The sequence below is a fragment of the Oenococcus sp. genome (genome assembly GCF_047725585.1).
Lineage (GTDB): Bacteria > Bacillota > Bacilli > Lactobacillales > Lactobacillaceae > Oenococcus > Oenococcus kitaharae_A.
In genome coordinates, this window is sequence record NZ_JBDNNF010000005.1 from 1 (window position 1) to 57,265 (window position 57,265).

60 protein-coding genes, 1 tRNA gene and 1 pseudogene (1 of these 62 cut by a window edge) are annotated in these 57,265 nt (G+C 42.8%); 51 read left to right on the forward strand and 11 right to left on the reverse strand.

Annotated elements, in window-relative coordinates; translation table 11 throughout:
- The first annotated feature begins 173 nt into the window (after positions 1 to 173).
- Genes ABF487_RS06825 through ABF487_RS06845 form a run of 5 tightly spaced genes read left to right on the forward strand, consistent with a single transcriptional unit; the run spans position 174 to position 5,342 of the window.
- Positions 174 to 437, forward strand: a complete 264-nt coding sequence (locus ABF487_RS06825) for a hypothetical protein (RefSeq protein ID WP_263779949.1) — start codon at positions 174 to 176, stop codon at positions 435 to 437.
- The gene (locus tag ABF487_RS06830; RefSeq protein WP_415634895.1) at positions 434 to 1,420 is read left to right on the forward strand and encodes an aldo/keto reductase; all 987 of its coding nucleotides are present in this window, start codon (positions 434 to 436) and stop codon (positions 1,418 to 1,420) included. Before ABF487_RS06825 ends, ABF487_RS06830 begins: the two co-directional genes overlap by 4 nt.
- A gap of 11 nt (positions 1,421 to 1,431) precedes the next feature.
- Complete coding sequence (locus tag ABF487_RS06835; RefSeq protein WP_007745730.1) at positions 1,432 to 2,301, forward strand: alpha/beta hydrolase; 870 nt, start codon at positions 1,432 to 1,434, stop codon at positions 2,299 to 2,301.
- A gap of 29 nt (positions 2,302 to 2,330) precedes the next feature.
- A complete protein-coding gene (locus ABF487_RS06840) occupies positions 2,331 to 4,862 on the forward strand; it encodes an ATP-binding cassette domain-containing protein (RefSeq protein WP_415634896.1) in 2,532 nt (843 codons plus the stop codon).
- Positions 4,863 to 4,886: 24 nt separating this feature from the next.
- The gene (locus tag ABF487_RS06845; protein ID WP_263779953.1) at positions 4,887 to 5,342 is read left to right on the forward strand and encodes a flavodoxin; all 456 of its coding nucleotides are present in this window, start codon (positions 4,887 to 4,889) and stop codon (positions 5,340 to 5,342) included.
- Positions 5,343 to 5,392: 50 nt separating this feature from the next.
- Here ABF487_RS06845 and ABF487_RS06850 read toward each other — a convergent pair whose 3' ends face one another.
- From ABF487_RS06850 to ABF487_RS06860, 3 genes are read right to left on the reverse strand one after another with little or no spacing between them, the layout of a single operon-like run.
- The gene (locus tag ABF487_RS06850) at positions 5,393 to 6,697 is read right to left on the reverse strand and encodes an iron reductase (protein ID WP_415634897.1); all 1,305 of its coding nucleotides are present in this window, start codon (positions 6,695 to 6,697) and stop codon (positions 5,393 to 5,395) included.
- A gap of 16 nt (positions 6,698 to 6,713) precedes the next feature.
- The gene (locus ABF487_RS06855; RefSeq protein WP_415634898.1) at positions 6,714 to 7,400 is read right to left on the reverse strand and encodes a flavodoxin; all 687 of its coding nucleotides are present in this window, start codon (positions 7,398 to 7,400) and stop codon (positions 6,714 to 6,716) included.
- Between the two features lie 54 nt (positions 7,401 to 7,454).
- Positions 7,455 to 8,093: an NAD(P)H-binding protein gene (locus tag ABF487_RS06860; protein ID WP_415632709.1), complete on the reverse strand. Its 639-nt coding sequence runs from the start codon at positions 8,091 to 8,093 to the stop codon at positions 7,455 to 7,457.
- Positions 8,094 to 8,627: 534 nt separating this feature from the next.
- On the opposite strand from ABF487_RS06860, the gene ABF487_RS06865 reads away from it, so the two are divergent.
- Positions 8,628 to 9,041, forward strand: coding sequence for a MerR family transcriptional regulator (locus ABF487_RS06865; RefSeq protein ID WP_415634899.1), 414 nt, complete (start codon positions 8,628 to 8,630; stop codon positions 9,039 to 9,041).
- Between the two features lie 60 nt (positions 9,042 to 9,101).
- On the opposite strand, the gene pdxT is transcribed toward ABF487_RS06865, so the two are convergent.
- The 3 genes and pseudogenes from pdxT to ABF487_RS06880 all read right to left on the reverse strand — a co-directional run bounded on the left by pdxT (position 9,102) and on the right by ABF487_RS06880 (position 11,471).
- Positions 9,102 to 9,680: a pyridoxal 5'-phosphate synthase glutaminase subunit PdxT gene (pdxT, locus tag ABF487_RS06870; RefSeq protein ID WP_415634900.1), complete on the reverse strand. Its 579-nt coding sequence runs from the start codon at positions 9,678 to 9,680 to the stop codon at positions 9,102 to 9,104.
- A 10-nt stretch (positions 9,681 to 9,690) separates the two neighbouring features.
- Positions 9,691 to 10,575, reverse strand: a complete 885-nt coding sequence (gene pdxS, locus ABF487_RS06875) for a pyridoxal 5'-phosphate synthase subunit PdxS (protein WP_415634901.1) — start codon at positions 10,573 to 10,575, stop codon at positions 9,691 to 9,693.
- Positions 10,576 to 10,674: 99 nt separating this feature from the next.
- Positions 10,675 to 11,471 (reverse strand): annotated as a pseudogene (locus tag ABF487_RS06880) (AAA family ATPase).
- A 294-nt stretch (positions 11,472 to 11,765) separates the two neighbouring features.
- On the opposite strand from ABF487_RS06880, the gene ABF487_RS06885 reads away from it, so the two are divergent.
- The 10 genes from ABF487_RS06885 to adhP all read left to right on the forward strand — a co-directional run bounded on the left by ABF487_RS06885 (position 11,766) and on the right by adhP (position 22,127).
- The gene (locus tag ABF487_RS06885) at positions 11,766 to 12,551 is read left to right on the forward strand and encodes a hypothetical protein (RefSeq protein WP_415634902.1); all 786 of its coding nucleotides are present in this window, start codon (positions 11,766 to 11,768) and stop codon (positions 12,549 to 12,551) included.
- A 14-nt stretch (positions 12,552 to 12,565) separates the two neighbouring features.
- On the forward strand, positions 12,566 to 13,939 hold the full coding sequence (locus tag ABF487_RS06890; RefSeq protein WP_415634903.1) for an MATE family efflux transporter: 1,374 nt from the start codon (positions 12,566 to 12,568) through the stop codon (positions 13,937 to 13,939).
- A gap of 87 nt (positions 13,940 to 14,026) precedes the next feature.
- A complete protein-coding gene (locus tag ABF487_RS06895; RefSeq protein WP_007745749.1) occupies positions 14,027 to 14,509 on the forward strand; it encodes a CtsR family transcriptional regulator in 483 nt (160 codons plus the stop codon).
- Positions 14,502 to 16,967, forward strand: coding sequence for an ATP-dependent Clp protease ATP-binding subunit (locus ABF487_RS06900; protein WP_415624860.1), 2,466 nt, complete (start codon positions 14,502 to 14,504; stop codon positions 16,965 to 16,967). Before ABF487_RS06895 ends, ABF487_RS06900 begins: the two co-directional genes overlap by 8 nt.
- Before the next feature lie 51 nt (positions 16,968 to 17,018).
- Positions 17,019 to 17,465, forward strand: a complete 447-nt coding sequence (locus ABF487_RS06905) for an NUDIX hydrolase (protein ID WP_263779965.1) — start codon at positions 17,019 to 17,021, stop codon at positions 17,463 to 17,465.
- 114 nt (positions 17,466 to 17,579) lie between these two features.
- Entirely contained in the window at positions 17,580 to 18,926 is a 1,347-nt protein-coding gene (locus ABF487_RS06910; RefSeq protein WP_415634904.1) for an ABC-F family ATP-binding cassette domain-containing protein, read from the forward strand.
- Positions 18,923 to 19,774 (forward strand): aldo/keto reductase, encoded by an 852-nt coding sequence (locus ABF487_RS06915; RefSeq protein WP_415626221.1) that lies wholly within the window; start codon positions 18,923 to 18,925, stop codon positions 19,772 to 19,774. Before ABF487_RS06910 ends, ABF487_RS06915 begins: the two co-directional genes overlap by 4 nt.
- A gap of 264 nt (positions 19,775 to 20,038) precedes the next feature.
- Positions 20,039 to 20,428, forward strand: a complete 390-nt coding sequence (locus ABF487_RS06920; protein WP_263779968.1) for a DUF488 domain-containing protein — start codon at positions 20,039 to 20,041, stop codon at positions 20,426 to 20,428.
- Positions 20,385 to 20,942: a DNA-deoxyinosine glycosylase gene (locus ABF487_RS06925; RefSeq protein WP_263779969.1), complete on the forward strand. Its 558-nt coding sequence runs from the start codon at positions 20,385 to 20,387 to the stop codon at positions 20,940 to 20,942. The genes ABF487_RS06920 and ABF487_RS06925 overlap by 44 nt, the downstream gene beginning before the upstream one ends.
- Before the next feature lie 132 nt (positions 20,943 to 21,074).
- Positions 21,075 to 22,127: an alcohol dehydrogenase AdhP gene (gene adhP / locus ABF487_RS06930; protein ID WP_007745756.1), complete on the forward strand. Its 1,053-nt coding sequence runs from the start codon at positions 21,075 to 21,077 to the stop codon at positions 22,125 to 22,127.
- Between the two features lie 50 nt (positions 22,128 to 22,177).
- Here the strand turns inward: adhP and ABF487_RS06935 are convergent, their stop codons facing one another.
- On the reverse strand, positions 22,178 to 23,353 hold the full coding sequence (locus ABF487_RS06935; RefSeq protein WP_263779970.1) for an AbrB/MazE/SpoVT family DNA-binding domain-containing protein: 1,176 nt from the start codon (positions 23,351 to 23,353) through the stop codon (positions 22,178 to 22,180).
- A gap of 135 nt (positions 23,354 to 23,488) precedes the next feature.
- Here ABF487_RS06935 and ABF487_RS06940 point away from each other — a divergent pair.
- Positions 23,489 to 23,576, forward strand: a tRNA-Ser gene (locus ABF487_RS06940).
- Between the two features lie 355 nt (positions 23,577 to 23,931).
- On the opposite strand, the gene ABF487_RS06945 is transcribed toward ABF487_RS06940, so the two are convergent.
- Together ABF487_RS06945 and ABF487_RS06950 are read right to left on the reverse strand one after the other, a co-directional pair.
- On the reverse strand, positions 23,932 to 24,552 hold the full coding sequence (locus tag ABF487_RS06945) for an NAD(P)-dependent oxidoreductase (protein ID WP_007745794.1): 621 nt from the start codon (positions 24,550 to 24,552) through the stop codon (positions 23,932 to 23,934).
- Between the two features lie 35 nt (positions 24,553 to 24,587).
- Entirely contained in the window at positions 24,588 to 25,019 is a 432-nt protein-coding gene (locus ABF487_RS06950) for a nuclear transport factor 2 family protein (protein ID WP_263779974.1), read from the reverse strand.
- Positions 25,020 to 25,127: 108 nt separating this feature from the next.
- Between ABF487_RS06950 and ABF487_RS06955 the strand changes: the two genes are divergently transcribed.
- The 21 genes from ABF487_RS06955 (at position 25,128) to ABF487_RS07055 (ending at position 43,061) form a co-directional block, all read left to right on the forward strand.
- Entirely contained in the window at positions 25,128 to 25,511 is a 384-nt protein-coding gene (locus tag ABF487_RS06955; protein WP_007745797.1) for a MerR family transcriptional regulator, read from the forward strand.
- Between the two features lie 159 nt (positions 25,512 to 25,670).
- Positions 25,671 to 25,892, forward strand: coding sequence for a hypothetical protein (locus ABF487_RS06960; protein WP_263779975.1), 222 nt, complete (start codon positions 25,671 to 25,673; stop codon positions 25,890 to 25,892).
- Between the two features lie 124 nt (positions 25,893 to 26,016).
- Positions 26,017 to 27,136, forward strand: a protein-coding gene (gene prfB / locus ABF487_RS06965) for a peptide chain release factor 2 (protein ID WP_415634905.1) whose coding sequence is annotated in 2 segments (ribosomal slippage) — positions 26,017 to 26,088 and positions 26,090 to 27,136 — 1,119 coding nt in all. Because the reading frame shifts where the segments join, the coding sequence is not laid out codon by codon here.
- A gap of 113 nt (positions 27,137 to 27,249) precedes the next feature.
- Positions 27,250 to 28,140: a phosphate ABC transporter substrate-binding protein gene (locus ABF487_RS06970; RefSeq protein ID WP_415626216.1), complete on the forward strand. Its 891-nt coding sequence runs from the start codon at positions 27,250 to 27,252 to the stop codon at positions 28,138 to 28,140.
- 35 nt (positions 28,141 to 28,175) lie between these two features.
- Positions 28,176 to 29,078, forward strand: coding sequence for a phosphate ABC transporter substrate-binding protein (locus ABF487_RS06975; protein WP_007745805.1), 903 nt, complete (start codon positions 28,176 to 28,178; stop codon positions 29,076 to 29,078).
- A gap of 3 nt (positions 29,079 to 29,081) precedes the next feature.
- Entirely contained in the window at positions 29,082 to 30,041 is a 960-nt protein-coding gene (pstC, locus tag ABF487_RS06980) for a phosphate ABC transporter permease subunit PstC (protein WP_415634906.1), read from the forward strand.
- The gene (pstA, locus tag ABF487_RS06985) at positions 30,041 to 30,937 is read left to right on the forward strand and encodes a phosphate ABC transporter permease PstA (protein ID WP_007745807.1); all 897 of its coding nucleotides are present in this window, start codon (positions 30,041 to 30,043) and stop codon (positions 30,935 to 30,937) included. Before pstC ends, pstA begins: the two co-directional genes overlap by 1 nt.
- Positions 30,938 to 30,939: 2 nt before the next feature.
- Positions 30,940 to 31,794 (forward strand): phosphate ABC transporter ATP-binding protein PstB, encoded by an 855-nt coding sequence (gene pstB / locus ABF487_RS06990; protein WP_007745808.1) that lies wholly within the window; start codon positions 30,940 to 30,942, stop codon positions 31,792 to 31,794.
- Positions 31,794 to 32,558, forward strand: a complete 765-nt coding sequence (gene pstB / locus ABF487_RS06995) for a phosphate ABC transporter ATP-binding protein PstB (protein WP_415634907.1) — start codon at positions 31,794 to 31,796, stop codon at positions 32,556 to 32,558. The genes pstB (ABF487_RS06990) and pstB (ABF487_RS06995) overlap by 1 nt, the downstream gene beginning before the upstream one ends.
- A 27-nt stretch (positions 32,559 to 32,585) precedes the next feature.
- A complete protein-coding gene (gene phoU, locus ABF487_RS07000) occupies positions 32,586 to 33,272 on the forward strand; it encodes a phosphate signaling complex protein PhoU (RefSeq protein WP_007745810.1) in 687 nt (228 codons plus the stop codon).
- 14 nt (positions 33,273 to 33,286) lie between these two features.
- Positions 33,287 to 33,631 carry a phage holin family protein gene (locus ABF487_RS07005; RefSeq protein WP_415634908.1) on the forward strand — a complete coding sequence of 115 codons (345 nt, stop codon included), beginning with the start codon at positions 33,287 to 33,289 and terminating at the stop codon, positions 33,629 to 33,631.
- A 3-nt stretch (positions 33,632 to 33,634) separates the two neighbouring features.
- A complete protein-coding gene (hprK, locus tag ABF487_RS07010) occupies positions 33,635 to 34,594 on the forward strand; it encodes an HPr(Ser) kinase/phosphatase (protein ID WP_007745813.1) in 960 nt (319 codons plus the stop codon).
- Positions 34,575 to 35,597, forward strand: coding sequence for an NAD(P)H-dependent glycerol-3-phosphate dehydrogenase (locus tag ABF487_RS07015; RefSeq protein ID WP_263779980.1), 1,023 nt, complete (start codon positions 34,575 to 34,577; stop codon positions 35,595 to 35,597). Before hprK ends, ABF487_RS07015 begins: the two co-directional genes overlap by 20 nt.
- Positions 35,598 to 35,602: 5 nt before the next feature.
- Positions 35,603 to 36,478, forward strand: coding sequence for a UTP--glucose-1-phosphate uridylyltransferase GalU (galU, locus tag ABF487_RS07020; protein ID WP_263779981.1), 876 nt, complete (start codon positions 35,603 to 35,605; stop codon positions 36,476 to 36,478).
- A gap of 103 nt (positions 36,479 to 36,581) precedes the next feature.
- Positions 36,582 to 37,523, forward strand: coding sequence for a thioredoxin-disulfide reductase (gene trxB, locus ABF487_RS07025; RefSeq protein ID WP_415634909.1), 942 nt, complete (start codon positions 36,582 to 36,584; stop codon positions 37,521 to 37,523).
- A gap of 25 nt (positions 37,524 to 37,548) precedes the next feature.
- The gene (locus ABF487_RS07030; RefSeq protein WP_415634910.1) at positions 37,549 to 37,980 is read left to right on the forward strand and encodes a hypothetical protein; all 432 of its coding nucleotides are present in this window, start codon (positions 37,549 to 37,551) and stop codon (positions 37,978 to 37,980) included.
- On the forward strand, positions 37,977 to 38,957 hold the full coding sequence (locus ABF487_RS07035) for a gluconeogenesis factor YvcK family protein (RefSeq protein ID WP_415634911.1): 981 nt from the start codon (positions 37,977 to 37,979) through the stop codon (positions 38,955 to 38,957). Before ABF487_RS07030 ends, ABF487_RS07035 begins: the two co-directional genes overlap by 4 nt.
- Complete coding sequence (gene whiA / locus ABF487_RS07040; protein ID WP_415632725.1) at positions 38,957 to 39,904, forward strand: DNA-binding protein WhiA; 948 nt, start codon at positions 38,957 to 38,959, stop codon at positions 39,902 to 39,904. Before ABF487_RS07035 ends, whiA begins: the two co-directional genes overlap by 1 nt.
- A gap of 53 nt (positions 39,905 to 39,957) precedes the next feature.
- Complete coding sequence (locus ABF487_RS07045) at positions 39,958 to 40,560, forward strand: ATP-dependent Clp protease proteolytic subunit (protein ID WP_007745822.1); 603 nt, start codon at positions 39,958 to 39,960, stop codon at positions 40,558 to 40,560.
- Between the two features lie 125 nt (positions 40,561 to 40,685).
- Positions 40,686 to 40,910 carry a transcriptional regulator gene (locus ABF487_RS07050; protein WP_263779984.1) on the forward strand — a complete coding sequence of 75 codons (225 nt, stop codon included), beginning with the start codon at positions 40,686 to 40,688 and terminating at the stop codon, positions 40,908 to 40,910.
- Between the two features lie 15 nt (positions 40,911 to 40,925).
- Positions 40,926 to 43,061 carry an AAA family ATPase gene (locus ABF487_RS07055; protein ID WP_415634912.1) on the forward strand — a complete coding sequence of 712 codons (2,136 nt, stop codon included), beginning with the start codon at positions 40,926 to 40,928 and terminating at the stop codon, positions 43,059 to 43,061.
- Between the two features lie 53 nt (positions 43,062 to 43,114).
- Here ABF487_RS07055 and ABF487_RS07060 read toward each other — a convergent pair whose 3' ends face one another.
- Positions 43,115 to 44,080 (reverse strand): LacI family DNA-binding transcriptional regulator, encoded by a 966-nt coding sequence (locus ABF487_RS07060; RefSeq protein ID WP_415634913.1) that lies wholly within the window; start codon positions 44,078 to 44,080, stop codon positions 43,115 to 43,117.
- Between the two features lie 109 nt (positions 44,081 to 44,189).
- The gene (locus ABF487_RS07065; RefSeq protein WP_415634914.1) at positions 44,190 to 45,299 is read right to left on the reverse strand and encodes an aminopeptidase P family protein; all 1,110 of its coding nucleotides are present in this window, start codon (positions 45,297 to 45,299) and stop codon (positions 44,190 to 44,192) included.
- A gap of 40 nt (positions 45,300 to 45,339) precedes the next feature.
- On the opposite strand from ABF487_RS07065, the gene ABF487_RS07070 reads away from it, so the two are divergent.
- The 13 genes in view from ABF487_RS07070 to ABF487_RS07130 are tightly spaced (at most 57 nt apart) and all read left to right on the forward strand, a layout consistent with a single transcriptional unit that may run on beyond the window.
- Complete coding sequence (locus ABF487_RS07070; protein WP_415624835.1) at positions 45,340 to 46,305, forward strand: phosphoglycerate dehydrogenase; 966 nt, start codon at positions 45,340 to 45,342, stop codon at positions 46,303 to 46,305.
- Entirely contained in the window at positions 46,305 to 47,216 is a 912-nt protein-coding gene (locus tag ABF487_RS07075; protein WP_415624834.1) for a proline iminopeptidase-family hydrolase, read from the forward strand. The genes ABF487_RS07070 and ABF487_RS07075 overlap by 1 nt, the downstream gene beginning before the upstream one ends.
- A gap of 50 nt (positions 47,217 to 47,266) precedes the next feature.
- Positions 47,267 to 47,851, forward strand: a complete 585-nt coding sequence (gene ruvA, locus ABF487_RS07080; protein ID WP_007745833.1) for a Holliday junction branch migration protein RuvA — start codon at positions 47,267 to 47,269, stop codon at positions 47,849 to 47,851.
- Positions 47,848 to 48,867, forward strand: coding sequence for a Holliday junction branch migration DNA helicase RuvB (gene ruvB, locus ABF487_RS07085; RefSeq protein WP_263779989.1), 1,020 nt, complete (start codon positions 47,848 to 47,850; stop codon positions 48,865 to 48,867). Before ruvA ends, ruvB begins: the two co-directional genes overlap by 4 nt.
- Positions 48,868 to 48,884: 17 nt before the next feature.
- Positions 48,885 to 49,502, forward strand: a complete 618-nt coding sequence (locus ABF487_RS07090; RefSeq protein WP_415634915.1) for a pyroglutamyl-peptidase I — start codon at positions 48,885 to 48,887, stop codon at positions 49,500 to 49,502.
- Entirely contained in the window at positions 49,495 to 50,574 is a 1,080-nt protein-coding gene (gene queA, locus ABF487_RS07095) for a tRNA preQ1(34) S-adenosylmethionine ribosyltransferase-isomerase QueA (protein ID WP_415634916.1), read from the forward strand. Before ABF487_RS07090 ends, queA begins: the two co-directional genes overlap by 8 nt.
- 57 nt (positions 50,575 to 50,631) lie before the next feature.
- The gene (locus tag ABF487_RS07100) at positions 50,632 to 51,615 is read left to right on the forward strand and encodes a choloylglycine hydrolase family protein (protein WP_415634917.1); all 984 of its coding nucleotides are present in this window, start codon (positions 50,632 to 50,634) and stop codon (positions 51,613 to 51,615) included.
- Between the two features lie 54 nt (positions 51,616 to 51,669).
- Entirely contained in the window at positions 51,670 to 53,520 is a 1,851-nt protein-coding gene (gene lepA / locus ABF487_RS07105) for a translation elongation factor 4 (protein WP_415634918.1), read from the forward strand.
- Positions 53,517 to 54,215: a hypothetical protein gene (locus tag ABF487_RS07110; RefSeq protein WP_415624829.1), complete on the forward strand. Its 699-nt coding sequence runs from the start codon at positions 53,517 to 53,519 to the stop codon at positions 54,213 to 54,215. The genes lepA and ABF487_RS07110 overlap by 4 nt, the downstream gene beginning before the upstream one ends.
- Positions 54,208 to 55,269 (forward strand): zinc-binding alcohol dehydrogenase family protein, encoded by a 1,062-nt coding sequence (locus ABF487_RS07115; protein ID WP_415624828.1) that lies wholly within the window; start codon positions 54,208 to 54,210, stop codon positions 55,267 to 55,269. The genes ABF487_RS07110 and ABF487_RS07115 overlap by 8 nt, the downstream gene beginning before the upstream one ends.
- 21 nt (positions 55,270 to 55,290) lie before the next feature.
- Complete coding sequence (locus ABF487_RS07120) at positions 55,291 to 56,052, forward strand: RsmE family RNA methyltransferase (RefSeq protein ID WP_007745850.1); 762 nt, start codon at positions 55,291 to 55,293, stop codon at positions 56,050 to 56,052.
- Positions 56,053 to 56,055: 3 nt separating this feature from the next.
- Positions 56,056 to 56,457 carry a hypothetical protein gene (locus ABF487_RS07125; RefSeq protein WP_007745851.1) on the forward strand — a complete coding sequence of 134 codons (402 nt, stop codon included), beginning with the start codon at positions 56,056 to 56,058 and terminating at the stop codon, positions 56,455 to 56,457.
- On the forward strand, positions 56,457 to 57,265 hold the start of the coding sequence (locus ABF487_RS07130) for a RelA/SpoT family protein (RefSeq protein WP_263780053.1). Its footprint extends 1,438 nt past the window's final position; only the first 809 of its 2,247 coding nucleotides appear in the window; it begins with the start codon at positions 56,457 to 56,459; its stop codon lies beyond the right edge, outside the window. The genes ABF487_RS07125 and ABF487_RS07130 overlap by 1 nt, the downstream gene beginning before the upstream one ends.

The following is a 57,265-nucleotide window of genomic DNA, read 5'->3' on the forward strand; positions in this document are numbered from 1 at the left end:
TTACTAACTTTTCATTAGCGAGCGGTCAACAGAAATGATCATATTCCTTGGAGCTGACTCTAAGTCAAGAAAAAATACAATAAAAATGAATTACTTTTTTCACAAGGAAAAAGGCTTGACTTGAAGCGGACTCCAAATGATAGTCTGAATTGAGGCGTGTAAAAGGAGAAAAGATGAAATCCAGATCATTACTGATCGTACTTGCTTCTTTTGTAGTTATTACAATGGTCGCTTTAATTGTTAAGCGGGGAACACGCGGCAATCTTGCTAATATGGATTCTGCTAGTGCACAAAGCGATATAGCTTCTTCTGGTACTGTAAACGGGCGTGATTCATCTTCGGTTATCAGTGGCCAGCTTCCGATCAACGCTAGCCGATCTTCATCGCAAGCTCCAATAGAACAGCTGCAATTCATAGAAAAGAGGAATAACAAATGAAAGAAAAACGCGAATTAGGCCGTAACGGCTTACTAGTTGATGCCATGGGCCTTGGCTGCATGGGGATGAGTTTTGCTTATGGCGACCCTAAAGATCCCAAAGAGATGACTTATCTGCTTCAGCAAGCGGTCGAATTAGGCGAGACCTTCTTTGACACAGCTGAAGTTTACGGCCCCTTTACTAATGAAGCACTGTTGGGTAAGGCTTTAGCACCTTACAAGGATCAAGTCACGATCGCCAGCAAATGCGGTATTCGCATTGAAAACGGCAAACAAATTGTCGATGCCAATTTAGACGGTATTAGAAAGTCATTAGAGGGTTCGCTTAAGCGCCTAGATCGCGACTCGATCGACCTTTACTTTCTTCACCGGGTAGATCCTAAAGTACCGATTGAAGATGTGGCTGAATTAATGGGCCAATTCAAAAAAGAAGGTAAAATCAAGCATTGGGGTCTCTCTGAAGCTGGCTTGGAAACGATTAAACGCGCTAACGCTGTGACGCCTTTGGCTGCTGTCGAAAGCGAATACTCGCTTTGGACCAGGGAACCGGAAAAGGAACTTTTCCCATTATTGGAGCGTCTTGGCATTGGATTTATCCCATTTAGTCCCTTGGGTAAAGGTTATCTAACTGGTGCGATCAATGCTAACACTCAGTTTGCTGAGAATGACGGCCGCAGTAATCTGCCTCGTTTTACCAAAGAAGCAATTGCCGCCAACGAAAAACTGCTTGATCTGATTGATCGTTTTGCCAAGTCTAAGCAGGCAACGCCAGCACAGATTGCTTTGGCTTGGATTCTGGCGCAAAAGCCATGGATTGTGCCGATTCCTGGTACGACCAAGTTATCTCGTTTGAAAGAAAATCTTGGTGCTTTGGATGTTAAATTCACAGAGGACGAATTAAATAATTTGAATGAATCCTCCAAAGAGATTAAAATTACCGGCAATCGCTATTCTGCCGAACTTGCCAAAAGGGCTGGGAAGTAATCTATCAAAGGATGGTTCAAGCTAAAGGACACAATAAAAAAATTCTTCTGATTATAACAGCAGCAGTTCTGCTGCTGTTTCTTTTTGTTCTTGCTTATTTCCTGATTTATGGCCGACCGGCTAAAGCTGGTAATCGTGCTAAAAGTGTACCGACTTTGTACTTGCATGGTTTCGGCGGCACGGCCAATTCTAGCAATGACATGATTGCTTATGCTGTCAAGCATCAAGGCGCGACGAAGGTCCTGACTGCCCGCGTTTCGCCTTTTGGCAAAGTTCACTTACAGGGCAGCTGGCCTAAAAATGCCAAGCAGCCTTTGATCCAAGTTCTGTTCCAGAATAACCGCAATGGCAACTACAATGAAGACGGCCGTTGGCTGCGCAATATTCTTCAGGATTTGAGAAAGAATTATCAGATCAAGCGCGTCAATGTTGTGGCTCATTCAATGGGTAATTTGGCGCTGATGTATTATCAATTAGCTGATGGCAATAATCCGCGTTTGCCGCAAATTAATAAACAAGTTGACATTGCCGGGCACTTTGACGGCATTGTTGGAATCGACGATCAGCCAAACCGTAATCGTTTATTGGCTAAGGGTCGGCCGCGTTACTTGAATAGTTATTATCGAGTGATGCTCGCCCGCCGTAATCGCTTTCCTGAAAATCGTGTTGATATTTTAAATATTTTTGGTAATTTGGAAAACGGCAGCAATTCTGATGGGGATGTCACTAATGTCTCGGCACGTTCTTTAAAATATTTGTTGAATGGCCGCTATAAAAGTTATCGCGAAGTCGAGATTAAGGGCCGTCAAGCACAGCACAGCCGGTTGCATCGCAATAATCAGGTTAATCGTTTGATCGGGCGTTTTCTTTGGAACAAATAAATTGGAATTGATCAAAAGGGGCAATACAGGTGAGTGAGATCGATCATATTGAAGTGCGGGGCGGTAACGTCAATAATTTGAAAAATATTGACGTTGATATTCCGCTGAATAAATTTGTGGCCATTTCCGGGCCTTCGGGTTCAGGAAAAAGTTCATTAGCCATGGGCATTCTCTATTCGGAAGGTTCTAAGCGTTATCTTGACGCTTTGTCGACATATACCAAGAATCGTATTGGACAGGCCAAAAGTGCTCAGGTACGGTCTGTCAAACATATTCCCTCAGCTTTGGCCTTACGCCAACGGCCAAGCATTCCTTCGGATCGTTCAACAGTTGGTTCAATGAGCGAAATTTTCAATGTTGTTCGTTTGATTTTTTCTCGTCTAGGTTCGGTTGCCTGCCCCAACGGACATCGTTTGGAACCAAGTATGGCGATCGCTCAAGCAATGGCTATGTCGGGCGAGAAAATGGGACAGATAACATGCCCGGTCTGCGGTGCTGCTTTTATGGCAAAAAGTGCTGAGGATTTTTCGTTTAATTCGACCGGTGCTTGTCCCGAATGCCATGGCTTGGGGCGTATCCGCGAACTTGATCCGGAGAAAATTATTGACGATGAGAATAAGACGCTAGCTGAAGGCGCTGTAGCTTCTTGGCGTTTGCCAGGACGGAATTTTATGCCGACTGTGGTTGCTAATATCGGCGTTCGTACGGATGTCCCTTATAAAGATTTGACGGATAAAGAAAAAGATATCGTCCTGCATGGTGAGAAAAAACAATACAAAGTCGATTTCAGAAGCAGTACAGGCCGCGTGTTCCATACGGACAAAGCTCTCTATGAAAATGCCTATGATGCAGTCTATGATTCTGTTAAAAGTTCTAAAAGCGATCGGTCAGTAGCTCGATTAAACGCCTTCTTTCATTTTTCAACTTGTCCAGTTTGCCATGGCACACGCTTGAATCCGGACTTATTAACGCAATTAGTAGCTGGCCTGACGATTGTACAAGTTGGCAATCTGACTTTAAGCCAATTACCCGAATGGGAGCGCCAAACTAAAGCCCAACTGCCAGCGGATATGCAAAAGATGGCCGGGGCCTTGTTTGCCGATCTTGATAATAATCTGCAGCCTTTATTAGAGTTGAGCCTTAGCTATTTGACTTTATCTCGAAACGGCAACAGCCTGTCAACGGGTGAATTACAGCGGATTGAACTTGCCAGAACGCTCAGAACGGAAACAACTGGTGTTTTGTATGTCTTGGATGAGCCTTCAATTGGCCTGCATCCGGACAATATTCGCGGTCTGATTCATGTCATGCGTGCCTTGATTGCACAAGGCAATTCACTTGTCGTCGTGGACCACGAGAGCTCGATTATTGCGGCAGCAGATTGGGTGATTGAGATTGGCCCGGGATCTGGGGATGCTGGCGGACGCGTGATTGCTGAAGGGACGCCTGAATCTTTGACACATAATCCAAAATCTTTGATTGGCCCCTTTATTTCAGGCAAGGCTCAGATTTTGCGGCCCAAACAAGCAGCATTGACAGATTTGTCGAAAAAATTGCACGAAACGCATTTAACCGTATCGAATTATTTTAATCTGCATAATGTTGCTATCGAATTTCCTGATAATCGTCTGACAGCCGTCACGGGTTTTTCCGGTGCTGGCAAGACTAGTTTGATTTTAGATAGCTTGGTCAATGCGATCCAAGATAAAAAACGCGGTCTCAAATTGCCAAAACAGGTGACTGAATTAAATACTGATCTGCATGAAGTGATCAGTGTGGATTCATCGCCAGTTGGTAAAAATGGCCGTTCGACCTTGGCCACATATACAAGTATCATGGACAATTTGCGGCATATTTTCGCGTCATTACCAGCCGCAAAGGCCAAACATTTCGGTATTTCTTACTTTTCATACAACAGCAAAGAAGGCGCTTGCCCACACTGCGGCGGAACTGGCACAATGACTCTAGACGTTCAATATTTACCAGATATTGAAGAGGTCTGTCCCTATTGTCATGGCACACGTTTCATTGATGATGTTCAAAAAATACTCTGGCACGGTTATTCAATTGTTGATTTATTGAATCTGTCTGTCGAAGCTGCTTTACCGGTTTTTAAATCGGAGACGGCTATTGAGCGGCAGCTTCAGCTTTTAGCAGAGGTTGGTCTGGGTTACCTGCATCTTGGTGAAAGTACCCCGAGCTTGTCAGGTGGTGAGGCCCAGCGGCTAAAACTAGCCAAACATTTAACGCGCGGCCAAAAAGGGGCACTGTTTGTCTTTGACGAGCCATCCATCGGCCTTCATCCCAGGGACGTTCAGATCCTGTTAGGTGTCTTAGACAAGCTGAAAGAAAATGGTGCAACGATTATCGTGATCACACACGATATGACTATTATGATTAATTCTGATTATTTAATTGATCTGGGGCCAAAGGGCGGCAGTGACGGTGGTAAAGTGATGGCATTTGGACAGCCCTTGCAATTAATTCAGCATCCTACCAGCATCACTTTGACCTATTTACAGAAGTACTGGGATCATTTTCAGGCACAGACAAGCGTATAAAAGAAAAGAAGAGGAATTTTAAAAATGATTATTGTTTATTTTTCACAGTCCGGCACGACGGCTCAAGCAGCTAACGAGCTGCACAAGCTGACTCAGGCAGCGATTTATCGTTTAGAGCCTGTGAAGGCTTATCCAAGTGATTTTTCGACACTTGCTGATCGGGCTAAATCTGAAGTTGAACAAGATATTCATCCGCAGCTTCAAGATCAGAAACTTGATTTATCCGGAGAAACGAAAATCATGCTTGGCTTTCCGACTTGGTGGCATCAAGCACCAATGATTATCGCTAGTTTCTTTGATAATTACGACTTAAAGGACAAGGAAATTCTGCCCTTTACGACAAGTGGACAAAGCTCGATCAAAGAAAGTCTGCCTTCAGTCAAAAAGTGGGCGATTGCATCAGGAGCACATGTCGGTGCTGCTTTAACAGCTAATGCAACAGCAGCTATTACGAAATTCGTCAATGAGAATGATCTTTAAATTAAAAAAGCCAAGAGCTTTTATTGCTCTTGGCTTTTTTTAACACTTTTTTACATCGTGAGGCGTTCATCAATTAAACGATTACCTGCCACACCAATTTTTCTTAAATTGCTTTCGACATTTAGGACGATAGCAGCAGAACCAACAATAATAAATCGTGCAGCACTGATTTCCGTTTTGTCTAAAATTGACGTCAGATTTTCTTGTGTGAAACGAGCTTTTTTTACGTCGTATTTGAAATGGGCATCATTATTTTTTAACGAAAGAAAGTCGTCATCATAGTAAATTGCTGAGTTGCGATGTGTACTCCAGATTACATGTATTGCTGCCTTGTTAGCGTATTTAACTGCCAAACTTCGTACAGGTGCAATACCAGTGCCCAAACCATATAAAACCACTGGCTGTTTTTTCTTGGCACTATCAGCTACAATTGCGTCCAACATACCGAATGGCCCTTCTAATTGCACATCGCTGCCGATAGCAACGCGATTAATTGCTTTGGTGAAGTCCCCCAAACGCTGAATTGTAAAAGTCACAACCTTGTGTGATTCGTCTGAAGAAGAAGTGACAGAAAAGGGGTGTGCCTCGCTAGATATAACGGGGTTCTTTTTGAATTTCAAAAAGAAAATATCGCCAGCTCGGTAATCAGCGGCCTTCTGTCCCAATTTAATAACCAATTGCTGCGTGGTTGCATCTAGTGGGAAGTTGCCAATTACCTGTCCGCTATATTTCTTTTGATCATATGAAATGAATTGATGCCAAGCATAAGCAGACAGAGCGAAGATCGTATAAATATCAAAAATGATGATGAAGTTTGTAATACCGCTGATTCGTCCGATCAAGTGAACGTGCAGCCAAATGAGTCCGATGATGACGAAATTCAATCGGTGAATCCACAAAGATAGTTGGTGTTTGAATATAAAATGAAGCTGGTTTTTGATTCTTTTAAGAAACCTCATTCGATCCACTAGCCAGCCTGACATGAAGAAAATAGCATAAGCAATGCTGAAAATTGACAAATACCAGGCATAGTTACCAAGATTTTTAATTGTTTCATCAATCGAAAAAGCCTGTAATTTGTGCAGTGTTGCAAAGGATAAAGCCAAGACGCCCAATAATGCGTGAGCAAAATACATGCTTGGGAGCCCGATCAAACGATCTAACCATCTTGGCCTCGTCGATAAGAAGACAATTGTCAGCCACCAGACATAAGCAACCACGCCGAAACTATAGATTAAAATATTTTGTCTGGTATCAACCAAATTTTGATTTAGGAAATAAACAAGCGGCGCTGGAATGGCTACTAGGATGATCAGCCAAGTTGCGTACAGGGCCGCTTCATGTCTCTTTAACATAATTCACCTCATAATTTTAGTATCCAAGTGACGTAAGCCAACGATCAACTCTGCCTTGGACGTCGCCGCGGGAATATGCAACATCGCTTCCTCGAATGGCCAAACCTTTCAAAATACGGGCTTTGGGATATTGCCTGCGTAGTACTTCGGGGTAGTTAGCTAAGCCGGACCCCTCGTGTGTCGAGAAGGGAACGACATTTTTGCCATTCAAATCCACTGCGTCCAAGAATGTATGAACGACCATTGGATAATCTCCCCACCATACTGGTGCACCGATAAAGATTGTGTCATACTGACTGACATCAGGGATAGGATTTTTAATTTTCGGTCGTGCGTTGTCATTTTGTTCCTGCTGGGCAACCTCCGATGTTCTGTCAAAGCTCTTTGGATAGTCTTTGACAGGGACTATTTCATATTCGACGCCATTGGTTTTGCTTTTGATCATATCGGCGATCTGCTTCGTATTTCCGATTTTTAAAACTCTGTTCTTGTAAATACTGGATGCAGCTTCACGCCTAGAAAAATAAACGATCAGTGTTTTCTGTTTTCCTTTAACTTTGTCGCCTTGATTATTAGATGATACATTTTGATTGACGGTTGTGGTTGGTGAATTTTTGTTCTGGCCGCGCAGAAGATCGAATCCGATAACGGCGGTCGCGATAATGGCGATAGCGGCGATAAATAGGGTAACACGGGTTTTCATGAGTAACCTCTTTCTAAAATAGGATGGGGGTCCGCTCTTTTTTAAGAACGCGATTTAGTAAAAACTTGGTTTGGGATAGTCCTCGGTTCCGGGCTCTGCAATTCCAACCGAAGCTCGAAGATCCCGTGTTGGATCGGCGATTAAATCTAAGACATATTGCGTGATCGCCTGTCGTGTGACCTGTGCACCGCGAAATGGTTCTTCCTTTTGAATTGTAAAGTATCTTGTGTTGCCAATTTGGTTATATAACCAAGTCATGCGCATATAGGTATAGTCCAAATCGCTATTTTCAATCTTATTGATCATTTCGCGACGTTCAGGCGAGATTTCACCCATTATGCGTTTATTCCAACGCCCAAATTCACCAACAACTTCGTTATAAATACTCAAAGCACCAGCGATGATTAGGCGCTTCACATGGTTAGTATCCATTGCCGAAATCATTGTGCTGACTACTGGCAAACGATCAAAGTCCAAGTAAACCAAATCTTGTTTTGCGATTGCATTAGTGACGGCTTGCTGATCGGTCAGATCACCGGAAATAAGTGTGACACGATTGCTAGCTGCGTAATCTTGCAAACGCGTATCAGCGTTTCGTGCAAATAAAGTCAAATCGTGCGTTGTTTCTTTTAGCAATCGTTCTGTCAATTGCCGCGAGATTTGACCCGCAGCCCCGAGAATAATAATTTTCATGTATTGCTCCTTTTTGATCTAATTACCAAATGATAAACCTTGGAGTACACTCCAGGTCAAGGTCTTGAAGGAAATCAGTTGTTTCATTGTAAGCACCTGGTTAGGACTATGTTCATTGTCTTAAAAAATATTAAAAATTAAAATGTTGCTGACAAAACTCGTCAAATTCATTTTTTTCTAAACACTTAAAATAGTCGGATTGACTGGTATCAGTTAAAAAATAGAAAGCAGCGGATTGGTTAGGTGGCAGATAAGACAGTCTGAATTTAGTGGACTATAATATTTCTCGACTGGGCCAGATAAGTTATGAGGATCAGTACAGCACATTTGAGAGCTTTATCAAAGAATATCAGTTAGTGATGATTGTTCAGGAAACGCTTCGGACGATACTTTCAGGCTAATTGACCGTATTTTTGCAAATTTCTCATCCCATTTTGCAATGAATTATTCTGGCATAATCGCAATTAATATTGCTGGCTCGATAGTATGTCATTTGATCGGCCTAAAAGTTAATACGGAAGGGACAATTATTTTATGAATATAAAAGAGGCAAGTGAAATAACTAAAGTTAGTTCTGATACAATCCGCTACTACGAAAAAGTTGGTTTGATTCCGCCAATTAATCGGACGAGTTCCGGTATTCGCGATATAGATGAGCGAATTATTGGTAGAATCACCTTTGTTCGTCAGATGCGGTCGGCTGGTATGAGTATTGAAAATCTATTGCTCTATATCCATTTAGTAGATTCCAGTGAGGACCATATCGCTGAACAAAAGGATTTATTGAAACAGCAGTTATCGGTCATGGAAGAAAAGCGAGATGACCTGCAAGCTGCCATCGATCATTTGACTTGGAAACTGGATCATTACGAAGACCACATGGTCAAAGCCGAAGCGGAATTGGCCCGTTTGAAAAAAAAGCACGTCCAAGATCAGACTATTGATTGATTGAATCTGTCTACAAAAAAAACACGCCAATTCGACGTGTTTTTAATATAGAAAAAGCAGTTATTGCTTTTCGTTTTCGACAATTTTCACAAAATAATCATGGAAACGACTATCACCAGCTAGTTCCGGATGAAAGGCACAGGCTAAGAAGCGGCCCTGCCGGCAGGCCACTATATGGTCTTCGTAGGTTGATAGAACTTGTACATTGTCCGCCACGCTTTTTATATATGGCGCACGGATAAAAATACCATCAAAGTTTTCTGCAACATCCTTGATATCCAGTGTTGTTTGGAAACTATCTACTTGACTGCCGAATGCGTTGCGCTTGACATCAATATCTAGTAAGCCGAGATGGGGACCTTTACGTCCTTCAATTTGTTTAGCCATTAGAATCAGCCCAGCACAAGTGCCAAAAACAGCCTTTGTTTCGGCAAATTTTTTAACTGCTTCAAAAAGACCACTGCGGTCCATTAAGCGCCGCATCGTTGTACTTTCGCCACCGGGCAGTACTAAGCCGTCCAAACCAGAGAGTTCTGCCGGATGTTTGACTGTTACTGCTTGTGCGCCGGATTTTTCTAATGCTTTTACGTGTTCGCTAACAGCGCCTTGAAGCGCCAAGACACCGATTTTTACCGTCATGGACAACTCCTTAAATCCCGCGTTCCTGCATGTGTTCAGCCGGTGTCAGGACACTCATATCGATGCCCTTCATCGGGTTGCCTAATCCCTTGGAAAGCTGGGCGATGCGAGCGTAATCTTTATAATAGGTTGTTGCTTCAACGATTGCTTTAGCAAATTTAGCCGGATTTTCGGATTTGAAAATGCCTGATCCGACGAATACGCCATCGGCACCCAATTCCATCATTAAAGCAGCATCAGATGGTGTTGCCACGCCGCCAGCAGCAAAGTTAACGACGGGCAGGCGGCCAGCTTTTTTAATTTCCATTAAAACATCGTAAGGCGCACCCAATTCTTTGGCATAAACCATCACTTCATCTGAGGACATGCCAACCAATTTGCGAACTTGACTGTTAACCAAACGCATGTGGCGAACAGCTTCTACAATATTACCAGTGCCGGGTTCGCCTTTAGTACGAAGCATTGCAGCACCTTCACCAATTCTTCTTGCAGCTTCGCCTAAATCACGGCAGCCGCAGACAAAGGGAATTGTAAAAGCCTTCTTATCAATATGATAAACATCATCGGCGGGCGTCAAAACCTCACTTTCGTCGATATAGTCGACTTTCATAGCCTCGAGAACCCTTGCTTCGACGATATGCCCGATTCGCGCTTTAGCCATGACTGGTATCGAGACAGCATTTTGTACCTGTTCAACAATAGCCGGGTCAGCCATTCTTGCAACGCCGCCGGCTTTTCGAATATCTGATGGGACGCGTTCCAAAGCCATAACGGCTGTTGCACCGGCTTCTTCGGCGATCTTAGCCTGTTCTGCATTGATGACATCCATGATGACGCCGCCCTTTTGCATTTCGGCCATGCCTCTTTTAACGATTTGTGTTCCTTTTTCTGCCAATTTTTACCTCCGAATAATTGTCTTTAATAATAGCTTAAACACCATCTAGTTTAAATATGTACAAGCAAAAAGTATGCATTTGCTAATGATGTTTTGAAATCACAAATCGTCTGAGTCAGAAAAAAGTTTTGAGAAATACCTTTCCGGCGAATCCAAGAAATTGCGTAAAAAAGATACTTGCGGAATCTGGTCGTAACTGATTTTTCGCAGCCCGTCGTCCGATAACTGAATAATGTCTGCTTTCGGGTAAGCCATGATAATCGGCGAATGCGTTGCAATAATAAATTGAGCTCCTTGCAGGACGGCTTCATGAATCAGATAAATAAGGGATAATTGGTTTTCCGATGTCAGCGGAGCCTCGGGCTCGTCTAATAGGTAGAGGCCATTGGGCCTGAAACGTGTTTTAAAAATTTCCAGAAAAGCCTCGCCATGCGACACCTTATCCAAATCAATCGGGTACAAGTGTGCCAAATCATACAAGGTATGCAGATAGGGGATACGGGCCAAACTATGCGGGTCGTCAATCTGATCTAGTTCCTGCTGTGCATCATATTTTCTTTGCTGCGTCTCTCTGATAAAAGAAATAAAGTCATCGGCTCGAAAAAAAAACCACGTTTATTCTGCTGCTGCCAGTGCAGACTCAGATAAGGTTCGATTTTTTCGATTGCAGCATATTCGGGATTATGCAATAAAGGCTGTCCAGTCATGGCTATCGCTTGATTCGATAAGGCAATAGCTTCCATAAGAGAAGATTTGCCTGATCCGTTGTCACCCACGAGAATTGTCACGGGAGTCGAGAAGCTTATTTTTTTCGTTTGCAAAAACCAGGGCAGATTTAAAGGATAGGTATCTGCCTTCTTGGTGCTCGTCTTGAAAATGATTTCTTTTAGCAGCATAAACTAAGTTTAAAACTCGGGCGGCGGCCTATGACAACAAAAATTCCAACAATCGTCCCTAAAGTGAGTCATTAAATTTCAGCAATAGCGAATCGCCGAGATTGCTTTGCGATTTCAGTGATATCGAAAACTATTATGATAAAGATTGCTTTTAAAAACACAGTCATTTCTCTTTCAAAGTGAGAAAAAAACTCTATAATATATACTTATTGCACTTAGGATAATGTTTCATTTGCAAACTCGTTAGACCAGAAAATATTTTGGTACGAGATTGCGAGTAGTCAACAAAAAGTTATGAAATCCGCAATAACTAAAATTTATGACAATTCTGACCAGGCGATTAAAGAGTATTCGCTAGAAAATGCTCACGGTGTTCGAATTTCAGTCAATGGTCTTACGGCATCTTTGGACGGGTATGCTTTTTCTCAGTCGATTGACCGATCAATCTCTTTGGACCAGAGCATATTTCACACGCGACAGTATGCTCATGACCAGCATGCAGAAGTTACTGTTCATGAAAATTCATTGACATTCACGTTGCCACCACTAAAGCAAAAAAGCGGTGATCCAGAAAAACAAATTTCATACAGTTTGTTTGAAGATGACTCTCTATCGGCTAAATTCAGTAATGGCCAATCCACTGAACAGAATTTGAATTTAGAACATGGCCTTTGGCCTCAATTACAGCTATGGGCTGATAATTACCAGCCAATCACTCTATCCGAACTGTCTCTGGGAAAAATCCGAACGGATTTTTCTAACAGCGGAATGCGGCCCTGGCCTGATCGAACACAATTTTTTGATTGGCAGAGTTTTTTGGACCAAACGGATAACATGCCAGCATTGCTTTTTGCTCTAGCGGCGCGAGATGAACGGGAACAAGCAGCGCTAGTGTTTCAAAACCAAACTGAAACACAACGTCTGGAGATCTATAGCAACGCCCAGCAGCTGATGTTTCAAAAAAAATCATTTGCGTCACATTCATTTTTAACCCTTAATTTTTTCTTAGCATTCAGCCAGAAGCAATCAGCACTACCTTCAAACCGGGATCTTTGGATTAATTACAGAATTTACACATAACAAAGGACAACTTTATGCATAGCCTGACTGAAGGAAAGCCTCTTAAATTAATAATTTTCTTTACGATTCCGCTGCTCTTAGGGAATCTCTTTCAGCAATTGTATACGCTGACGGATACAGTTATTGTCGGACGCACGCTAGGTGTTAATGCTCTAGCTGCAGTCTCTTTGGCTACAACCCTCAATTGGCTGCTGGTGGGTTTTGCACAAGGATTTACTGCAGGCACTGCAATTATTACGGCTAAACGTTTTGGTGCCGGAGATTTAAGAGGCGTTCGCCAGTCTATGGTGACGACAATTTTCTGTACAGCCGCGCTGACAGCTATTATGACGTTTATTGCTGTTGTCTTTAATAAGGAAATTCTGCAATTAATGCAAACGCCGCAAGCCGTTATGGAGCAGGCAAATATTTTCCTCACAATCTTGTTAGGATTTATGTTTACAACGATGAGTTATAATCTCGCGGCCAATGCCATGCGCGCTGTTGGCAATTCGCGTGCGCCGTTGATTTTTCTTATTGTGGCTGTTTTTTTCAATATTGTTCTTGAATTACTCTTCATTGTTGTTTTTTCTTGGGGAGTTGCCGGTGCAGCCTTTGCAACCGTGATTGCGCAATTTATTTCCGGTGCAATTAGTTTTGTCTATATCTATCGGGTTCTGCCTGTTTTGCAAGTTCATCGCCATGATTGGCATACAAGCTGGTTAGACATTAAAGAGCATCTTCATTCTGGTTTGCCGATGGCTTTTCAGAATTCAATTATCGCGATTGGTGCCGTTATTCTGCAAACAGCTTTGAATACCTTAGGCACCGATTCTGTTGCGTCTTCAGGTGCAGCTTCACGAATTGACCAACTGGCAACTTTGCCAATGATGAGTGTGGGGATCACAATGGCCACTTTTACAGCCCAGAATCTTGGCGCAAAAAAATACTCACGCATTTTAGAGGGAGTGAAACAGGCTTTGTTTGTCAGCGGCAGCTGGGCTGTCTTAATGTCGATTTTGGAAATTAATTTCGGCCATTATCTGATTCAGTTCATTTTGGGCTCCGGAAGTCAGCAAAACAATGTACTGGCACTTTCCCGCACCTATTTTCTGGTTAACGGCGGGCCCTATATCTTGCTGGCCACTCTATTCCTGATACGGTATACCTTACAAGGCCTGGGCAATGCATCGGTACCCACGGTAGCCGGTATCTTTGAATTATCTATGAGAGCTTTCGCCGGCCTCGTTCTTGTCGGCTTATTTGGATATACTGGGGCGGTTCTTGGGTCGCCTTTAGCTTGGGCGGGATCTTTGCTAGCTTTGACGCCAGCTTGGTTTTCGGCACGACGAAAATTGACTAAATTAAAAGATGGTCAGGAAGTTGATATACACCTAGAAGGCCGTTAAACAAGGGCCGCTAAACAAGAGCCAACTTTTTAGGGTTGGCCTTTCGGGCCGTTTCCGTTTATAATAATAGTCAGGAATGGTCAAATAATGGCAGAAGCGAATATATCAGATTTAATTGAACAATACTTAAAAGAAATCCTCAGTCAGGATGATTTTGCTGAAATTAAACGCAGCGAAATCGCCAGTCGTTTTGCTGTTGTGCCAAGCCAGATTAATTACGTGATTAATACACGATTTACACTGCAAAACGGTTATGTTGTCGAATCCAAGCGAGGCGGCGGCGGATATATTCGTATTGAACATGTTGACTTGGTTGACGATACCAAAATTTTCGATGAACTGATCGATTATATCGGTGATTCGATTGGTGAGAATAATGCTGGACAAATTATTACGGCACTATTGAATGATAAAGTGGTCAGCGAACGTGAGGCAAATCTGATGGCGGCAGCCATTGACAAGAATTCTTTGCGGATTTCTGATAAAGTATCTGAAAACACAGTTAGGGCTCGTGTCCTTGTTGGCATGGTCAATCGACTGAGATTTGAGAGTACAAACACACATGGATAATCAATACACAACTTCAGCAAAAAATGTTTTACTTCTAGCCCAAGAACAGGCGAAGTATTTTAAACATGAAATTGTCGGTTCCGAACATTTGTTATTGGCTTTGGCACTCGAAAAAGATGGTTTGGCCAGCAAAGTTCTTCAAGACTATAACGTTACCGATGATGACATTAGAAATGAAATCGAACAATTTACAGGCTACGGTTCGCATGAGAATGTGACAGCCGGCTTTTTGGCTTATTCGCCAAAGGCACAGGAAATTTTAAAAAATGCTGCCTTACAGGCACAAAGCTTGGGTGCAAAAAAAATTGCGACAGAACATCTGTTGTTGGCTCTGCTAAATGACGAGTCCATTCTTAGTTCGAGGATTTTAGCCAGTCTTGATGTTCGTCTGCAGGATTTGACGAAAGCTGTTTTCAAGCGAATTGGTGTTGATCCAACGCAGCAGCGGGCAGCTCAGGTACAAAATCAGTCTAATCAAGCCGGAACGCCGACACTTGATTCAATGTCTCGGGATTTAACTGCGATGGCTCAGGCAGGCCAAATTGATCCAGTCGTCGGACGAGACCAAGAAGTCCATCGGGTGATTCAGATCTTGAGTCGCCGAACGAAAAATAATCCTGTCTTGATTGGTGAACCTGGTGTCGGAAAGACGGCGATTGCCGAAGGATTAGCCGAGAAAATCGTCAGTGGCCAAGTACCTTTTGATTTAGCTCATAAGCGTTTAATGGCATTGGATATGGGTGCTTTGATTGCTGGTACCAAATATCGTGGTGAGTTTGAAGATCGTTTAAAGAAAATTATTAACGAAATTCACAACGATGGGCAGGTCATCCTGTTTATTGATGAATTGCATACATTAATAGGTGCAGGCGGTGCTGAAGGTGCATTGGACGCTTCAAATTTACTAAAGCCAGCTTTAGCTCGAGGTGAACTGCAGACAATCGGTGCGACGACCTTTGATGAATATCAGAAGTATATTGAATCTGATCAGGCTTTGGAACGGCGTTTTGCCAGTGTAACGATTGATGAACCGAATGAAGATGATTCGGTACAGATTTTAAAGGGTTTACGCCCTCGATATGAAGAACATCATCATGTTAATATTTCTGATCAGTCAATTGAAGCAGCGGTTAAATTAAGTTCGCGTTATATCACGGATCGGTTCCTGCCGGATAAAGCGATCGATTTGATGGATGAAGCGGCAGCTAAAGTCAGAATTGATACGGTTCAGCCCGAAGATAAAAAAGCCGAATTGGAAAAACACCTGGCACAGTTGCGGGATCAGTTGGATGATGCTGTTTCCTCTGGGGATTTTGATAAAGCCACTAAAATCCGCCAGGATGAAATCAAGATTAGAAAACAATTAGCCTTGATTGAGACGGATACGTTAATTAATGGCAGCAAAGGTCATGGTTATGGTTTAACCGTGACTGAAAAAGATATTGCTGAAGTCGTTGGTCAGCAAACTGGCGTACCAGTGACACAGCTGCAAAAGTCGGAATCTGATCGTTTACTGCATTTGGAGGCGATTCTGCATCGCCGAGTTGTTGGCCAAAACGAAGCCATCTCTGCTGTGGCACGGGCTATTCGTCGCGCACGGTCTGGTATCAAAGATCCTAGTCGGCCGATTGGTACCTTTATGTTCCTTGGGCCGACTGGTGTTGGAAAGACTGAATTGGCTAAAGCACTGGCCGAGGCAATGTTTGATTCTGAAGATAATATGATTCGTGTTGATATGTCTGAATACCAAGAGTCATACTCTGCTTCGCGTTTAATCGGTTCAGCACCTGGTTATGTCGGCTATGACGAAGGCGGACAATTGACTGAGCGGGTTCGCAATCATCCTTACTCAGTTGTTTTGCTAGACGAGGCTGAAAAGGCGCATCCTGATATCTTTAATTTGCTGCTTCAAGTATTTGATGATGGCTATATGACGGATTCTAAAGGACGCAAGGTCGATTTTAGAAACACGATCATTATTATGACATCGAACTTAGGTGCAACGCGTGTGCGTGATAACAAGCATGTTGGTTTTGGTGCTATTGAACCGCAGGACAATTATCAGGCGATGTCCAGTGAAATTCGCGCAGCCTTAAAAGAAAGGTTCCGTCCGGAATTTATCAATCGAATTGATGAGACAATTATCTTCCATTCTCTGAACAAGACTGAACTGCATAAAATCGTTGAATTAATGAGCCATGGTATTTTGGAGCGTGTCGCTGAACAAGGTGTTGCGATTAAAATGAGTAAAACGGCCATTGACTTAGTTGCTCAAGCTGGATTTGATCCCGAATATGGTGCTCGTCCAATTCGCCGCGCCTTCCAAAATAATGTCGAAGATGTAGTGTCTGACGCATTACTGTCCGGCAGAATCAAAGCTGGTGATTCGGTGACGGTAGGTGCTAAAAGAGGAAAAATCGATCTATTAATCCACAAACAAGCGGAAAAAAGTAAATGAATGATCAGGGCCTGCCACTAATTGGTAGGCTTTTTTCAATATAATGGTATTATGGCTGATTATGTAAAAGATATTCGTGCAAAGGTTGGACACATGCCGCTCATCATGGTTGGCGTTGGTGGGGCATATATTAAAGATGATAAAATTCTGCTGCAAGAACGTGCCGACACCGGCGGCTGGGGGCTGCCAGGCGGCTATATGGAATATGGCGAACGTGTTGAAGAGACGCTCAAACGGGAATTTAAAGAAGATGCCGGCTTGGAAATTTTGTCCTATCGTTTCCTAACTAATTTTGATCAGGAATTTTTCACTTATCCCAACGGTGATCAGACACAAGTATTGACACCTTTTTATCTCGTAACAGCTGTTAAAAATCAGCCGGCTGCATTTGATAAACATGAAACAAAAGCCATCGCTTTTTTTGATTTTGATCATTTGCCTGAGATCCATTTCGCATCACACAAAAAAATTCTGGCCTATTTACAGACTTTGTTATAATAATTTTAAAGAGGTAAGTCCAGTGAAGAATACATTGATTTTAAATAGATAAAATTCGAGATTGGTGTATTTTTAATATTGTTTGAAACCACCGATTTCTAAAAGGTGGTTTTTATGTCTCTAAATATTACAAAATTAGAAAAAAGAGTTGATGGCCAACAGCTGTTTACGGTTGACAAAGCGTTTATCGAAAATCGGGCGCGTGTTGGGGTTATCGGAGATAACGGTCAGGGCAAGACGACGCTCTTAAATATAATTGCTGGCCGAGATAAGGACTTTAGCGGGCAGCTGCACGTTAGCGGTTCTTTGGCCTTTGTTGCTCAAATAAATGATTTTGATCAGCTATCTGGCGGACAGCGTGTTCGACGTTTGATCGAAGAAGCTCTATTAAAGCGTCCGGATTTATTGATCTTGGATGAACCCACGACACATCTGGATCAGGAAAACGTCAATTGGCTGCTGGGCAGATTGAAAAAGTTTTCCGGCAGCGTGCTGGCTGTTTCTCATGACCGCTATTTTCTTGACCAGTTTGCTCAAGAAATCTGGGCTTTTCAGGATCACCAGTTAACGGTGTTTCCGTCAACTTTACAAAATTTTTTGGACACACGGGCAGCACAAGCTGAAAGTCAAGCCGCCGCATTCAAGGAGAGCCGCAACAAGAAAAAGAAGCTCCAGCAGGCGGAAAACAGGGTTCGTGGCGAAGCACAAAGGATTAGCAATCATAGTGTACGGGATCCTTTTCATGCTAAAGTCGCCAAACAGATGTTTCAAGTGGCGAAAAATCTGCACCGCCATATGGATAATTTGAATGACGTTTCAAAACCTTTTGTCCAAAAAAAGCTGAAACTGCAGCATCCGCTTCATATGGCTGCCGGCAAAAATCTGATAAAAATTTTGAATTTGGACGTTGTCCGAGATGGGCAGACACTGGTTTCCGATCTGACTTTTTCCATCGCTGCTGGTGATAAAGTAGCTTTAATCGGAGAAAATGGTTCTGGCAAGACGACTTCCATCGAAAAAATTTTACAAGCTCAGCCGCCGCAAGTTACAAGAGCCGATAATCTGAAAATCGGCTACTTTCATCAAGACCTCAGCCAAATACGCAATGATCGCAATCTCTTAGAAAATGTGCTTGATGGTTCTTTGGAAAATGAACAGACAGCGCGAGACTTTTTAGGCGCTTTTGGTATACGCCGAGATAAAGTTTTTCAAAAAAGCGGCAGTTTATCAGGTGGTGAGAAAATCAAATTAGCTTTGATTAAAGTCCTATTATCGGATGCTAATCTGCTGATTTTAGACGAACCGACAAATTTTCTCGACTTATCGGCGATTGAGGCTTTACAAGATTTCTTGACGGCTTATACGGGCGGTTTACTGATCATTTCTCATGATTTGACTTTGATTCAGGCAGTTTCAAATAAGATTTTAAAAATCGAGGCACAACGTATAATTGAGGTATGAGTATTTTAGATGAAACTTTTCAATTGAATAATCAAAACAAAATTCCAAAAATTGCTTTTGGCACTTGGCGATTAGCCGATGGGGACCAAGCCTATCATGCTGTCGCGGAAGCTTTGAAAATTGGCTACCGCCACATTGATACGGCTTTTCATTATTTTAATGAGCCTTCTGTCGGCCGTGCAATCAAAGATTCTGGCATTGATAGAAAAGATATTTTTCTGACGACAAAATTGCCGGCTGAAATTAAAAATCATGATGATATTTTGAAGAATTTCCAGGAATCTTTGGACCGCCTACAGACAGATTATGTTGATCTCTATTTGATTCATGCACCATGGCCATGGTCTGATATTAATCTAGATTATCGCTATGATGGTGCTAATCAGGAAGCTTGGCAGACAATGGAAGAGATTTATCGTTCCGGCCGTGCCAAGGCAATCGGTGTTTCGAATTTCGATGTCCACGATTTGAAAAATCTGCAAACCATGTGGACCGTGAAGCCGGCTGTCAATCAGATTGAATATTATATTGGCTGGACACAACCAAAAATTACGGCCTTTACGAAATCACTCGGTATTCAAGTCGAAGCCTATTCACCGCTGGCGACCGGCGGCTTGGCAACGCAAGATGAGATCCAGAAAATTGCGGAAAAATATCAGGTTTCTGTTCCGCAAATCGCGCTGAAATATGTGCTGCAAAAAGATATTCTGCCTTTGCCAAGAGCAACAAAATCCGAACATGCCAAATCCAATGCGACGCTTGATTTCCAACTTTCAGACGCTGACATGGCTATCTTGGACCGAATTCCCGATACAGGCCAGGCTCGCCATAATGTGACAATGGGCTAAGCCGGCGGATGAATGCAACTATGTCAGAGGGTACCTTGGACATCAAAAAGCTGAGAATGATGTAAAGGAAGCTCGAAAACCAGCGATTAGCCGAGACAATCTTTTTCAAGTAGTGTTTACAATTTTAAGTAATTCTTTCTTTATTTCATGTGTTACGAGAAATACATGTTAGTCTTTATTAGACTTTCTTTTAATGTTTTGGCAATCTTAAATGTCTCATAAATGATTAGCCAAAAAAAATTTGCAAGCTAGAATAAGGGGTATATGATCAAATTTGAGAGAATTTACGGATCCGAATCAAAAGGGTATCGGGTTTTAATTGATAGGCTTTGGCCGCGTGGTGTCAGTAAAGAGAAAGCTGCGATTGATCTTTGGGCAAAAGAGATTGCGCCATCCGAAGATTTGCGGCAGAAGTACCACGATGAAGATTTAGATGAGATGGCTTTTCGCGCAATTTATTTGACAGAATTATCCAGCAATCCAGCTACTGTCGAGTTTTTGCAGACTTTAAAAGATCATCCAGATAGTATTTTGCTGTATGCCTCTAGAGAGAACCATGAGAATAATGCTAAAGTTCTCGCAAATTATCTAACACGTCAGGGAGTTGCTTTTGAAACGGGTTCAAGCAGCACAAACGAAACAACACAAGCTTGATTATCAGCATGTTGTGCATCCCTGGCCGCCACTTTATGATGTACACTCTCAAGTTTTGCTGCTTGGGTCGCTGCCATCACCCAAATCTTTATCTTTCGGTTTTTATTATGGCAGTCCGCAAAACATTTTTTGGCAGACTTTAGCTAAAGTCCTCGGCCAAAAAGAGGCTGATAAGACCATAGAATCGCGTCGCAATTTTGCTTTAAGGAATCATGTTGCTATTTGGCAGACGCTCGCAGAAGCCGATATTATCGGTTCCCAGGATGCGACAATTAAAAACCCGGTTGCAAATGATTTTACAAATTTATTAGCAAGCTCACAAATTCAAACGATTTTTACAGAAGGCAAAAAATCAACAGAGCTCTTCAATCAGCTAGTGGCACCGACAATTGGCCAAAAAGCTATTTACTTGCCTTCGACTTCGCCAGCCAATCGTGCCACACAGGCGAAACCAATTTTCATGGCTCGTTGGTCTTTAGTTAAACAAGCACTTGAGGGTCAGGCTGTCCAATGAGACAGCTTTTTTATTGACAGTTTTCACAATGTTTTTATTTTCACAAATGTATGCTATATTGAGTTTGTAAATTTTTGTACAAACTAATACAAAAATCGAAATAAACTACCTAAAAAGAGGTCGGAGACAAAAATGAAAGCAGCTCTTGTTCGAGAAAAAAATGATGGATTTGTTGATTTAGTAGATGACTGGGAGCCTCGTAAACTGGCTTTTGGTGATGCTTTGGTCGATGTTGAATACTGTGGTTTATGCCACACGGATTTGCATTGTGCAAGCGGAGATTTTGGTGATCCTAATACCATGGGAACGCGCAACGGCAGTTGGCGCCGTGTTATCGGTCATGAAGGTGTCGGTATTGTTTCTAAACTTGGTGAAGGTGCGGATCAGTATTTGAAAGTCGGTGACCGTGTTTCAATTGCTTGGTTCTATGATGCTTGTGGTGTGTGTGATTATTGTGTTTCAGGCAATGAGACGTTCTGCCGTAAGGTAAGAAATTCTGGCTATACTGTTGATGGTGCGATGGCTCAACAAGTTGTTGTGAACGCAAAATATGCAGTGAAGGTGCCATCCGATTTGGATCCAGCGGCTGCTTCTTCCATCACGTGTGCCGGTGTCACGATGTATAAAGCATTGAAAGTCGGTGAGACGAAGCCTGGTCAGTGGGTATCAGTCCATGGTGCTGGCGGACTTGGCAACCTAGCTGTTCAATATGCACATAATGTTTTCGGCGCGCACGTTGTTGCTATTGATGGCAACCCTGATAAATTGGAAGCCGCTAAAGAAAACGGTGCCGATATTATTGTTAATCGCAAAACTGAAGATGTCGTTGCTAAAGTTAACAAATTAACTGGTGGTGTTCATAATGCCCAAGTAACGGCTGTCAATGATGCAGCCTTCTCTCAAGCTGTTAACGTTCTTCGCCCATTGGGCAAACTAGTTGCCGTTGCATTACCTCAAGGCGATATGGCTTTGAATATTGCTAAGACAGTCTTAGATGGTATTGAAGTTCGCGGTTCTTTGGTTGGCACACGTGCAGATTTGAAAGAAGCCTTCCAGTTTGGCGCTGAAGGCAAAGTCACACCAATCGTTGAAAAAGTTGATTTGAAAGATATTAATGATGTGATTGAAGAGATGAAAGAAGGTAAAATTACCGGACGTAAAGTCTTTGATTTTACTCATATGTAAATCTAAAAAGAATGATTAAAAAAGCTCTGGTGATTTCTTGCCAGAGCTTTTTATTTTATTTCAATCGTGAAGATTTCGGCGTTTTCCAGGTAGAGGTTATTTAAATTCTGCATTAGTAAAATTAACCAGCCAAAAGCTAGCCCAAATGAAATGATTTCAAAAGCCGTTAGCGACAGGTAATGAACCCACTGAAACAAGATTTCCGATAAGGCTAGCAAGCCGGCAAAACCATAGGCTGTTAGCAGAAATTCTCTTGTAATACCTGGCAGCAACCAGCGAATACCAATAATTATCAGTAGAATAAATGCAACAAGCAGATTGGATGTCCACCAATGCAGCTGATGCAGCCAATCGATGGCGCGATTATTTTGAAAAACACCGACTAACCCGAAGGCGATTGACGAGCCTGTCAGCAAAATCCGTAGAATCCGTGTTTGAATTGTGATGAATTTAGGAATTAAAGACAGCAGTGAAAAAATATAATCAATCAAAGTCAGCATAATCGAGGCTGAAAAAATGAGGGTGAAATTAAACTGCCACCAGTTGTTTGATAGATTAGAACCGAGGTAGGAGAAATTAATTTGCCACCAATTTTGCTGTTTATTTGTAATCATGGATAAAAAGATGCCGCCCACTAAGGTCAAAATCAGCGTAGTCGTGATTGTAGAGAAATTAATCGATAATGCAGCATTCATCATTAAATAACAGGAAATGCCCACAAAACCGGCTATTAAGGCTGAACTGGTATAACGATCAAGCATGACGCCATGGAAGGCTAAATCGATGAAATAAAAGCAGAATGAAGTGATTGAGAAGTTCAAAATCGTAAATGCGATTGATAATGTCAGAACGGATCGAATTTTGCTCCAAAGGCTGGCCATGACTAATTGTTTGCCGCCTAACAGAAGCAGCGCAGCTAAAAAGACAACAAAACCAAAGACGACAGCTAGATAGATGGTTATTTGACTGATCGAATTTCCACCTGATAGTTTAACGTAACGTGTTTTTTGAATGAAAAAGTTGATTAGTGCAACAACGCCAGCCAACAGAGCAGGCAGCATAAACCATCGCAGTGATTGTGTCTGACTATTGGCTTTTTCAGGCTTTGGCTGAATAATGATTCGGTCACGATCAATTTGAGCCAGCAATTCATCACCGTAATTCAGGGACAATTTATCCAAAGCTTTCTTTGGAATTGAAATATGTATTTGCTGATTTTCTACCACGCACTAATTCTAAACTATTTATGACTTCATTTAGGCTCAGGATGAGGCGTGCCCGATTCCTTTTATCAAGCTTTTTTGAAAATTTGGACGATTAGCTGACTTTTGATAGACTAAAAGTGTAGAATATTTAAGTTCGGATGGATACCCAAGTGGCTGAAGGGGTCGGTCTAGAAAACCGATAGGTCGTGTATGCGGCGCGAGAGTTCGAATCTCTCTCCATCCATATTGATATGTTGACAAGGCACTTTAACCGTACGGTTGAGCGCTTTTATTTTTACTGATTGACATTCAAAGTTCCGTTTACTACTTTGCCTTGTTTTTGCAACTGTTGAAGTCGGTCATATATAAATTTGCTTAGTACTATGGCAACCTTCATTACACACAGTTCAACCTCTGTCTTTTTGTTGGCTAAACGTTTTATGTTGATCTGACCGTAATCAGCATCAACTCGAGTTATGAGATTTCAATGTGATATATCTGGAATCTGATAGTTAAATTTAAAATTGGCTCCTTTGAGGATATACAAAAACGATCTGCCTTGTGATCCCAGTGCCCAGGTAGATCGTCTTTGCCAGTATCTAGTTTTCGGATATTGTCATCATGCTATTGATAAATTTAGGTGATTTAATTTCGTTAACTAGTGCAGTTGTATAATCCTGATAGCCGATAATTGATTCGCTATTTTGGTTTGTTAGCACAACATCGGTTCCGAGTGAATAGTCATCCGTTTCTGGACGGGAATACTCAAAATTGACAGCTGGAGCAAAAAAGGTCCATGGGAATTGGGCATTTTCTTTGAGATATCGATAGGCTTTTTCAAAATTAATTGAAGGTGTCCTCATAAATCCTAAATTATCGTAGATTTTGCCGGTCCTCGAGTCGTCCGTATATAAATGGCCAGCAGAGCCCACTACTAATAATCTAGTCTGAGATCCATTTAATATCGAGACCAGATGCTGAGCTACGTCAATATGCTTTTTCTCATCACCTATGGGAAAACCGATTGCATTGATGAGGATATCTAAATCGGATACATCCTTTTTTGAAATATCGAAAATATCCCGCTTCTGATAGGGCACATTTTTTACTAATTTCTTAGGGTGCCGAACAAAAGCCGTGACATCCATACCTGCTTGTAAACATTTGTCGGTGATGAGACTACCAGACTTGCCGCTTGCAGCAATAATTCCAACTTTCATGAATTGCCTCTTTCTTTTTCATTTCTCTTAGCAAGTTACTTTAAACTTCTATTTTCAATAAAATCAATGTGTAAATCACGTTCTTTAAACAGCCAGCGATTATCTTTTTTTATCAAGGTGTCCTCATATCGGATATACATGACCATTAGACTCTTTGCGTCTTTTCCCTCGTTTTTAATATGATGCGCAATTGTGTAAACGTAGGCCTTGGCCTCATTTTCGTTTTTGATTGTGATTTTCTTTTGGCCGATAAAATGGAAGGTTTTTTCGTATTGGTTTAGTCCCGAAAAACCATCTAGTAAAGCTTGGGATCCTGAAATAATTTGCGGGTCATTCGGTTTTCCAGGGAAATAAACAGCTGTTTTTGCATCATCAGTAAATAAAGCCAACTGGGAATCGGCCTGTCTGGTGTCGGCAAAAGTTGCGTAATCATCAATTAAATTTTCTATTTCTTGAGTATCGTTCATAGCCAGTGCCTCTTAAGATTTTGATTTCTAAAATTTATTATCATTTTCCAAATGACAAATTGATGCTAGCATGCTAGAGTTGGTCTAGTGCAAGAGAAAAAAGAGATCATGACTAGTAAAGTTGAAAAAAATAGATATATTGGAGACGTATCAGCAGAATTCGGGCTTAGTATTTATGCTCTACGATATTATGAAAAAATCGGTTTATTAAACGTTCCTAGAGATGAGAACGGCATCCGTTTATTTGATGCTGATAATCTAGCGCGTGTGGATGCGATTGTGCACTATCGGCGAGCTGGTTTAACAATTAAACAAATTCAACATATTTTTGTGACTCCCGATCAGGATGAACAGCATCTACAAATTCTTTTCAAAGCCAAGCGGGATCTGAATCAGAAGATATCTGATTTGATGGAGACAATGAAATATTTGAATTTCAAAATAGATTATCATCAAACACATTTAAATGAAAAAGAAAGCCACACGCGATAAGCGATATAGGCCAGTTTCGATTTGTTGCTTACTCTTTGGGCGCTAATTTATCAATGTAACACTTGCTTTATTGATCGTATTCCTTGTTTATTCACTTAGGTGGCAGCGTCTCTTGATTGCTTGAATCAAAACGCTTATAAATAAAAGAAAGAAGGCATGATGAAAAATCCCAAAACGAGACGTCAACTCTATATTGCGGCCGATTCTGTTTGTGCCGTAGCTTTTTTCTATATGCTGATCATGGGAACTGTGACTTTTGTAAGAGCTTATATGCATGGACATAGCGTGGCTTTGTCAGCGATTTACGTGATTGCTGCTTTGCTGGCACTTTATTGGACAGCTAAAAATTTAAAACGGGATTTCAAAATGAATCACCATTAAATTCTGCAATTATCCCGAGGAAAGCATGTATTCTATTGGCATCGCCTTCAATGATTGTTAAAGTTAAAATATGGCTATACCGTTGGTAACGAGGAGAAGCTAGACGCTTGTATAAGGAGAAATAATGGAATTAGCAGAAGCAAAAAAGAGTATTGGGAATATGCAAAGCCGGATTGACGGTTTTAGGGGGTCTCTTTGACCTTGATGCCTTAGATGCATCAATTGCAGATAATGAAGATAAAATGAGCCAGTTGGATTTTTGGAATGATAACGAAGCCGCTCAAAAAGTTATTGATGAAACAAACGTTTTAAAGGATAGACGCGACTCTTTTCTCAGTTTAGATAAACAAGTCCAGGATTTGACAGCATTGATCGAATTGCTATCCGAAGAGGATGATCCGGAAATGCATGCTGAACTGGAAAATGGTATTGAAAAAACAGAAAAAGATTTACAGGCATACAATCTTCAACAACTGCTAACCGGTAAGTATGATGCCAATAATGCGATTTTGGAAATTCATCCCGGCGAAGGCGGTACTGAATCTGCAGACTGGGCCGGCAATCTCTATCGCATGTATACGCGTTGGGCACAATCACATGATTTTAAAGTGGAAGTAACTGATTACCAGTCTGGTGATGTAGCCGGTCTCGCTTCAGCAACTTTGCGAATTATTGGTCATAATGCATATGGTTTTTTGCGCAGTGAAAAAGGCGTTCATCGTTTTGTGAGAATCAGTCCTTTTGACTCTGCTGGCCGCCGGCACACTTCTTTTGTGTCGATTGATGTCATGCCGGAATTAGATGACGATGAGATTGAAATTGAAATTCGTCCTCAGGACATCAAAATGGATGTTTATCGTTCAGGTGGAGCTGGTGGGCAAAATGTCAATAAAGTTTCCACTGCTGTACGGCTGACCCATTTGCCGACTGGTATTGTTGTCGCTTCTCAAGTAGAACGTACACAATATGGCAACCGTGATATTGCAATGAAAATGCTGAAAGCCAAACTCTACGAGATAGAGGAACAGAAACGTGCTGAAGAACATGCGAAAATTTCTGGCACGAAGTTAGAGGTCGCTTGGGGATCACAAATCCGTTCGTACGTTTTTCAACCTTACCGCATGGTTAAGGATTTACGATCAGGTTATGAAACAGGCGATACTGACGGCGTCATGGATGGGAATTTAGATCCGTTCATAAACGCCTATTTGCAATGGCAATTAGCCGAAAAAAATCCTGACTAGTTTGCATCTCTGAAACATATGAGACCCTATTTTGTGGTATCTTTTATGTGCGGAGGCATTCGTTCCCGCACATGAAAACTGAATATTAATAAGACACAAGGAGTTTCATAATTATGAGGAAATGGTTATTGAGTTTACTTGCGTTGGTTGCTATTAGCGGTGCGTCATTGACGAGCGTTAATCATGGTACAAGCGCCTTCGCAGCTTCTAAGTCAAAGTTGACTGGAAAGGTCTTAGCTGTTGGTTCAACAGCGCTTCAACCCCTTGCCGAGCAGATCGGCGAGCGCTTTTCAAGTGCACATCCTGCAGTACAGGTTACCGTGCAAGGTGGTGGATCCGGTGCTGGCTTGACACAAGTTCAAGCTGGTTCGGTCCAAGTAGGTAATTCTGATGTTTTTGCTGAAGAAAAGGATGGTATTGATGCCAGTGTTTTAGTTGACCACAAAGTCGCAGTTGTTGGAATTGCACCAGTGGTTAACTCAGATGTAAGTGTTCGAAGTCTGACGAAGAGTCAATTAAAAGATATTTTTACAGGAAAAGTTACAAATTGGAATCAGGTTGGTGGAAAAGACGAGAAGATTGTCCTGATTAACCGAGCAGCTGGTTCTGGTACGAGAGCTGTTTTTGAAAAAGCTGTGCTGGGAGATGCCACTGCAGCAACGGCTCAGGAACAAGATTCTAATGGTACGGTTCAAAAAATAATTTCAACAACACCAGGTTCTATCTCATATTTAGCTTTTGGCTACATTAAGGGACAGACTGGTCTTAGGGCTTTGAAATTAAAGAAAATTGCACCAACAGCTAAAAATGTGCGCACGAATAAGTGGCCAATCTGGGGATATGAGCATATGTATACCCGGGGCAAAGCCAAGGGTGCTACAAAAGCCTTTATCAGTTATTTTCATAAAAAAAGTGTCAAAGGCATCATTCGTCAATTAGGTTATATTCCGCTTTCTGACATGAAAGTGACTAAAGACGCAGATGGTGTGGTAACAACTAAGTAACAATTATCCGGGGGCCGGCCCCGGACTACATAACTATGACTAGAAAAAAACTTTTGACAAGAATCGGTATCATCGCAATCGTTGTTTTAGCACTATATTACGGGTCGACCCACCGCGGCCTGACCAGTAATTCTGCTGTCTCGCCTAATGCGACGACTAAAAATATCTTGATCGTAGGCTCAACGGCGCTGCAGCCTTTAGCAGAACGCGCCGGTGCCGAATATGAAAAAGCCAATCGCAACACCCAAATTACTGTTCAAGGTGGTGGATCCGGTGCTGGCTTGACACAGGTAGCAGCAGGTTCTGTGCAAATAGGCAATTCCGATATTTTCGCGGAAAATAGTGACGGAATCGATACCAGCAAGATCGTTGGCCATAAAGTTGCTGTGGTGGGCATAGCCCCAGTGGTCAATAAAGGCGTGGGCCTTAAGAATTTAACATCAACTCAGTTGCAGGATATTTTTACAGGCCGCGTGACAAACTGGAAACAGCTTGGGGGCCCAAATCTCACGATTACAGTGGTCAATCGTTCAGCTGGTTCGGGAACGAGATCGGTTTTTGAAGGAGCGGTGTTAGCCGGACAAGCTGCCACCAAAGCACAGGAACAAGACTCGAACGGCACGGTACAAAAGATTGTTTCTGCGACTCCGGGCGCTATTTCGTACCTAAGTTTCAGCTATATGTCTGCTCAGAATATACAAGCTTTGGATATCAACGGTGTTAGTCCGACCAGAAGCAATGTCGAAACTAATAGATGGCGAATTTGGGGTTATGAGTTTATGTATACACATGGCAAAGCACAAGGTGAGACTCGCCGTTTTATTACATTTTTCCAATCCAAGAGAATTCAGCAGGGCATTGTGCAGCAGCTCGGTTACATTCCGCTAGCTGGCATGAAGGTTGATAAAAATGCGCAAGGAAAGGTTTCGGACAGATAAGCTATGCCAAGAAGAAACAACAAGAGTAATCAGGATCCAATCAGGGAATCATTATTAAGAAAGTCTATTTCAGCTAAAAAAGACAAATTTGGGAGTCGTCTGAGTCTTTCGGCACTGGCTCTCATTAGTCTTGTTGTCTTATCTATTTTCTTCTTTGTTGTCAGCCGGGGCTTGATGACCTTCACTTTAGACCATATCAACCCCTTCAGGTTTATTTTCGGCACTGTCTGGAATCCAACGGCACCTGATGCACAAGGGAACTTGCAATTTGGCGCGTTGCCGATGATTGTCGGTTCTTTTCTTGTTACTTTTCTCAGTGCACTTGTTGCCACACCATTTGCAATTGCCACTTCTTTATTTATGGTTGAACTCCAACCAACGCTAGGCAAAAAAATTATGCAGCCCGTCGTTGAATTATTGGTTGGTATTCCTTCTGTTGTGTATGGCTTTATTGGCCTCACCATAGTGGTGCCATTTTTACGCAGCATTTTTGGTGGTTCTGGATTTGGTATTTTAGCAGGCACGATTGTCCTGTTTGTTATGATTCTGCCGACAATTACATCAATGACTGTTGATGCGCTAAAAAATGTTCCCAATCATTATCAGGAGTCTGCACTTGCGATCGGTGCAACACGCTGGCAGATGATTTATAAAGTCATTTTGAGGGCAGCAACACCCGGAATCCTGACGGCTATTGTATTTGGCATGGCTCGTGCGTTTGGTGAGGCATTAGCTGTGCAAATGGTTGTCGGCAACGCGGCGATTATGCCAACTGGTTTGATGAATTCTGCTTCAACGCTTACTTCTGTGTTGACTCAAGGAATCGGCAATACTGCCGACGGCTCTGTGCAAAACGATGTTTTATGGACTTTAGCGATGCTGCTATTGATCATGTCTCTTATCTTTAATCTGGTTATTCGGATGATTGGAAAAAGGACAAATATTTCTCGAGGAGCGAAATAATGAATACGAAGTCAACAAATAAGATTGCTATCGTGACGATTTATTTTATTTCGGCTCTAGTAGTTGTTATTCTAGCAGCTTTACTGGTGTCGATTCTTGGCAGAGGGCTGCCAAACGTCAGTTGGCATTTTTTGACTAGCCACTCATCTGCTTTTACAGCCGGCGGTGGTATTTCTGATCAACTGTTTAATTCCTTTTATCTCTTGATATTGTCGATGCTGATCTCTTTGCCCATTGCTTTGGGTTCAGCAATTTATTTAAATGAATTTGCTAATCAGCAATCAGAGTTTATTTCGATTTTTCGTTCTGCAATCGAAGTTTTGAGTTCCCTCCCATCGGTAGTAGTTGGCTTGTTTGGCTTCTTACTCTTTGTTTTAAAGTTTCATTTTGGGTTTTCTGTTTTATCCGGCGCGGTTGCCCTCACTTTTTTTAATCTGCCTCTTTTGACCAGCTCCATTGAAAATTCGCTAGCTGCTATTCCAAATCTTCAAAGAGAAGCAGGCCTGGCTTTGGGCCTTTCAAAATGGGAAACGACTGGCAAAGTGATTTTGCCGGCCGCTGTTCCTTCGATCGTGACTGGTATTGTTTTGGCAGCTGGACGTGTTTTTGGTGAAGCGGCTGCTTTACTGTTTACAGCAGGCCAATCGGCTCCACAATTAAATTGGCTAAATTGGAATCCTTTTGATTCCAATAGCCCTTTGAATCCAATGCGGCCAGCTGAAACTTTAGCCGTACATATTTGGAAAGTTAATTCCGAAGGTACGATGCCGGATGCAGCTCGAATTTCCGCTGGTGCGTCTGCTGTGCTGATTATCATGGTTCTGATTTTTAATCTGTTGGCGAGATACCTAGGAAGTAAATTGTACAAGAAAATGACATCGGGATCGGCGAGGTGATCATGGCTAAATCAAAAACACCTGCAATTAATTATGTGAAAGATATAAAAAAACTGATTCGCTTGGATAATCCGGATAGTTACATTTCCGAACCTGATCCCGCGAGACATGAAGTAGCTTTGAAAACTGAAAATGTTTCAGTTTTCTATGGGGATAATCAGGCCTTAACAGATGCGAATCTCGCTTTTGAGCGTTTTAAAATTACGACTTTAATTGGGGCATCCGGCTCAGGGAAGTCTACTTTTCTGCGTTCTTTGAATCGTATGAACGATGGTGTTGCTCGTGTGACGGGCAAAATTATGTATCGTGGGTTAGACCTGAATTCTCCGGATGTTGATGTTTACGAAGTGCGTCGACATATTGGCATGGTTTTTCAGATGCCCAATCCCTTCGCAAAGTCTATTTATAATAACATTGCATTCGCTTTGACGCAGCGGAAAAAATATAGCAAAGAACAGTTAGACGAAATTGTCGAATCGGCCTTAAAGCAAGCTGCTTTGTGGGATCAAGTGAAAGATGACTTGCAGAAATCAGCGCTTGAATTGTCAGGCGGGCAGGCTCAAAGGCTGGTCATTGCGCGTGCGCTTGCATTGAAACCTGATATTTTATTGATGGATGAACCAACCAGCGCTTTGGATCCAAAATCGACGATGCAGATTGAAGAGACGATGATGGAATTAAAGAAAAAGTACACGATTATCGTTGTCACACACAATATGCAGCAGGCTGCCCGGATTGGTGATTACACGGCTTTCTTTCATTTGGGCAAAGTCATTGAATTCGATTTAACAAGAAAAATCTTTACGAGACCAAAAGTCAAATTGACGGATGATTATGTTTCGGGGAATTTTGGCTGATGGCAGACGAAAAATATCTATTAACAACTGAACATGTCAAGCTTTTCTACGGTGAAAAAGAAGTACTGCATGATATTAGTCTTCATTTTCCAAAAACAGGTATCACGGCTTTAATCGGACCATCTGGGTCCGGAAAATCAACATATCTTCGTGCAATAAATCGTATGCATGATTTGACGCCTGGTGTTCGTGTGGAAGGCAAGTTTTTATTTCACGGGCAGGATATTTACGCCGATAATGTCGATTTGGTTGATTTACGCAAGCGTATCGGGATGGTCTTTCAGCAGCCGACGCCTTTTCCATTCAGTGTTTATGAGAACGTTGCTTTCGGACTTAAATTAGGAAAAAAAATGCCGAAACACGAATTGGATGAGGAAGTTGAAAAGGCGCTCACACAGGCCGGTGTCTGGAATGAGGTCAAGGATCGTTTGGGTGCCAATGCCTTGGGTTTATCTGGCGGCCAGCAGCAGCGTGTCAGTGTGGCACGTGTGTTGGCGACCAAACCGGATATCTTGTTGCTAGACGAGCCAACCAGCGCTTTGGATCCAATCTCCAGCCGTGTGGTTGAAGACTCGTTGCTGGATTTACGCGATCATTATTGTTTAATTATTGTGACGCATAACATGCAGCAGGCTGCTCGTATCAGCCAGACAACGGCCTTTTTAAATGAAGGGCGATTGGTCGAAGTAGGCAATACTCGTGATATTTTCCTGGATCCTAAAGAAAAGGAAACTCAGGATTATGTGAGCGGCCGTTTTGGATAAAATGAATAGAAAAGGAGATGATGGGGAATGAGCCGAATTTTTGACATCGAAATGGAAGATTTGGACGACCAGTTCCGCAGCATGGGGAAGATGGTTGCACGGACGATTGATAAATCAGTCGTGGCTTTTATGGCACATGATACCAAGGCCGCTGATGAAATTATTAATCGTGATCATGAGATTAACGAACGCGAGTCTGCTATTGAAAAAAAGACTTTTGAAATGATTGCGTTGTATCAGCCTGTGACAACCGATTTACGTGAAGTCGTGACTATCTTAAAAGCTGTTTCTGTTCTTGAAAGGATGGGCGATTATGCACGCGATATTGCACAATCGACCATTCGTATTCATCACCGGCAGAATGGCGATCGCAGAATGCCTGCGATTGAAAGAAAAATTTCTGAGATGGGCTTGATGGCAACAAGAACTGTCGATGAAATACTGGATGCCTATGTTTCTGATTCGATTGATGATGCTCAAAAGGTTGCCACGCACTCGCAGCATGTTGGCCAGCTATCATCAACGATTCGAAAAGATATTTTGGCTTCCATGAAGGATGATGCTGACACAGTTGATACTGGCGCTGATTACTTAGTGGTAGTTGGTTATCTTAAGCGGACCGCTGATCATGCGACTGATATTGCCGAGTGGCTGGTCTACAAGAGAAGCGGCAAAATTGTGGAATTAAATCCGGGATCTTCCAGTTTTATTTAAGGAGAAGTACCAATATGCATTTTGTTTATAGGCTGATTGTCAATACATTAATTTTTGTTGTGTTTCACTATTTGTTTCCTAATGCTCTGACAGTTAAAGATTGGACAGCTGCAATCGTAGCAGCGATCGTCCTTGCTTTATTGAATACCTTTTTAAAACCTTTGCTGCATATTGTGTCCTTTCCGATCACAATTTTGACGCTTGGCTTTTTTAGTATTGTTATCAATATGGTTGTTTTAGCCGTTGACGATGCTTTAGTTTCTGGCGTGACGATTCATGGTTGGGGCTGGGTATTTGTACTGAGTTTGATTTTTAGTTTTGCACAAAGTTGGATCACAAGTACTGAGAAAGTGAGGTAAAAAATGGATGAACAAATAACAGTTACGGTTAAAGATTTGGTACAGAATACTGCGTTGCGTGTAGTTTGGGGAGAAGATGATTTGGACCGGCCGATCACGGTTCCTGATATTGCGCGTCCCGGTTTGCAATTAACGGGATTTTTGGATTACTTCGAACCAAAACGCGTGCAGTTATATGGTGTTAATGAGACGGAATATGCTAAGACGATGTCGCATGAGCAGAAAATGTATGTTTTTAAAAAAATGTCAACGCCATTGACTCCGGCTTTTGTTGTCTCAACTGATCTGCAAGTCCCTGATGAATTGATTGATGCCGCTAAGGCCGCAAAAATTCCAGTTTTGACCAGCTCCTTAACTTCGTCTAGACTACTGTCGAATATGACTTATTATTTAGGTGCTCAGTTATCGGAAAGAAAAGCTGTCCATGGCGTGCTGATCGATATCAACGGCATAGGTGTGTTATTGACGGGTGACCCTGGAATTGGGAAAACTGAAGCTGCTTTGGAACTGATTCAACAAGGAAAAGCTCGTTTGATTGCTGATGACCGGGTTGATATATACGCCGAAGATGAACAGCGTCTAGTGGGGGCTCCTTCTGAAGTTCTCGCCAATTTGATGGAGGTACGCGGTATTGGTATTATCGATGTTCTTCAAACATATGGTGCCGCTGCAATTCGTGACCATACAACGATTGTGCTGAATATCGATTTAAAGCGTTCTAATGAGAAAGTGTCAAACTTTGATCGCTTGGGTGACGGCGGTGCTAGTTTTGAAATTCTTGGGATAAAAATTCCCAAAATGGAGTTGCCGGTTACTTCTGGGCGTAATACAGCCAGCGTGATTGATGCGGCGGCTTTGAAGTATCGTACCGAACGGATGGGTTTTGACGCATTATCCACATTAGAAGAACGCCAGCGCAAGCTGATTAAGGAAAATGAAGTCCATGACCAGCAAAACAACTAAAATAGCCGTCATTGGTGCTGGATCTTGGGGCACGGCTCTGGCTTCAACATTCTCTGGCAACGGCAATCAAGTGATGCTTTGGGGCCATAATGCTAATGATGTTGACGAAATCAATCGTTCTCATCACAATAGCCGTTATTTAAAAGATGCTCTTTTAGATGATAAGCTGCAGGCGAGCACTGATCTAGCAGCAGCGTTAAATGGCGCTGAAATTGTTTTATTTGTCGTACCAACGGTAGCAATTCGTGAGGTCGCACGTGAAGTTGGGAAACTTTTGTCTTTGACTGCCCCTGATGCATTTTTCGGCCATGCAATAAAAGGTATTGAGGTTGATTCTAATAAACGTATTAGTCAGATGATTTGCGAAGAAATGCCATTGTTAAATGAGAGCGATTTATTTTTTATTTCCGGTCCTTCACATGCTGAATCGGTGATTCGGCATGCGATCACTTTGGTAGCTGTTGCAAGTGCTAATAAAGGAAATGCACAAAAAGTTCAACAGGCATTATCCAATTCGTTTTTCCGTGTTTATACAAATTCTGACTTACCGGGTTCGGAGTATGCTGCGGCCCTGAAAAATGTGCTTGCGATTGCTGGGGGCATACTACAAGGCTTAGGAATGGCTGACAATACACAAGCAGCCTTGATTACACGTGGATTAGCAGAAATGCGTCGTTTGGGTATCGTTTTAGGCGGCCAGTCAGCCACTTTTGATGGTCTAGCCGGTCTCGGTGATTTGATTGTGACTGCTACTTCAGCCAATTCTCGCAATTTTCGCGCAGGTGTCGCATTGGCCGGTAACAAAAACATAGAACAAGTTCAAAAAGAGATGGGTATGGTCATCGAAGGCGTTCGAACAGCTAAAGCGGTAGACCAATTGTCAAAAAATAACAAAATTAGTATGCCAATTAGCCAGTCTGTCTACAAAATTCTCTATGAAAATGCGAAAATAGAAGATGTTGTTGCCGATCTAATGAATCGACCACTGATTTCGGAGGAATAATCGAGATGCTTAAAAAAGTTAAAAAGGCCGTGATTCCAGCAGCCGGTTTGGGAACGCGTTTTTTGCCGGCTACAAAAGCCTTGGCCAAGGAGATGCTGCCAATTGTCGATACACCGACAATTCAATTCATTGTTGAAGAAGCAATCAAATCTGGTATTGAAGATATTTTGATTGTCGATGGTAAATCAAAACGGTCTATCGAAGACCATTTTGATTCCAATGCTGAACTTGAAGATAACCTTTCTGCAAAGGGTAAGGATAAACTACTCAAACTGGTTCAGGACACAACTGATTTGAATATTTACTTTATTCGTCAATCGCATCCGCGTGGCCTTGGGGATGCTGTCTTAAAGGCCAAATCATTTATTGGTGATGAACCATTTGTTGTGATGCTGGGTGATGATTTGATGACGGATGAAGTGCCCTTGACTCGTCAGCTGATCGACCGCTATAACGAAACTGAACAATCGACACTAGCCGTGATGCAGGTACCTCACGAAGAGACTTCCAAGTACGGTGTGATTGATCCTGCTAAAGAAGTTAAACCGGGTTTGTTTGAGGTGAAAAACTTTGTTGAGAAACCGCGTCCGCAAGATGCACCTTCTGATTTGGCGATTATTGGACGTTACTTGTTTACGCCGACAATCTTTGAAGAACTGGAAAACACGATGCCAGGTAAAGGCAACGAAATTCAGTTAACCGATGCGATTGAGTCTTTGAATCACAAAGAGCATGTATACGCTCATCAATTTACAGGTAAAAGGTATGATATCGGTTCTAAAATCGGTTTCTTGGAAACAAATATTGAGTTTGGATTAGTTCATCCGGATACTGGTGACGAGCTTCGTAAGTATATCAAAGAGCTTGCAAAGACTCTGTAAAGTTTGCCATATCTGTCATTGATCGTCCGTTAGGACGATTTTTTATATATTTGAGCAAATGACAGCTCTGTGATAAACTAACAAATAGTAAGCAGGAGATTTTATGGCACAGAAATATGATGTGATCATTATTGGTGCAGGCCCAGCAGGCATGGCAGCAGCTACATACGCCAGCCGAGCTAATTTATCGGTTCTCATGATCGATAAGGGCATCTACGGCGGACAAATGAATGATACGGCCGAAGTTGAAAATTACCCTGGTTTTGATTCTATTTTGGGTAATGAATTGGCGGAAAAAATGTATGCCAGTTCGACGCGTTTTGGTGCTGAATATGTTTTTGGCGAAGTCGAGAATGTGATTGACCATGGTGCCAGCAAATTGGTTGTGACTGACGACGAACAGTATGAAACCAAGGTTGTTGTCGTTGCCAGTGGCGCTACACATCGTCATTTATCAGTGCCTGGCGAAGAGGAGTATGCCGGCCGCGGGGTTTCCTACTGTGCTGTTTGTGATGGTGCCTTCTTTAAGGGCGAACAAGTAACGGTTATTGGCGGTGGTGATTCAGCGATTGAAGAAGCGACTTACTTAGCTAATTTGGCTAAACAGGTGACAATTGTTCATCGCCGTGATACGCTTCGTGCCTCTAAAATTGCTCAAAAACGAGCCTTTGATAAAGCAAATATCGATTTTTCTTGGAATAAGGAGACAAGAGAAATTTTGGGTGATGGCGAAAAAGTAACAGGTATTCGCGTGTTTGATAAGGACAAGCAGGAAGAATCGATTATTAAAAGCGATGGTGTCTTCATTTATGTCGGGATTACGCCTAATACGCAAGGCTTAGAGAAATTGGGCATCTTAGATGACAAGGGCTGGGTGCTGACTGACGAGAATATGCAGACGAAAGTGAACGGTGTTTTTGCTGTTGGCGATGTCCGCAAGCCTTCCATTCGTCAAATTGCTTCAGCAGTTGGCGATGGTGCTGTCGCCGGCAAATTACTGTTTGATTACATTCAAACTTTGACCGATTCGCAGGTTAAGGCTTGAGGCTGATGATATAATTTGACTTAGCATGAAAATTAAGGTTATTTCGTTTGGCTATAAATACGAAAATATGCCAAAAGCATCTTTTGTTTTTGACCTACGTTTCCTAAAAAACCCATATTGGCAGCCTGGTATGCGTACTTTGAGCGGTTTGGATCAGGCTGTTTTTGATTTTGTCATGTCAGCTGCCGGCTCTGAGGATTTTTATCAGCAGCTCAAGCAGATGGTCGGCCTGGCTTTAAAATTAGCTCAGGCTAAAGAGGCGGCTGGCGGCCATGTCGCTGATGAAGTAACGATTGCCTTTGGCTGTACCGGTGGCCAACATCGTTCAGTTGCTTTTGCCCAAAGATTGGGTCAAGATTTAGCTGCTGAAGGATATGACGCAGCCATTTGTCATCGGGATTTAGCAAAATCTCAAAAACGCGAGATCGCGCGGCTAAAAGAGGAGACCAAAGCATGAGTACTGGCAAAAAAAGAAATGTCGTCGTGATTGGCGGAGGCTCCGGATTACCGGTTATTTTACGTCCTCTGCGCGATTGCAATGTCGAAGTGACTGCCGTTGTGACCGTGGCTGACGATGGCGGTTCGTCAGGTGTGATACGAAACTTTATGAATATTGTGCCGCCTGGAGATATTCGCAATGCGCTGGTTTCTTTGTCATTATTGCCGGATGATTTTTTGAAGATTTTCCAATATCGTTTTGAATCTTCTGATGAGTTTTTTAAAAATCATGCTCTAGGAAATTTAATTATTGCGGCCATGACGGAAATGTCTGGTGATATTTTCGGTGCCGTTCAAAAGTTGGGCCGTTTCATGATGATTTCCGGTAAGGTCTATCCCGTGGCCACAGATCCCTTGGTGCTGCACGCTGCTTTTACAGATGGCACACAGGGCAGCGGCGAACATGAGATTACAGTTGCTCACAAAGTGATTGAGCATCTATCAATCACGACGGAGAATGGCGAACAGCCGACACCAACATCCGAAGTTCTTTTGGCGATTGACCATGCCGACATGATTGTGTTCGGGCCAGGCTCTCTATATACATCAATTCTGCCTAACCTTGTGATTCCATCTGTTGGCAAAGCGGTTAAGGCTAGTCCGGCAAAAAAGGTTTATATTGCCAATATCATGACGCAAAAAGGTGAAACAGACCATTACACGGATGCCAGCCATATCAAAGCTATCTACCACAATGTGACGGATGGGATTATTGATTATGTTTTGACAAACACAGCGGTTGTGCCGGAAGATTATATTGACTTTCAAAAGTGGGATGAGATTTCGACACAAGTCAAAGTGGATCTGGTCGAAGACAAAAAACTCGGTGTCACGCCGATTACCGGAGATTTTTTGGAATTACGCGATCAAGGCGCCTTTCATGACGGTCAGAAAATTGCCGAGAAACTGCTTCAAATCCTTGATGGCAAAGTCTGATGACCTTTACGCAAGCTGTTAAAAAAGAACTTTCAATTCTGCCGATTAGTCTGGATACTGCCAAATCCGAACTATCGGCGGTTTTGCGCTTAAACGGGATTTATCATCTTGGCGGCAGCCGGCACAATACGCTGGAAATTCAGACACAGAATCCGGCGAGTGCCAGACGAACCTACCAATTGCTCGCACAATGCTATCAGGCCGATATCCAGACCAATATTGAGCAGGGACGGTCTTTCAAACAGGCCAGTCGCCATCGTTATGGTGTGATCATTATGACGGATGCTGATACAATTTTGGCCGATTTAAAGCTAGATCCCTTTTCTGCTTCGCGTCTGGTGCCGCGGACTTTTCTGGATACACAGGCAAAAAAACAAGCTTTTTTACGAGCGGCTTTTTTATCTACTGGATCAGTTAATGCGCCGCATTCCAAAAATTATCACTTGGAAATTGCTTCAGCCGATGAGGATTTAATCGAGCAGATTTTGTCAATTATGAATGACCCTCTTTTCAACTTAGGTGCCAAGATTGCTCAACGTCGCGATAGGCTGATTGTTTATCTGAAAACCGGTGAACGTATCTCTGATTTTTTGTCGATTATTCAAGCAACTGCCTCGATGCTGCAGTTCGAGGATGCCCGAATTATGTCAGACATGCGCAATTCGGCCAACCGTTTGGCTAATGCTGATAATGCCAACGTCAGCCGCATGGCCGAGGCCGCTCAAAAGCAATATGACGCGCTGCTGCTTTTACGCGAAAAAAATTATTTTGATTCGCTGCCGGACAAATTAAAAGAGGTTGCTTTATTACGGCTGAATAATCCGGAAGCCAGTCTCAGTGATATGGCTGACATGGTAGCAGGCCAAGAATTAACTAAATCAGGTATCAATCATCGTATGCGTAAATTGATGCAATTAGCATCGGAAATTGAGCAGGAAAAAGTTTGACCTTTCTTGACCAATGAACTATACTTACTTTATTAAATTTAAGGAGGCATGATATGTGGCCTGGAGTTATTGAACAAACTGCTAACGGACGCGAAAGTTACGATTTGCCGAGCCGGCTTCTCAAGGACCGAATTATTTTGGTTCAGGGCGAAGTCGAAGACCAAATGGCAACTAGTATCGTTGCGCAGCTGCTTTTTTTGGATGCACAAGATCCAAATAAAGATATATATATGTATATTAATTCACCTGGTGGATCTGTGACAGCCGGTATGGCGATTGTCGATACGATGAACTTTATTCGTTCTGATGTCCAGACAATCGTGATGGGGATGGCTGCTTCTATGGCAACAATCATTGCGTCGTCTGGTACGAAGACAAAGCGCTTTATGCTGCCAAATGCAGAATACTTGATTCATCAGCCGATGGGTGGTGCCGGTGCTGGTACGCAACAGACAGATATGTCGATTATTGCTGACCAACTGTTAAAGACCCGTAAGCGTTTGAACCAAATCTTAGCTGACAATTCTGGTCAAAAATTGGCCAAGATCGAGCAGGATACTGAACGTGACCATTGGATGGACTCTGATGAGACACTGAAGTATGGCCTGATTGATAAGATTTTGATCAACAAAGAAAAAGCTGATAAGAAAAAGTAAGAGTGAAGAGAGCTGGAAAAGCTCTTTTTTTGTGGCTCATTTAGAAGATTAGTTCACATTTGTGGTATTTCACACTTGTCATTGTTTCACATACGTGATATATTAGATAACGAAAGGAGGTTCTTATGGAGATCGATATCAAGGCCTACCTCGTTGACCACGACTTAACAATTTATCAGGTCGCTAAGGCGGGCGGATATGGTTATACCACAATTCACAAGTCTTTTAATAAACCGCAAACAGAGGCTACCAGTCTTAACCTGAGGGACCTCGATGCATTAGCACAGGCAACTCAGTCCAGTATGTGGGAAGTATTAAGAGAGTTGGAAACACACTATTTACAAAATTAATTGGAGGAAAAAATAATGGCAGATCGTAATTATTTTGATAATGACCCCTTTAATTCGATGGATGATATATTCAATAATTTAATGGGGCGGATGAACGGTTTAAATTCTGAATCACGCTATCTGATCAATGGTCAGCAAGTGAGTCCGGAAGAGTTTGCCGCTTATCGTCAAAAGGGCGGCCAGCCTCTGGAAGGACAATTCCAGGAAATGGCAGATGGCCAGACGGTTGTTGCACAGCGGCCTGAGCAGATTAAGAAAACAGGAATTTTGGCCAAGTTAGGCCGGAACCTGACTGAAGAAGCGCGTCAAGGAAAATTGGATCCCGTCATCGGGAGAAATAAAGAAATTCAGGAAACGGCTGAAATATTGAGCAGACGGACAAAAAATAATCCCATTCTTGTGGGAGATGCCGGTGTTGGCAAGACGGCTGTTGTCGAAGGATTGGCACAAGCGATTGTGGCTGGTCACGTGCCCGCTGCAATCAAGGGCAAGCAGATTTACTCGATTGATATTTCATCTTTAGAGGCCGGCACGCAGTATCGCGGCAGTTTTGAAGAAAATATTCAAAAAATGATTCAAGAAGTCAAACAAGCCGGAAATGTGATCTTGTTCTTTGATGAGATTCATCAAATTCTCGGTGCCGGCAACACGGGTGACGAATCCGGATCCAAGGGTATGGCCGATATGCTCAAACCGGCTTTAAGCCGAGGTGAAATTTCTGTGATCGGTGCAACGACACAAGACGAGTATCGCAATACGATTATGAAAAATGCGGCTTTAGCACGTCGTTTTAATGAAGTCACAGTCAATGCACCAAGTCCGGAAGATACGCTGGCAATTTTGAAAGGTGTCCGTTCCCTTTACGAGCAGCATCATCACGTTAAGTTTCCTGATGCAGCCTTAAAGGCAGCTGTGGATTATTCAATTCAGTATATCCCACAGCGTTCGCTGCCGGACAAAGCCATTGATTTGGTTGACATGACAGCTGCACACTTATCGGCACAGCACCCGGTCAGTGATAAAGTCAGCCTGGAAAATGATTTGAAACGGGCTCAAAGTGATCAACAACAGGCTGTTGCTAAAGAGGATTATCAGCAGGCTGCCAAGGCTAAGAAACAGGTCGAAAAAATAGAAGAACAATTAAAAACGGTCAGCGAACAGAGCAAACAGACTGAAGTTGTTGTGGCGGCAAACGATATTGCCCAGTCCGTTGAACGTTTGACTGGTATTCCTGTTGCCAAAATGGGTGCCAGTGATATCGAACGTTTAAAAGGCATTGCTGGGCGCTTGAAGGGCAAAGTTATCGGTCAGGACGAAGCTGTCGAAGCTGTGGCACGCGCTGTTCGGCGGAATCGGGCTGGATTTGATGAAGGCAATCGGCCGATCGGCAGTTTCCTATTCGTCGGCCCGACTGGCGTTGGCAAAACGGAACTGGCAAAGCAGCTGGCTTTGGACATGTTTGGTTCTAAAGAGGCGATTATTCGTTTGGACATGTCTGAATACTCTGATCCGACAGCTGTTTCTAAATTGGTTGGTACAACGGCTGGTTATATTGGTTATGATGACAACCAGAATACCTTAACGGAAAAGGTGCGCCGTAATCCTTATTCGATTGTGCTGCTTGATGAGATTGAGAAAGCCAATCCGCAAGTGCTGACGTTATTATTGCAGGTATTGGATGATGGTCGTTTGACAGACGGACAGGGGAATGTTGTCAACTTTAAGAATACGGTCGTGATCGCAACTTCTAATGCCGGATTTGGCAATGAGAAGCTGATTGAAGCAACCAAAAAAGAAGCGATTATGGATCGTTTGGCACCATATTTCCGCCCGGAATTTCTGAATCGTTTTAACGCGATTGTCGAATTTAGTCATTTGAGCAAGACGGATTTGAAACAGATTGTTAATTTGATGCTGACAGAAGTTGATCAGACGCTTGCTAAAAAAGATTTGACGCTCGAAGTGACATCTGCAGCTAAGAATTATCTGATGGAACAAGGCTATGATGAAGCGATGGGTGCGCGTCCGCTGCGCCGTGTGATTGAGCAGCAGATTCGCGATAAGGTCACTGATTTTTATCTGGATCACCTGGATGTGAAACATTTGAAAGCTGATCTGGTAGATGGCAGCATCAAAATTACAGCTAAGTAATCATCTGGATATAAAAATACGTTGTTTGTTGAAAAAACAAGCAGCGTATTTTTTTAATTTGCAAATAAAGTCACAGGCAGAACTTCTGGATTATCGAAATGCTCAGCTGGTTTTGCGATTCTTTTAAACAGCAGCTCAATCAAATTATCAGCGATTTGCGGAATTGGCTGCACGATTGTGGCAATCCCGGTGATATAACGGCGAATGAAAGTTGTACCGTCATATCCCACCACAGGCAGGTCTGGTAAATGGTTCTCTTTAAGTATTTTTTTGATCAGGAGGGCAGTTGTGTCGTTATTTGCAAAAAAGCCGTCAAATTTTTGTTCAGCTAATATTTTTGTTAAAGTTTTGACTTTTTCATCTTCACTGTAAAGTTTATCTGACATCGGGATAGTTTCGCTTTGAACATCATGATCCTGCAGGACTTTTAAGGCACCAGCAGCGCGTAGAGAGGTTGGCGACTGCGAATTATCATTATCGGCAATAATGACAATATGTTTGGCACCTTGCTTAATGAGATAGTCTGCTGCAAGTCTGCCGCCTTGTAAATTATCTGAAGAGACAATCGGAATTTTGTTAGAGAGAAAGCGGTCAAAGGAAACAATCGGCATATTAACTTCATCATATTCCTCAATGCCCAAATTGTGCGAACTGGTGATAATACCTTCGACCATATTAGCAGCCAGCATTCCCAAATAACGGCGTTCGGCTTCGATATTATTGGCCGAACTGGCGATGATAATCTTATAGCCCTTGGACGAAAGCTTGGTCTCTAGTTCATTTAATAGCTCAGAGAAAAAGGGATTGGCAATTTTCGGAAAAATCAAACCGATAAATTTGGAAGACTTCCCCTGCAGTGAACGAGCCAAAGCGTTAGGATGATAATTTAATTCACGAATAGCTGCATAGACTTTATCGTGGGTCTTTTTGGAAACATGCGGAAAATCATTTAACACACGAGATACTGTCGTGATCGTCACGCCAGCCTTCTTAGCAACATCCTGCAACTTGGCAACCATAAAATCTCCTCTTGTTATATTTTAACAATTTTTGCAATCCTTGTTAACGTTTGACAGCGTTTACCTTTTTTTGAGTAAAAAAAACAGGCTGTGAAGCCTGTGTGCCGGATTAGAACAACTGCAGTTTTTTATCCATGTGGGTAAAGGGCAGGCATCCGTCGGCTGTCACGTGAATACAATCTTCAATGCGGACACCCAAATCCCCTGGAATGTAGACACCTGGTTCAATGCTAAAACACATACCTGGTTCCAAGATCAAATCATTTCCGGCCATGATTGATGGATATTCATGTTCGGACATGCCCATGCCATGACCGAGGCGATGGATAAAGTATTGGCCGAAACCAGCTTTAGTGATGATGTCGCGCGCGATTTTATCAATTGAAGCAGCGGTCACGCCAGGTTTAACGGCTGCCTGTGCGGCTAGTTGAGCTTGCAAGACAACTTCATGAACTTCGCGCATGTGGTCAGTTGGCTGGCCTAAAGCGACAGTCCGGCTGGCATCAGAAATATACCCTTTATAGACTGTTCCTAGATCAAACAGAACTAACGCATTATCCTTTAATGGCAGGTCGGAAGTCTCGCCATGCGGATCGGCGGCGTGTTCAGCTGTTTGAACCAAGGTGCCAAAGGACATTTCTGTCACGTTGCGGTTCTTTGTTGCAAATTCCAGTTCGGCAGCAATCTGCAGTTCCGTCTTGCCGGCTTTTAAGGCTTTAAAACCAGCTGCAAACGCTAGATCAGCGTCTTTCCCTGCTTGATCCAGTTTGGCAATTTCGTCAGCATCCTTGATCAGGCGCTGATGTTCGACGATAGGTGTCAGGTCAAAACTGTAATCAGCCTCTGGGAAATTGTCATGCAGGCGGTTGAAGCGTGCTAAGGTAAGATTCCCTTGCTCTGTGGCAATTCTTTTGGGATTAGCAACACGTTCTTTGATATGGTCGTAAATCATTTGCAAACCGTCTTCATTATCTTGATAACCATATAAATCATATGGCCATCCGCTGGATTTAACGACTTCAATCTCCAAAGCTGGTGCAAAAATGAAGGGGCCATGGTCGGCAAACACAATCATGGCCAAAATTCTTTCATAGGGATTGGAGCCGAAAGTCGTCAGATATTGAATTGTTTTAAAGTCGGAAATATAGGCGAAATCAAGCTTGTTGTCAACGATGGATTGGCGCAATTTGTTCAGCCGTGTTTCATTGAATTTTGTCATAATTCGAGTATAGTGCAAACAACTTTTGTAGAATGTAAGTATGACAAAATTATTGCTATTGGAAAAAATCAAGGAAGAGAATGCGGCTCAAATTCGTCGGGATTTTCCTGATTTGGAACTTATTAATGTTGATGAGATGCGCGATGACCTGATTGACCAGATCGATATTGTTTATGGACAGTTTGCTAAGGGCCAGGGATTCAGCCCTTGGTTTAAAAAAGTGGTGCCGAACGGCAAATCACTGAAATGGCTGCAGACAATTTCTGCAGGTATTGATTTTCTGCCTTTAACTGAGTTGGCAAAACGCGGTGTGATTGTTTCTAATATGAGCGGCCTGCATTCTGAAGCAATTTCTGAAAATGTCTTGGCTTATATCTTGATACTGAATCGCGGCATCAAGCAGGCCCTTTCTAATCAGGCCAAACATGTTTGGGATTTGAATCTATCGGGAATTAGACAATTGCAGCAGAAAAAAATAGCTATTTTTGGAACTGGTGCAATTGGTTCGGCTGTGGCCAAACTGCTGAAGCCTTTTGATGTGAAGGTTATCGGTGTTAATCGTCACGGCCAGCCTTTGGCGGATTTTGATCAGGTTATTACGCATGGCCAGCTAGATGCGGTTAGAGATGCAGATTATGTCATCAACGACATGCCCTTGACCGATCAGACGCGGGGATATTTTAACGCGGACTTCTTTAAAACGTTAACGGCGGCACCGGTGTTCATTAATGTTGGCCGCGGCCCCAGTGTCGTACAAGCTGATTTGGTCAAAGCTTTAGATGCTGGCTTAATTTCCGGAGCAGCTTTGGATGTGTTTGAAAAGGAACCGCTTGAATCGGATTCGCCTCTTTGGGATCGCGAAAATGTGATTGTGACGCCGCATTCATCGGCTTTGCTGGAACACTATCGCCGGGATGCCTACAAAATTTTTGGTAAAAATTTGACAAGTTATTTGAAGACTGGAAAACTAGCCATTAATCAAGTTAATTTGAAAGAGGGCTATTAATGAAACACGAAACAAAAATTCTCCATTTAAAAAACGGTTATGATATCTGGTCTGCATCTTTTGGCAATCCCGATGCGCCGATCAAACTCTTAGCTTTACATGGTGGCCCCGGCGGCACTTCAAAAGAATTTTGGCCATGGGCCGAAAATTTCCAAAAATACGTTGGTATGGATGTTCAAGTCTTCACCTATGATCAGCTGGGTTCTTTTTGGTCTGAATCGCCTGATTGGAGCAAGCAGGAAAACGTTGATAAATATTTGAATTACGAGTATTATCTGGATGAATTAGAAGAAGTGCGCTCTTTGATGGGCCTGGATCACTTTTATCTGCTGGGCCATTCCTGGGGCGGCGTGCTCACCTATGAATATACGCTGGCCCATCCGGAACATTTAAAGGGATCGATCGTCTACTCAATGACCGATAATATTAAAGATTATGTGACTTCGATTAATCAGGAACGTTTGGATCTATTGGGCCAAGATGAAGTTGATTATATGAAATCGATTGAAGCGAAAAACGATTTCACGGATCCGCGCTATCACAAAGATGTCAATAAACTCTACCATGAGAATATTGAGAGAACCGATAGTTACGATCCTGATGCTGGGCCGGATTTGCTGGCGACAGACGTTTACAACCATTTCCAAGGCAACAATGAATTTGTCGTCACTGGTATTTTAAAAGATTGGAATATTCGTCCCCACCTGCATGAAATCACACGCCCAATGCTGCTAACCACGGGCGAAAAAGATACGATGCCGGTCTGGTCAATGGAAGCCACGGCTAAAGAGATTCCTGGCGCCGAATTGTTTGTCAATAAAGATGGCGGCCATCATCACGCGGTCGATCACCCTGTTGCTTTTTATAATAATTTAGCAGCCTTTCTTAAACGTCTTGAAGCTGCACAGTAATTTTTCTGGATCCGCCTGCGGGTCTTTTTTATTACCGCTATAATTTTCATATGTATGATTTTCTGATCGGCCAGATCAAAACACATGGCGCCAATTATATTGGGCTGGACGTTAATGGTGTCGGCTTTAAAATTTTTACGCCTAATCCATACGGCTACAAGCAAGAGAGCCAAACGACGATTTTTACTGAACAAATTGTTCGAGAAAACGAGATCAGTCTTTATGGTTTTGCGACAGCTGATGACCGCAATTTGTTTCAAAAATTATTAAATGTCTCGGGTATCGGGCCAAAATCAGCTTTGGCGATTATTGCTGGTGGTGATCGCAATGGCCTGATCGCAGCTGTTGAACAAGGAAAACCAGACTATCTGACTAAGTTCCCTGGGATTGGCAAAAAGACGGCCCAGCAAATTGTGCTGGATTTGAAGGGTAAATTAGGCGCTTTGCTGAGTGACCAAACAGATTTAGCTGTTGCCACGACCATGTCTCAAGCACTAGAAGATGCTTTAGCTGCTTTAGTCGCTTTAGGATTTTCCGAAAAAGACGTGCATCGGATTAACAAAAGTTTGGCAGCTTTGCCTGACTTAACAACGGACGCTTATATTCAAAAAGGGCTTAAACTATTAACTAAATGAATGAAGATGATAAAAAAATTTTAGATGCACAAGCATTGGCCGATGATAATGACGCCGAGTTGACTTTGCGTCCCCAGTATTTGAGCGAATATATCGGACAAAAGGAAATCAAAGATCAGCTGTCAGTCTATTTAAAAGCGGCTAAACAGCGCAAGGAAGCATTGGATCATGTTCTGCTTTTCGGGCCGCCTGGATTAGGCAAGACAACTTTAGCTGTCGTGATTGCTAATGAAATGGGTGCTAATATTAAGACGACCTCCGGCCCAGCGATTGAAAAGGCCGGTGATCTGGTGGCACTGCTCAATGAGTTGGAAGCTGGCGATATTTTATTTATAGATGAAATTCACCGTTTACCCAAAAGCGTCGAAGAAGTTCTTTACTCAGCCATGGAAGACTTTTACGTCGATATCGTGGTCGGCCAAGGCGAAACAGCGCACGCGATCCATTTCCCTTTGCCGCCTTTTACTTTGATTGGTGCTACGACGCGAGCCGGCATGCTGTCGGCACCTTTGCGTGACCGCTTTGGGATTGTCGCTCACATGCGTTTTTATCCGGTCAGCGACTTGCAGCTGATTGCCCGGCGCTCGGCTGAAATTTTCAATACCTCGATTGCGGCTTCTGGTGCAGCTGAACTGGCTTTGCGTTCCCGGGGTACGCCGCGTATCGTGAATCGTCTGTTAAAACGCGTGCGGGATTTTGCTCAAGTGGCCGGCAAATCTGAAATTGACCAGCAGACGGTTGATTCGGCTTTAAATAAATTACAAGTGGATGGCCGCGGTCTTGATGAGACGGATCTCAAGTATTTGAAAACTTTGATTCAGCAGTATAAAGGCGGCCCGGCCGGTGTGAATGCCTTAGCCTCTAATATCGGCGAAGACACCGAGACTGTCGAAGAAATGATTGAGCCTTATTTATTGCAGATTGGTTTTATCCAGAGAACGCCGCGCGGTCGGCAAGCTACTGAAGCCGCTTATGAGCATCTGCATATCCCATATCAAACAGGGCTGCAGGCATAATTAAAGGGAGCCAAACGATGAAAATTTTGGTTACAGGGTTTAATCCTTTCGGCCCGGATAAAGTTAATCCTTCCTGGCAGACTGCAGCAGCCTTGCCGAACAAGATTTCTGGCAGTCAAATTATTAAAAAAATGCTGCCGACAGTTTTTGCTGAGGCAAAAGATCAGCTGGAAGCGGATATTCACGAAATCCAGCCGGACTTGGTTTTATGTTTGGGCCTGGCAGGCGGACGTTCTGAAATTACGTTGGAAAAAGTCGCGATTAATTATGTTGATGCTCGGATTCCGGATAATAGCGGTGCACAGCCAATTGGATCCTTAGACCCGCTCGGTCCGGATGCTTATTTTGAAAATTACGAAGTTAAAGAATTAGTTGATCGTTTGCAGCAGCAGCATCTGCCTGTGGCAATGTCTTTGTCGGCTGGTGCTTATGTCTGCAATGCGACAAGCTATTTTTTGTTAAACATATTGCATCATCAGTATCCAAAAGCGGTTGGCGCCTTTATCCATGTGCCTTATACGCCAGAAATGGGTTACGTTGATCAGCCCAGTTTGCCCTTAGCAGTTGATGTACAGACAATCACGGCTTATTTAACAGAAATGATTCAGGATTTAAAAGAGGAGAAACATGACTGAAGAAAAAACACCACACTACACTTTGAGCGATTTTGATTATGATCTGCCCAAAGAATTAATCGCCCAGACACCCTTAAAGCAGCGTGACAGCTCCCGCATGCTGGTTTTAAACGCTGACAGTGGTGCTTATGAGGACAAACATTTTTATGACATTCTTGATTATTTAAATCCCGGTGATGCTTTGGTGATGAATAATTCGCGTGTGATTCCTGCACGCTTGCACGGCTGGCGTCCTGATACGAAAGGGCATGTGGAGGTCTTGTTGTTGCGTCAGGATCACGGTGATGTTTGGGAGACATTGATCAAGCCAGCCAAAAAATTTCCAATCGGTTCGACAATTGATTTTGGTGACGAAAATCAGACGGTCATGACTGGTGAAGTTGTAGGCGAACTCGAGCACGGCGGACGTTATGTTGAATTTCATTATGATGGCATTTTCATGGAATTGCTGGATAAATTAGGCGAGATGCCCTTGCCGCCATACATTAAAGAAAAACTAGCTGACCAGGAACGTTATCAGACAGTCTATTCCAAAGTCGAAGGTTCTGCCGCTGCACCAACTGCCGGCCTTCATTGGACGCCGGAACTACTGGATAAAGTCCGTGCCAAGGGTGTTAAGACGATTGAACTAACTTTGCACGTTGGCTTAGGAACTTTTCGTCCAGTCGAAGAAGAAGATATCGATCATCACAAGATGCACTCGGAATTCTATCAGTTGAGTCAGCAGGCAGCCGATGAAATCAATCAGGTCCGCAAGCAAGGCGGAAAAATTGTTGCTACGGGAACTACCACGATCCGGACTTTGGAGACTATTGGCCATAAATTTAATGGCGATCAATATGGACAGGAATTAAAAGCTGATTCTGGCTGGACCGATATTTTCATCAAACCTGGTTTTAAATGGACAACTGTTGATGCCTTTATTACAAATTTCCACTTGCCTAAATCAACCTTAGTCATGCTGGTCGCTGCCTTTACAGGTCGGGAAAACATTTTGAACGCCTATGCCCACGCGATTAAAGAAAAATATCGTTTCTTCTCATTTGGCGATGCGATGTTCATTCACAGATAAATCCTGCTAAACAGCCGAAAAGCTGTTTTTTATTCGCTGCGATTCTAAAATAGGAGCATGTGCACATCGATTTTCCAAACAGCTGAAAACGGCCAGCATTTGTTTTCTCGGACGATGGATTGGGAAGGCCTATATGCTTTTCCAACATTTTTACCGCGCGGTTACCAGTGGCGTTCTGCTTTTGACGGGAAAATTTACAATTCCCGTTATGCCTTAATTGGCAGCGGTCATGCAGTTGCCGACCGTGCCGATATTTCTGATGGCGTCAATGAGCACGGGTTATCGGTTCAGAAACTCACTTTTTCAGCCGGTAAAGATCATTTTGCTCAGAGCCGTAAAGCTGACCGTACACAAATTGCACCTTTCGAGTTCCCTTTGTGGGCCATGACGCAGTTTGATTCGGTTGCCTCCCTGCTGGCAGCTTTGCCGACATTGGAAATTATGAATGATCAAGAAGCTGTCCGTGAGTATGGAGAGGCTGATCTTCATTTTGCCGCGGCTGACCCGACTGGCCGTTTTGTGATTATCGAGCCCTTAAGCATGCCGATGCGCGTGATTGAAAACCCGCTAGGTGTTGTGACGAATGCCGGTGATTTTCAAAAAGAGGCTGCTAAACTAGCTGATTACATGACACTGCTTCCGGAATATGCAGCTGGTCGGCTGCCATATAATTCGCAGCACGTATCGACTGGTGATTTTTCCGGAAAAAAGCAGTTTCCCGGCGGTTATACACCCAGTACCAGATTCATTCGCGCAGCTTATTTAAAAGAACGCATGACGGCAGCTGAAGATGAACAGCATCAATTAGTCGCTGCCTGGCATATTTTAAATGCTGTGACTGTGCCGAAAATGCCAGCTCGTTCGCAGACTTACACAGTTTACCGTTCGGCAGTCGCACTTGAATCAAAAACACTTTATTATGAAAGCTACGATAGTCAGCAAATTTACAAAATCGTTTTGGATAATCATTTGGCAGCTCAGACAAAGGCTATATCTTTTGAAAAACAAATTCGTGATTTTCATGTACAATCATTGGATTAGCTTGCGACGGATGCGAGTTTTTGTTTTCCCGAATGGATTGATAAGATTAAGATAATGAGTTCTCTTGAAAAACAATTAGATCGTCAAAAACATATTCGAAACTTTAGTATCGTTGCCCATATTGATCATGGCAAATCCACGATTGCTGACCGCATTTTGGAAATGACGCATACGGTCGCTGAGCGGCAAATGAAGGCTCAGATTCTTGATGATATGCCCTTGGAACGCGAGCGCGGCATCACGATCAAAATGAATGCTGTTGAGGTACATTATGATGCCAAAGATGGCCAACGCTACATCTTTCATCTGATTGATACGCCTGGGCATGTCGATTTTTCCTATGAAGTTTCCCGGGCACTAGCGGCTGCTGATGGTGCTTTATTGGTTGTGGACGCAAGCCAGGGCGTGCAGGCACAGACTTTAGCCAATGTTTATTTGGCTTTAGATAATAATCTGGAAATTCTGCCGGTTATCAATAAGATTGATCTGCCTTCAGCGGATCCGGCCGGTACCAAAGCAGAAATTGAGGATGATATCGGTATTGATACGAGCGAAGCTGTCGATGTCTCAGCTAAAAGCGGCTTAGGCATAGACCGTTTATTAGAACAGATTGTCCATATAATCCCGGCGCCTAGCGGAGATTTAACAGCGCCGCTGCAGGCTCTAGTGTTTGATTCAAAATATGACCCTTACCGCGGTGTTGTTTTGTCTATTCGCGTTAAAGAAGGGCAGGTACATGTCGGTGATAAGATTCGTTTGATGAATTCACAGACGGATTATGAAGTGACTGAGTTGGGGGTTTTCTCGCCTGATGCACGTCCTTTAGAGGAATTGATCGCCGGGGATGTCGGCTATTTGACAGCAGCGATTAAAGATATTCACAGCGCTCGTTCTGGTGATACGGTTACCTTGGCAGATCGCCTGGCAGCGCATCCTCTAAAAGGGTACCGGCCGATGACATCCATGGTTTATGCTGGTATTTATCCCAGTGACAACGCTCGTTATAACGATTTGCGCGATGCACTGGACAAATTAAGCTTAAATGATGCCAGCTTGGAATATGAACCGGAAACTTCAACAGCTTTAGGCTTTGGTTTTCGTGTTGGTTTTCTAGGTCTGCTGCACATGGATGTTGTCCAAGAACGTCTGGAACGCGAATTTGATTTGGAAATTGTCATTACAGCGCCGACAGTCACTTACCATGTGCTTAAAAGTGACGGCAGCGAAGTCGATGTTTCCAATCCATCTGAATTACCGGATGCCAGCCAAATTAAAGAAATTCGCGAGCCCTTTGTTCATGCGACAATCATGGTACCCGAGGAATTTGTCGGGCCGGTCATGGAATTAGCTCAGGCCAAACGCGGTATTTTTATCACGATGAATTATCTGGACAAATCCCGTGTCAATGTTGAATATAAAATACCCTTGTCGGAAATTATTTTCGATTTCTTTGACAAACTGAAATCATCGACCAAGGGCTATGCCAGCTTGGATTATAGTTTGGATGGCTTTGTGGCCACCGATTTAAAACGGATTGACATCCTCTTAAATGGCGATAAAATTGATGCTCTTAGCTTTATTGCATACAAAGATTTTGCCGAGAATCGTGCTCGCGTGGTGACAAGCAAACTAAAAGAGACGATTCCGCGCCAGAATTTTGAGATTCCGATCCAGGCAGCTATTGGATCAAAAATCATCGCGCGGACCAATATTAAGGCTTACCGAAAAGATGTGACGGCCAGAATTCATACAGGAGATCCTGATAGACGTGCTAAATTATTGGACAAGCAGCGTCGAGGCAAAGCGCGTATGAAGTCAGTTGGTAAAGTCGATATTCCGCAGACAGCGTTCATGTCTATTCTGAAAAACGAAGATGATGAGCAATATAATAAGGGGCTTTCGTGATTGGCCATGTTAAAAAATTAATCATGTTTGCTTCGGGGATGATTTTTTTGGTCGTCCTTTTTTCACTTTTTTTCTATCTTTACAATCAGCCAAACAGTCAATTAGCCAGGCGCGATGCGGCTATTATTTACCGCAGGGCTTTAACGAATCGCTTAGATTCGGCCTACATTTATTCCGGTCGTCCAGTCAACAAGTCTGACTATATTCATAGTATTCAGATTAATTTGGGACGCAATCTTGTTTTAAGCCCATCTTTAACCTATAAAAAAATTCACTACCAGAGGCAAGCGGTACTGCATGATATTGCTGGTAAAATGTATCGTCTGCAATTTTCTAAAAGGCCAGTCAGTCTCGGCCGTATACTACTAAACAATACACATACAGCACGTGTTGATTATCAGGTCCAGAAAATCGATCTGGGCCGGATTTTAGATCATTTGATTAGTCTCTCTGAAAACGATTTGACAAAAGCACAGCGAAGCCCGCGTTTGTCTAATTTAAGCCAATCGCAAATTGCACTGCTTCAATATATTCTGATCTCAAACAACTGGCGGCATTATATTGCCACTTATAATGGGAAGGCCCCAATTGTCCGATCAAGTTTTACAATGGTCTTTGATCCGAGAAAAAAGCGCTTTGTGATTGACCGCAAAACGCTGCAATTAATTCAATCAAGTGGGGTGTCTGATGAATAATCATATTTCAAATCAAGTTCGGCAGGCTGCTAAGAATCTTCTTTCGGAAAAACAAACTGCCTATTCTTTTAATCCTAAATTGCCTATTCCACAAGAAGGTGCTATTTTCAAAAAGGAAATCGGCCTGCCTGCTATTGGCGAGCATGATATTTTTGTCCAGGTGCAAGCAGTTTCTGTGAATCCTGTGGATGGCAAATTACGTACTGTCACAAATCCAAAAAAAGTTGCCGTTCTTGGTTACGATGCTTTTGGAAAAGTCCTTCAAGTCGGTAAAAGCGTCACACGCTTTCATGTTGGCGATCTGGCTTACTATGCAGGAACAACGGCCAGAAACGGCAGCAATGAACAATATCAGTCTGTTGATGAACGTCTGGCAGGCCATCCAGCACAAAAACTGACCGCAGCGCAATCAGCTGCTATGCCGTTAACCAGTCTGACTGCTTATGAAATTTTAGTTGATCATTTGGGGCTGGATTTTCAAAGCAAGTCGGCACAAGGCAGCAAAATGCTGGTGATTAACGGTGCTGGCGGCGTAGGCTCGATTTTGGTACAGATGGCAGCCTATTTAGGCATTGAAGTGTCTGTCACCGCCCATTCAGAAGCTTCAATAAATTGGCTCAAACAATACCCGCTTGACCGAATTTACGATTATCATGATTTAAACGAGAATTTAGCTGATCAAAAGTTTGATTACATTGTTTTCCTGTATAACCCGGCGCCATATTGGCAGACAGCAATCGGACACATCAAGCCTTACGGCAGGCTGGTTTCCATTGTCGGTACGGAGACACCGCTGAATATGGGGCCTTTGAAGAATATTGCTGCCCAATTTAGTTGGGAATATATGTTTGCAAAGTCGGATTTCAATCATGACCTCTTAAGCCAGGGGCAAGCTCTGGACGAAGTAGCGCTGCTGTTAGATGCTGGTGTTTTAAAATCAACTTTGAATCAGACTTTTGATCATTTGAGTGCTGGCAACTTGATTCAAGCCTATGCACTGTTGGATTCAGGAAAAACACAAGGAAAGATTGTCTTAACGGCACCTTTCCAATAATTATTTTGAAAGTGAGCAAGCATGACAGCACGTTTTTTTCTTGAAGATCCCGCCGAGTTTAGTAGGGAAGCTTCAATTACACAAACACATAATCCGGATGTTTTTCATCATCTTAAGGATGTTTTGCGTGCTCGTGCTGGCGACCAAGTCGAATTAGTAGCGCAAGGGGCCGCTTATTTGGCATCGGTCAGTGATCTAACGGTTGATCGAATAAAATTCCAAAGCATTACTGCCATTGCTAAGAATCCGGAAATGCCCAAGAAGATAACTTTAGTGCTGCCGCTGCTTAAATCTGATCATCTCGACTGGTTGATACAAAAAGCGACTGAACTTGGATGCGGACAAATTATCTTGACGAACTTTGTTTATAGTGTGGCTCAGGCTTCTAAAATTGATCGCAAGCTGCCTCGCTGGAAAAAAATTATTAAGAATGCTGCCGAACAGTCGCATCGCTTAGTGCTACCGGATCTCTCTTTTCAAAAAGATTATCTTCAGACAGTTCGGCTTTCGGCCAGCCAGATTGGCCTTGTTGCCTGGGAAGAAAGCGCTAAATCCGGTGAAACCAGTAACTTGCACGCCTCCTTGCAAAAAGCCGCCCAAAATCCCGCTATTTCAGAGCTTGTGGCGGTATTGGGGCCAGAGGGAGGCATTAGCCGAAACGAAATCGCGCTTCTTCAAAATGCCGGTTTTATTTGTGTTGGTCTTGGTCCCAGAATTCTGCGGGCGGAAACCGCGCCACTTTATTTGCTCTCTGCAGCCAGTCTTTTGATAGAATTGAGCTAACTTATGGCGAAATTGATTAAAAAACGGTATTTATTCTGGTTTATCCTTTCTGTTCTTCTCAGTATTTTTGGGCCCTTGTTTTTTAGGTTGAATTTTTTAGACGGTTTTAGACGGATTGTTATTTTGTTGGGGTTGATTTTCGGCGGCTTTTCTCTTTATTCGGGCTTTTATTTCCGTCGTTATGGTTTAAAATTTTGGGGAATTTTTATTTTCCCACTCACTTTCAGTACAATTAATCTGCTTTGGCGCGTCTTGTTTGGCGGATCGCTGGTTTCGCGTAATTATGCCTATTTTTTTGCCGCATTTTACCTGGTACTGAGTTTATTTACTTTTGTCAGTGATGCAGATGATAGTGATAGCCACAATGATATGCCGGTTGATGGCGGATTTAAGGAGGTGAAATGATGGCACAAGTTGAGAATCGTTCTTTTCAAGAAGTTCATGATGTGTATAAAAGCTACTTGCCGGCGGATCAGGTCAAACGGATTGACGCAGCATATGAATTAGCCAAGAAGATGCATGCCGGCCAGAAACGCAAGACTGGTGAAGACTATATCTATCACCCGATTCAGGTTGCTGGTATCCTAGCTGATTTGAAAATGGATCCAGATACAATTATTGCTGGCTTTTTGCATGATGTCGTTGAAGATACGCCGGAAACAAATGAAGAAATTCAAGCAGCTTTTGGCGATGATGTCGCTCAAATCGTGGATGGCGTGACAAAATTAGGCCGTATTCACTATGAATCCACCGAAGAAAATATGGCTGAAAACCACCGCAAACTGTTGTTAGCGATGGCCAAAGATGTTCGTGTCATCATTGTGAAACTAGCTGACCGTTTGCATAATATGCGGACCCTGCAGGTTCATCGTTTGGAAAAACAGCACCGGATCGCCAGTGAGACATTGGATATTTATGCGCCCTTGGCTCATCGTTTGGGCCTTGCTAATATCAAATGGGAGCTGGAGGATCTCAGCCTGCGATACTTGGACCCAGACGAGTATCACCGGATTGCCAAAATGATGCATTCTCGCCGTGAGGAAAGGGATGCTGATGTCGCTGCTGCAACCAAACAAATTGATAAAGCGATTGCAGACTTAAAAATCGGTTCATACGAAGTGACCGGTCGTCCTAAACACATCTATTCGATTTATCGTAAGATGACCGATAAGCACAAACAGTTTTCAGAAATCTATGATCTACTGGCTATCCG

Coding starts and splice junctions, on each gene's coding strand:
- ABF487_RS06825 (WP_263779949.1), top strand. CDS start 174: ATGAAATCCAGATCATTACTGATCGTACTTGCTTCTTTTGTAGTTATT.
- ABF487_RS06830 (WP_415634895.1), top strand. CDS start 434: ATGAAAGAAAAACGCGAATTAGGCCGTAACGGCTTACTAGTTGATGCC.
- ABF487_RS06835 (WP_007745730.1), top strand. CDS start 1,432: ATGGTTCAAGCTAAAGGACACAATAAAAAAATTCTTCTGATTATAACA.
- ABF487_RS06845 (WP_263779953.1), top strand. CDS start 4,887: ATGATTATTGTTTATTTTTCACAGTCCGGCACGACGGCTCAAGCAGCT.
- ABF487_RS06850 (WP_415634897.1), bottom strand. CDS start 6,697: ATGTTAAAGAGACATGAAGCGGCCCTGTACGCAACTTGGCTGATCATC.
- ABF487_RS06855 (WP_415634898.1), bottom strand. CDS start 7,400: ATGAAAACCCGTGTTACCCTATTTATCGCCGCTATCGCCATTATCGCG.
- ABF487_RS06860 (WP_415632709.1), bottom strand. CDS start 8,093: ATGAAAATTATTATTCTCGGGGCTGCGGGTCAAATCTCGCGGCAATTG.
- ABF487_RS06865 (WP_415634899.1), top strand. CDS start 8,628: ATGAATATAAAAGAGGCAAGTGAAATAACTAAAGTTAGTTCTGATACA.
- pdxT (WP_415634900.1), bottom strand. CDS start 9,680: ATGACGGTAAAAATCGGTGTCTTGGCGCTTCAAGGCGCTGTTAGCGAA.
- ABF487_RS06885 (WP_415634902.1), top strand. CDS start 11,766: ATGAAATCCGCAATAACTAAAATTTATGACAATTCTGACCAGGCGATT.
- ABF487_RS06890 (WP_415634903.1), top strand. CDS start 12,566: ATGCATAGCCTGACTGAAGGAAAGCCTCTTAAATTAATAATTTTCTTT.
- ABF487_RS06895 (WP_007745749.1), top strand. CDS start 14,027: ATGGCAGAAGCGAATATATCAGATTTAATTGAACAATACTTAAAAGAA.
- ABF487_RS06900 (WP_415624860.1), top strand. CDS start 14,502: ATGGATAATCAATACACAACTTCAGCAAAAAATGTTTTACTTCTAGCC.
- ABF487_RS06905 (WP_263779965.1), top strand. CDS start 17,019: ATGGCTGATTATGTAAAAGATATTCGTGCAAAGGTTGGACACATGCCG.
- ABF487_RS06910 (WP_415634904.1), top strand. CDS start 17,580: ATGTCTCTAAATATTACAAAATTAGAAAAAAGAGTTGATGGCCAACAG.
- ABF487_RS06915 (WP_415626221.1), top strand. CDS start 18,923: ATGAGTATTTTAGATGAAACTTTTCAATTGAATAATCAAAACAAAATT.
- ABF487_RS06920 (WP_263779968.1), top strand. CDS start 20,039: ATGATCAAATTTGAGAGAATTTACGGATCCGAATCAAAAGGGTATCGG.
- adhP (WP_007745756.1), top strand. CDS start 21,075: ATGAAAGCAGCTCTTGTTCGAGAAAAAAATGATGGATTTGTTGATTTA.
- ABF487_RS06945 (WP_007745794.1), bottom strand. CDS start 24,552: ATGAAAGTTGGAATTATTGCTGCAAGCGGCAAGTCTGGTAGTCTCATC.
- ABF487_RS06950 (WP_263779974.1), bottom strand. CDS start 25,019: ATGAACGATACTCAAGAAATAGAAAATTTAATTGATGATTACGCAACT.
- ABF487_RS06955 (WP_007745797.1), top strand. CDS start 25,128: ATGACTAGTAAAGTTGAAAAAAATAGATATATTGGAGACGTATCAGCA.
- ABF487_RS06960 (WP_263779975.1), top strand. CDS start 25,671: ATGAAAAATCCCAAAACGAGACGTCAACTCTATATTGCGGCCGATTCT.
- ABF487_RS06970 (WP_415626216.1), top strand. CDS start 27,250: ATGAGGAAATGGTTATTGAGTTTACTTGCGTTGGTTGCTATTAGCGGT.
- ABF487_RS06975 (WP_007745805.1), top strand. CDS start 28,176: ATGACTAGAAAAAAACTTTTGACAAGAATCGGTATCATCGCAATCGTT.
- pstC (WP_415634906.1), top strand. CDS start 29,082: ATGCCAAGAAGAAACAACAAGAGTAATCAGGATCCAATCAGGGAATCA.
- pstA (WP_007745807.1), top strand. CDS start 30,041: ATGAATACGAAGTCAACAAATAAGATTGCTATCGTGACGATTTATTTT.
- pstB (WP_007745808.1), top strand. CDS start 30,940: ATGGCTAAATCAAAAACACCTGCAATTAATTATGTGAAAGATATAAAA.
- pstB (WP_415634907.1), top strand. CDS start 31,794: ATGGCAGACGAAAAATATCTATTAACAACTGAACATGTCAAGCTTTTC.
- phoU (WP_007745810.1), top strand. CDS start 32,586: ATGAGCCGAATTTTTGACATCGAAATGGAAGATTTGGACGACCAGTTC.
- ABF487_RS07005 (WP_415634908.1), top strand. CDS start 33,287: ATGCATTTTGTTTATAGGCTGATTGTCAATACATTAATTTTTGTTGTG.
- hprK (WP_007745813.1), top strand. CDS start 33,635: ATGGATGAACAAATAACAGTTACGGTTAAAGATTTGGTACAGAATACT.
- ABF487_RS07015 (WP_263779980.1), top strand. CDS start 34,575: ATGACCAGCAAAACAACTAAAATAGCCGTCATTGGTGCTGGATCTTGG.
- galU (WP_263779981.1), top strand. CDS start 35,603: ATGCTTAAAAAAGTTAAAAAGGCCGTGATTCCAGCAGCCGGTTTGGGA.
- trxB (WP_415634909.1), top strand. CDS start 36,582: ATGGCACAGAAATATGATGTGATCATTATTGGTGCAGGCCCAGCAGGC.
- ABF487_RS07030 (WP_415634910.1), top strand. CDS start 37,549: ATGAAAATTAAGGTTATTTCGTTTGGCTATAAATACGAAAATATGCCA.
- ABF487_RS07035 (WP_415634911.1), top strand. CDS start 37,977: ATGAGTACTGGCAAAAAAAGAAATGTCGTCGTGATTGGCGGAGGCTCC.
- whiA (WP_415632725.1), top strand. CDS start 38,957: ATGACCTTTACGCAAGCTGTTAAAAAAGAACTTTCAATTCTGCCGATT.
- ABF487_RS07045 (WP_007745822.1), top strand. CDS start 39,958: ATGTGGCCTGGAGTTATTGAACAAACTGCTAACGGACGCGAAAGTTAC.
- ABF487_RS07050 (WP_263779984.1), top strand. CDS start 40,686: ATGGAGATCGATATCAAGGCCTACCTCGTTGACCACGACTTAACAATT.
- ABF487_RS07055 (WP_415634912.1), top strand. CDS start 40,926: ATGGCAGATCGTAATTATTTTGATAATGACCCCTTTAATTCGATGGAT.
- ABF487_RS07060 (WP_415634913.1), bottom strand. CDS start 44,080: ATGGTTGCCAAGTTGCAGGATGTTGCTAAGAAGGCTGGCGTGACGATC.
- ABF487_RS07065 (WP_415634914.1), bottom strand. CDS start 45,299: ATGACAAAATTCAATGAAACACGGCTGAACAAATTGCGCCAATCCATC.
- ABF487_RS07070 (WP_415624835.1), top strand. CDS start 45,340: ATGACAAAATTATTGCTATTGGAAAAAATCAAGGAAGAGAATGCGGCT.
- ABF487_RS07075 (WP_415624834.1), top strand. CDS start 46,305: ATGAAACACGAAACAAAAATTCTCCATTTAAAAAACGGTTATGATATC.
- ruvA (WP_007745833.1), top strand. CDS start 47,267: ATGTATGATTTTCTGATCGGCCAGATCAAAACACATGGCGCCAATTAT.
- ruvB (WP_263779989.1), top strand. CDS start 47,848: ATGAATGAAGATGATAAAAAAATTTTAGATGCACAAGCATTGGCCGAT.
- ABF487_RS07090 (WP_415634915.1), top strand. CDS start 48,885: ATGAAAATTTTGGTTACAGGGTTTAATCCTTTCGGCCCGGATAAAGTT.
- queA (WP_415634916.1), top strand. CDS start 49,495: ATGACTGAAGAAAAAACACCACACTACACTTTGAGCGATTTTGATTAT.
- ABF487_RS07100 (WP_415634917.1), top strand. CDS start 50,632: ATGTGCACATCGATTTTCCAAACAGCTGAAAACGGCCAGCATTTGTTT.
- lepA (WP_415634918.1), top strand. CDS start 51,670: ATGAGTTCTCTTGAAAAACAATTAGATCGTCAAAAACATATTCGAAAC.
- ABF487_RS07115 (WP_415624828.1), top strand. CDS start 54,208: ATGAATAATCATATTTCAAATCAAGTTCGGCAGGCTGCTAAGAATCTT.
- ABF487_RS07120 (WP_007745850.1), top strand. CDS start 55,291: ATGACAGCACGTTTTTTTCTTGAAGATCCCGCCGAGTTTAGTAGGGAA.
- ABF487_RS07125 (WP_007745851.1), top strand. CDS start 56,056: ATGGCGAAATTGATTAAAAAACGGTATTTATTCTGGTTTATCCTTTCT.